This is a genomic window from Peptoniphilus sp. SGI.035 (assembly GCF_050315115.1).
Classification (GTDB): domain Bacteria; phylum Bacillota; class Clostridia; order Tissierellales; family Peptoniphilaceae; genus Peptoniphilus_A.
Window position 1 is genome coordinate 57,672 of the sequence record NZ_JBNPOJ010000006.1, and the last position, 53,721, is coordinate 111,392.

Annotated in this window: 50 protein-coding genes, 1 pseudogene and 1 other annotated feature; of the genes and pseudogenes, 13 read left to right on the forward strand and 38 right to left on the reverse strand. The window is 30.9% G+C overall.

The annotated features are described in order from the left end of the window. Positions 1-8: 8 nt before the first annotated feature. The 9 genes and pseudogenes from ACQRC6_RS04570 to ACQRC6_RS04610 all read right to left on the reverse strand — a co-directional run. Positions 9-152 (reverse strand): annotated as a pseudogene (locus ACQRC6_RS04570) (NAD(P)H-dependent oxidoreductase); the annotation flags it as partial. A gap of 229 nt (positions 153-381) precedes the next feature. Continuing rightward, complete coding sequence (locus ACQRC6_RS04575; protein ID WP_427847944.1) at positions 382-1,245, reverse strand: CPBP family intramembrane glutamic endopeptidase; 864 nt, start codon at positions 1,243-1,245, stop codon at positions 382-384. Positions 1,246-1,323: 78 nt separating this feature from the next. Further along, positions 1,324-1,983: a lantibiotic dehydratase gene (locus ACQRC6_RS04580; protein ID WP_427847945.1), complete on the reverse strand. Its 660-nt coding sequence runs from the start codon at positions 1,981-1,983 to the stop codon at positions 1,324-1,326. Positions 1,984-2,130: 147 nt separating this feature from the next. Then, on the reverse strand, positions 2,131-2,883 hold the full coding sequence (locus tag ACQRC6_RS04585) for an ABC transporter ATP-binding protein (RefSeq protein WP_427847946.1): 753 nt from the start codon (positions 2,881-2,883) through the stop codon (positions 2,131-2,133). Continuing rightward, positions 2,880-3,902 carry an ABC transporter substrate-binding protein gene (locus ACQRC6_RS04590; protein ID WP_427847947.1) on the reverse strand — a complete coding sequence of 341 codons (1,023 nt, stop codon included), beginning with the start codon at positions 3,900-3,902 and terminating at the stop codon, positions 2,880-2,882. Before ACQRC6_RS04590 ends, ACQRC6_RS04585 begins: the two co-directional genes overlap by 4 nt. Further along, entirely contained in the window at positions 3,899-4,660 is a 762-nt protein-coding gene (locus tag ACQRC6_RS04595; protein WP_427847948.1) for an ABC transporter permease, read from the reverse strand. Before ACQRC6_RS04595 ends, ACQRC6_RS04590 begins: the two co-directional genes overlap by 4 nt. Continuing rightward, positions 4,632-4,931: a thiamine-binding protein gene (locus ACQRC6_RS04600; RefSeq protein WP_427847949.1), complete on the reverse strand. Its 300-nt coding sequence runs from the start codon at positions 4,929-4,931 to the stop codon at positions 4,632-4,634. The genes ACQRC6_RS04595 and ACQRC6_RS04600 overlap by 29 nt, the downstream gene beginning before the upstream one ends. Before the next feature lie 209 nt (positions 4,932-5,140). Further along, positions 5,141-5,716, reverse strand: coding sequence for a nitroreductase family protein (locus ACQRC6_RS04605; protein ID WP_293558247.1), 576 nt, complete (start codon positions 5,714-5,716; stop codon positions 5,141-5,143). A 53-nt stretch (positions 5,717-5,769) separates the two neighbouring features. Further along, positions 5,770-7,515 carry an ABC transporter ATP-binding protein gene (locus ACQRC6_RS04610; protein WP_427847950.1) on the reverse strand — a complete coding sequence of 582 codons (1,746 nt, stop codon included), beginning with the start codon at positions 7,513-7,515 and terminating at the stop codon, positions 5,770-5,772. Between the two features lie 137 nt (positions 7,516-7,652). On the opposite strand from ACQRC6_RS04610, the gene murJ reads away from it, so the two are divergent. Beyond that, a complete protein-coding gene (gene murJ, locus ACQRC6_RS04615) occupies positions 7,653-9,245 on the forward strand; it encodes a murein biosynthesis integral membrane protein MurJ (RefSeq protein WP_427847951.1) in 1,593 nt (530 codons plus the stop codon). Positions 9,246-9,598: 353 nt separating this feature from the next. Then, the gene (locus ACQRC6_RS04620; protein WP_427847952.1) at positions 9,599-10,492 is read left to right on the forward strand and encodes a DMT family transporter; all 894 of its coding nucleotides are present in this window, start codon (positions 9,599-9,601) and stop codon (positions 10,490-10,492) included. Positions 10,493-10,842: 350 nt separating this feature from the next. Here ACQRC6_RS04620 and ACQRC6_RS04625 read toward each other — a convergent pair whose 3' ends face one another. From ACQRC6_RS04625 to ACQRC6_RS04650, 6 genes are all read right to left on the reverse strand, one after another. After that, entirely contained in the window at positions 10,843-13,443 is a 2,601-nt protein-coding gene (locus ACQRC6_RS04625; protein WP_427847953.1) for a DEAD/DEAH box helicase family protein, read from the reverse strand. Next, a complete protein-coding gene (locus tag ACQRC6_RS04630) occupies positions 13,436-15,463 on the reverse strand; it encodes a DNA methyltransferase (protein ID WP_427847954.1) in 2,028 nt (675 codons plus the stop codon). The genes ACQRC6_RS04625 and ACQRC6_RS04630 overlap by 8 nt, the downstream gene beginning before the upstream one ends. Positions 15,464-15,466: 3 nt before the next feature. Next, on the reverse strand, positions 15,467-15,682 hold the full coding sequence (locus tag ACQRC6_RS04635; protein ID WP_427847955.1) for a helix-turn-helix domain-containing protein: 216 nt from the start codon (positions 15,680-15,682) through the stop codon (positions 15,467-15,469). Positions 15,683-15,869: 187 nt separating this feature from the next. After that, a complete protein-coding gene (locus ACQRC6_RS04640; RefSeq protein ID WP_427847956.1) occupies positions 15,870-15,992 on the reverse strand; it encodes a hypothetical protein in 123 nt (40 codons plus the stop codon). 148 nt (positions 15,993-16,140) lie between these two features. Further along, a complete protein-coding gene (gene pepD, locus ACQRC6_RS04645) occupies positions 16,141-17,589 on the reverse strand; it encodes a beta-Ala-His dipeptidase (RefSeq protein WP_427847957.1) in 1,449 nt (482 codons plus the stop codon). A gap of 9 nt (positions 17,590-17,598) precedes the next feature. Continuing rightward, complete coding sequence (locus ACQRC6_RS04650; RefSeq protein WP_427847958.1) at positions 17,599-19,008, reverse strand: YfcC family protein; 1,410 nt, start codon at positions 19,006-19,008, stop codon at positions 17,599-17,601. Positions 19,009-19,414: 406 nt separating this feature from the next. On the opposite strand from ACQRC6_RS04650, the gene ACQRC6_RS04655 reads away from it, so the two are divergent. From ACQRC6_RS04655 to ACQRC6_RS04665, 3 genes are all read left to right on the forward strand, one after another. Then, positions 19,415-20,734 carry a hypothetical protein gene (locus ACQRC6_RS04655; RefSeq protein ID WP_427847959.1) on the forward strand — a complete coding sequence of 440 codons (1,320 nt, stop codon included), beginning with the start codon at positions 19,415-19,417 and terminating at the stop codon, positions 20,732-20,734. Positions 20,735-20,914: 180 nt separating this feature from the next. Further along, the gene (locus tag ACQRC6_RS04660; RefSeq protein ID WP_427847960.1) at positions 20,915-21,385 is read left to right on the forward strand and encodes an HD domain-containing protein; all 471 of its coding nucleotides are present in this window, start codon (positions 20,915-20,917) and stop codon (positions 21,383-21,385) included. Next, positions 21,382-22,110, forward strand: coding sequence for a putative ABC transporter permease (locus tag ACQRC6_RS04665; protein WP_427847961.1), 729 nt, complete (start codon positions 21,382-21,384; stop codon positions 22,108-22,110). Before ACQRC6_RS04660 ends, ACQRC6_RS04665 begins: the two co-directional genes overlap by 4 nt. 33 nt (positions 22,111-22,143) lie before the next feature. Here the strand turns inward: ACQRC6_RS04665 and pyk are convergent, their stop codons facing one another. The 3 genes from pyk to ACQRC6_RS04680 are packed head-to-tail and all read right to left on the reverse strand — an operon-like array spanning position 22,144 to position 28,270. Then, on the reverse strand, positions 22,144-23,877 hold the full coding sequence (gene pyk, locus ACQRC6_RS04670) for a pyruvate kinase (RefSeq protein ID WP_427847962.1): 1,734 nt from the start codon (positions 23,875-23,877) through the stop codon (positions 22,144-22,146). A gap of 7 nt (positions 23,878-23,884) precedes the next feature. After that, on the reverse strand, positions 23,885-24,838 hold the full coding sequence (locus ACQRC6_RS04675) for an ATP-dependent 6-phosphofructokinase (RefSeq protein ID WP_427847963.1): 954 nt from the start codon (positions 24,836-24,838) through the stop codon (positions 23,885-23,887). A 6-nt stretch (positions 24,839-24,844) separates the two neighbouring features. After that, positions 24,845-28,270, reverse strand: coding sequence for a DNA polymerase III subunit alpha (locus ACQRC6_RS04680; protein WP_427847964.1), 3,426 nt, complete (start codon positions 28,268-28,270; stop codon positions 24,845-24,847). 582 nt (positions 28,271-28,852) lie between these two features. On the opposite strand from ACQRC6_RS04680, the gene ACQRC6_RS04685 reads away from it, so the two are divergent. Continuing rightward, positions 28,853-29,110 (forward strand): AbrB/MazE/SpoVT family DNA-binding domain-containing protein, encoded by a 258-nt coding sequence (locus ACQRC6_RS04685; protein WP_320849735.1) that lies wholly within the window; start codon positions 28,853-28,855, stop codon positions 29,108-29,110. Then, on the forward strand, positions 29,110-29,376 hold the full coding sequence (locus tag ACQRC6_RS04690) for a type II toxin-antitoxin system YafQ family toxin (protein WP_427847965.1): 267 nt from the start codon (positions 29,110-29,112) through the stop codon (positions 29,374-29,376). Before ACQRC6_RS04685 ends, ACQRC6_RS04690 begins: the two co-directional genes overlap by 1 nt. 206 nt (positions 29,377-29,582) lie before the next feature. Here ACQRC6_RS04690 and ACQRC6_RS04695 read toward each other — a convergent pair whose 3' ends face one another. From ACQRC6_RS04695 to glmU, 7 genes are all read right to left on the reverse strand, one after another. Then, the gene (locus ACQRC6_RS04695) at positions 29,583-29,849 is read right to left on the reverse strand and encodes an HPr family phosphocarrier protein (protein ID WP_427847966.1); all 267 of its coding nucleotides are present in this window, start codon (positions 29,847-29,849) and stop codon (positions 29,583-29,585) included. Between the two features lies 1 nt (position 29,850). Beyond that, positions 29,851-30,786 carry a DNA-binding protein WhiA gene (whiA, locus tag ACQRC6_RS04700; protein WP_293557799.1) on the reverse strand — a complete coding sequence of 312 codons (936 nt, stop codon included), beginning with the start codon at positions 30,784-30,786 and terminating at the stop codon, positions 29,851-29,853. A 205-nt stretch (positions 30,787-30,991) separates the two neighbouring features. Then, positions 30,992-32,089, reverse strand: a complete 1,098-nt coding sequence (locus ACQRC6_RS04705; protein WP_427847967.1) for a peptidylprolyl isomerase — start codon at positions 32,087-32,089, stop codon at positions 30,992-30,994. Positions 32,090-32,134: 45 nt separating this feature from the next. Continuing rightward, complete coding sequence (gene mfd, locus ACQRC6_RS04710) at positions 32,135-35,614, reverse strand: transcription-repair coupling factor (RefSeq protein ID WP_427847968.1); 3,480 nt, start codon at positions 35,612-35,614, stop codon at positions 32,135-32,137. Positions 35,615-35,622: 8 nt separating this feature from the next. Then, positions 35,623-36,192: an aminoacyl-tRNA hydrolase gene (gene pth / locus ACQRC6_RS04715; RefSeq protein ID WP_293557793.1), complete on the reverse strand. Its 570-nt coding sequence runs from the start codon at positions 36,190-36,192 to the stop codon at positions 35,623-35,625. Between the two features lie 9 nt (positions 36,193-36,201). Then, positions 36,202-37,152 carry a ribose-phosphate diphosphokinase gene (locus ACQRC6_RS04720; RefSeq protein ID WP_293557791.1) on the reverse strand — a complete coding sequence of 317 codons (951 nt, stop codon included), beginning with the start codon at positions 37,150-37,152 and terminating at the stop codon, positions 36,202-36,204. Positions 37,153-37,164: 12 nt separating this feature from the next. Beyond that, on the reverse strand, positions 37,165-38,544 hold the full coding sequence (gene glmU, locus ACQRC6_RS04725) for a bifunctional UDP-N-acetylglucosamine diphosphorylase/glucosamine-1-phosphate N-acetyltransferase GlmU (protein ID WP_427847969.1): 1,380 nt from the start codon (positions 38,542-38,544) through the stop codon (positions 37,165-37,167). A gap of 394 nt (positions 38,545-38,938) precedes the next feature. Between glmU and cysK the strand changes: the two genes are divergently transcribed. From cysK to ACQRC6_RS04740, 3 genes are read left to right on the forward strand one after another with little or no spacing between them, the layout of a single operon-like run. Then, the gene (cysK, locus tag ACQRC6_RS04730) at positions 38,939-39,829 is read left to right on the forward strand and encodes a cysteine synthase A (RefSeq protein ID WP_427847970.1); all 891 of its coding nucleotides are present in this window, start codon (positions 38,939-38,941) and stop codon (positions 39,827-39,829) included. Beyond that, positions 39,822-40,373: a serine O-acetyltransferase EpsC gene (gene epsC, locus ACQRC6_RS04735; RefSeq protein WP_427847971.1), complete on the forward strand. Its 552-nt coding sequence runs from the start codon at positions 39,822-39,824 to the stop codon at positions 40,371-40,373. The genes cysK and epsC overlap by 8 nt, the downstream gene beginning before the upstream one ends. A 20-nt stretch (positions 40,374-40,393) precedes the next feature. Continuing rightward, on the forward strand, positions 40,394-41,224 hold the full coding sequence (locus ACQRC6_RS04740) for a deoxyribonuclease IV (RefSeq protein ID WP_427847972.1): 831 nt from the start codon (positions 40,394-40,396) through the stop codon (positions 41,222-41,224). A 157-nt stretch (positions 41,225-41,381) separates the two neighbouring features. On the opposite strand, the gene rplL is transcribed toward ACQRC6_RS04740, so the two are convergent. The 11 genes from rplL to ACQRC6_RS04795 form a co-directional block, all read right to left on the reverse strand. Further along, positions 41,382-41,765, reverse strand: a complete 384-nt coding sequence (rplL, locus tag ACQRC6_RS04745) for a 50S ribosomal protein L7/L12 (protein ID WP_293557782.1) — start codon at positions 41,763-41,765, stop codon at positions 41,382-41,384. 45 nt (positions 41,766-41,810) lie between these two features. Next, positions 41,811-42,347 (reverse strand): 50S ribosomal protein L10, encoded by a 537-nt coding sequence (gene rplJ / locus ACQRC6_RS04750; protein ID WP_427847973.1) that lies wholly within the window; start codon positions 42,345-42,347, stop codon positions 41,811-41,813. Positions 42,348-42,354: 7 nt separating this feature from the next. After that, positions 42,355-42,476: a sequence feature (ribosomal protein L10 leader region), on the reverse strand. A gap of 765 nt (positions 42,477-43,241) precedes the next feature. Continuing rightward, entirely contained in the window at positions 43,242-43,943 is a 702-nt protein-coding gene (gene rplA, locus ACQRC6_RS04755) for a 50S ribosomal protein L1 (RefSeq protein WP_293559817.1), read from the reverse strand. Between the two features lie 39 nt (positions 43,944-43,982). Beyond that, the gene (gene rplK / locus ACQRC6_RS04760; protein WP_019125658.1) at positions 43,983-44,408 is read right to left on the reverse strand and encodes a 50S ribosomal protein L11; all 426 of its coding nucleotides are present in this window, start codon (positions 44,406-44,408) and stop codon (positions 43,983-43,985) included. Between the two features lie 47 nt (positions 44,409-44,455). Continuing rightward, a complete protein-coding gene (gene nusG / locus ACQRC6_RS04765) occupies positions 44,456-44,998 on the reverse strand; it encodes a transcription termination/antitermination protein NusG (protein ID WP_427847974.1) in 543 nt (180 codons plus the stop codon). A 14-nt stretch (positions 44,999-45,012) separates the two neighbouring features. Further along, a complete protein-coding gene (gene secE, locus ACQRC6_RS04770) occupies positions 45,013-45,228 on the reverse strand; it encodes a preprotein translocase subunit SecE (RefSeq protein WP_075659350.1) in 216 nt (71 codons plus the stop codon). A 9-nt stretch (positions 45,229-45,237) separates the two neighbouring features. Beyond that, positions 45,238-45,387, reverse strand: a complete 150-nt coding sequence (rpmG, locus tag ACQRC6_RS04775) for a 50S ribosomal protein L33 (RefSeq protein ID WP_293559809.1) — start codon at positions 45,385-45,387, stop codon at positions 45,238-45,240. A 110-nt stretch (positions 45,388-45,497) separates the two neighbouring features. Continuing rightward, positions 45,498-47,807 (reverse strand): ATP-dependent DNA helicase, encoded by a 2,310-nt coding sequence (locus ACQRC6_RS04780; protein ID WP_427847975.1) that lies wholly within the window; start codon positions 47,805-47,807, stop codon positions 45,498-45,500. Positions 47,808-47,842: 35 nt separating this feature from the next. Further along, on the reverse strand, positions 47,843-48,307 hold the full coding sequence (locus ACQRC6_RS04785) for a tRNA (cytidine(34)-2'-O)-methyltransferase (RefSeq protein ID WP_427847976.1): 465 nt from the start codon (positions 48,305-48,307) through the stop codon (positions 47,843-47,845). Next, the gene (locus ACQRC6_RS04790; RefSeq protein ID WP_427847983.1) at positions 48,301-49,857 is read right to left on the reverse strand and encodes an NAD(P)/FAD-dependent oxidoreductase; all 1,557 of its coding nucleotides are present in this window, start codon (positions 49,855-49,857) and stop codon (positions 48,301-48,303) included. The genes ACQRC6_RS04785 and ACQRC6_RS04790 overlap by 7 nt, the downstream gene beginning before the upstream one ends. Beyond that, a complete protein-coding gene (locus ACQRC6_RS04795) occupies positions 49,854-50,330 on the reverse strand; it encodes a dihydrofolate reductase (protein WP_427847977.1) in 477 nt (158 codons plus the stop codon). Before ACQRC6_RS04795 ends, ACQRC6_RS04790 begins: the two co-directional genes overlap by 4 nt. Before the next feature lie 212 nt (positions 50,331-50,542). Between ACQRC6_RS04795 and ACQRC6_RS04800 the strand changes: the two genes are divergently transcribed. Both ACQRC6_RS04800 and trhA read left to right on the forward strand, forming a co-directional pair. Next, a complete protein-coding gene (locus ACQRC6_RS04800) occupies positions 50,543-51,097 on the forward strand; it encodes a DUF1836 domain-containing protein (RefSeq protein WP_427847978.1) in 555 nt (184 codons plus the stop codon). Further along, positions 51,084-51,719, forward strand: coding sequence for a PAQR family membrane homeostasis protein TrhA (trhA, locus tag ACQRC6_RS04805; RefSeq protein WP_427847979.1), 636 nt, complete (start codon positions 51,084-51,086; stop codon positions 51,717-51,719). Before ACQRC6_RS04800 ends, trhA begins: the two co-directional genes overlap by 14 nt. A 109-nt stretch (positions 51,720-51,828) precedes the next feature. On the opposite strand, the gene ACQRC6_RS04810 is transcribed toward trhA, so the two are convergent. Both ACQRC6_RS04810 and ACQRC6_RS04815 read right to left on the reverse strand, forming a co-directional pair. Beyond that, the gene (locus ACQRC6_RS04810; protein WP_427847980.1) at positions 51,829-51,984 is read right to left on the reverse strand and encodes a hypothetical protein; all 156 of its coding nucleotides are present in this window, start codon (positions 51,982-51,984) and stop codon (positions 51,829-51,831) included. After that, positions 51,981-52,223 carry a type II toxin-antitoxin system Phd/YefM family antitoxin gene (locus ACQRC6_RS04815; protein WP_427847981.1) on the reverse strand — a complete coding sequence of 81 codons (243 nt, stop codon included), beginning with the start codon at positions 52,221-52,223 and terminating at the stop codon, positions 51,981-51,983. Before ACQRC6_RS04815 ends, ACQRC6_RS04810 begins: the two co-directional genes overlap by 4 nt. Positions 52,224-52,960: 737 nt before the next feature. On the opposite strand from ACQRC6_RS04815, the gene ACQRC6_RS04820 reads away from it, so the two are divergent. Beyond that, positions 52,961-53,566 (forward strand): PBECR4 domain-containing protein, encoded by a 606-nt coding sequence (locus ACQRC6_RS04820; RefSeq protein ID WP_427847982.1) that lies wholly within the window; start codon positions 52,961-52,963, stop codon positions 53,564-53,566. Positions 53,567-53,721: the final 155 nt, after the last annotated feature.

Here is a 53,721-nt window from a genome sequence, read left to right on the forward strand (position 1 = left end):
CCACCTAATTATAACCTGTGGCAATATAATACACATCGATCTATTAAATTTTTCATTAAACCTGAAACAGACAAAACATAAACTGGTGAGTACAATATTATTATATCTGCTGATTTTAATGTATTTTTTATAAATGATAAATCATCTACTGAATCTAATGGGCATAATCCTGTGTTAAAACACGAACCACATCCAAGACAAAACCGTGTGTTTAAATTCTTTTAATCTAAAAATTCATATGTATAATTAAAGCCTAATATTTTTACTATGTTTGAAATTACTTGTGCTACAATTGATTGATCGTAATTACTTCCAATTACACAAGCTATATGCATAGTTACTCCTTTATATTAATAAACTAATTGTAAATACTTTTTGTATTTAAATAAAAAATCTAAAAAACAGTACCATATTAAGTGGAAAAGTTTTTATAAGTTCAGGTAAATATTTAATCTGTTGCAATATCTTTTTTAGAAGTTCTTTTTCTTTTTGTCTAAAAGAATAAATATAATTACCTTTTAGTAGCAATTGTACAAGCATTAAAACAACTCCTAATAATAAACTTATAAATCCAGTAGTGTTATTTAATCCGTCTAATTCTACATTGGTTGCCATAAAAATATTCTGTAAAAATACTACAATTCTTAATGATAATGTTGAGTTCAAAAAATAGTGAATTATGACTGTATATGTAATGTTTTCTGTCATTATGTAAACAATTCCTAATACTATTCCAAATAAAAAACCTGATTTATATTTTCCATAATGAAAGAATCCAAAAACTATTGCCATAAATAATATTCCATAGTCATCACAAACATCCATTAACTTACCTTGAATTATGTATCTAAAAATATATTCCTCAAATAAAACAGCTAATATCATTGTTATATTAATGTATAGATCAATAAATCTACTAACATTTAAATCCTTATAAGCATTTAAATTTGTTGTTAAAATAATAATCCCTTGATAAATAAAAACATATTTGAAAAATAATATTAATTCTTTAATTTTTATCTTTTTCATTCCTTTGATCAAATCTTTAAAAAAATCTGCAACATGAATGCCAAATAAACAACTAAATCCAATAAATATAGAAATAGGATTTAGAAGTGACCTAAGTACTAAAAAAGAATCAGAAACTTCTTTAAACTTAATTGATGCTAGAAAAATAAATATTATAAACGAAACTATCATTGCCATTCCAATTTTTTCTAAAATTTTCTTCTCTTCTGCTTTCATTGGACTCCTCAATTATTTAATAAATTTTTTTATTATTTAAATTAATATATTTTAACAGTATAAGACTTTGTTTTCTATTTAATTAGATTTTTTATTTTTACTAAATTCTTTTTCTCTATCACTTGGATTATAAGAATCATTTAAATAGATAAACCCATTAAATTTATTTTCATCAATTATCTCAATTAAATCAACTTCTATATTACTTCCATATTTTTCTATAAACTTATTTTTAAAGTTACTTAAAAATCCATAATTATTAATTTCAGGACTAATTTTAGAAAATTCATTAACAAAATTTTCTATCTTATTTTTTAATTCTTTATTAAGAGTTTTACTTGAATATTTACATCCAGTATTAAGTTCTATATAATTACTAGATTCATTTAAAGATTTCATAAGGTCATAAATCTTTTTTAAAATTCTTAATTTTTGATTTTTCTTATATTCATCAAATAAATATTTTAATTTATTTAAACTATTAGTGATGTCGCTCATCTCTGTGATGTTTTCTAAATTTTTTATTAACCCATTTGCACAATCTGTGTCTACTTTAATATCTATTATTTCATCTTCTTTTTCGATATTTGTATTTAGCCCAAATTCTCCAATAGATACGTTTGCAAAACATCCATAAGGAGTTGGTCTAGAGCTTATTCTTATGAAATATTTTAGTAAGACTTGACATAAATTTCTATATTCTAAATAATAAAATGGTAAAGCTGGAGTTCTAATCATAAAATAATCCCAGATATTATGGTCTATAACAACATCACTCCTTTATATGGCAACGATATCATCTCTACTTAATTTTGTCAAACTCATTTTGATTGTTAGTTTTTAAAATACGATATCGCTAATAAAAAAACGAGGAATTTACCTCGTTTAAATAATTTTATCAAGTTTTTCAATAATGTATTTTTTATACTCAATAAATTTTTTATCTTCAAAAAAATTTTCTTTAAAATCTTCTTTTATTTCTATTTCATCAATTATTGTTCCTGGATTTTTCCCCAAAATATAAATCCTATCTGAAATTTTTACTGCCTCTTCAATATCATGAGTGATAAAAATCGTAGAAATTTTCATCTCTCCAATAATTTTTTTATACCACTTGTGAATCGACGCCTTAGTTATTGCATCAAGAGCAGAAAAGGGTTCATCAAGTAGTGCTACTTCATTTGAGAATACATAAGTTCTAAGAAGTGCTGCACGCTGTGCCATTCCTCCAGAAAGCTGTGAAGGAAATTTTTCCTGAGTTCCTTCGAGACCAAAATCTTTAAATAGTCCGCTGACTTTTTCTCTTGCGACTTTTTTCTTGTTGCCACGCAAAATTAATGGTAGAGATACATTGTCGATAATGGTCATATAAGGAAGTAGCAAATCCTTTTGCAACATATAGGAAACTTTCCCTGGAATTCCAGTAATGTCCTCACCTTTTAAAAAAACTTTACCATTATCTGGCTTTAAAAGTCCAGCAATTATGTTAAATAAAGTAGTCTTTCCACTTCCAGAAACTCCAACTAATGAAACTAATTCTCCCTTATTCAATATGATGTTTATGTCCCTTAGGACCTGTTTGTCGCCAAAGGACTTATCAACATCACTTACTCTTAAAATCTCTGATTTTTCGCTCATTTTAATTTTTCAGGATTTACAAAATCATTATTGAAACCAAAGTCCTTAGGAATTTCTCTATCAATTAATTTATTTTTCCATAACCAAGCGTAGAAATTATTCCATCTATCTGCATTTATTTCACCAAAATATTCAGCGTCATCTTTGTATTTGTCGTGGATATAATCCATTGCTTTAATTGTGTATTCTTTATCAAGTTCTGGATTTAATTTCACTAAAATTTCTGCAGCTTCCTTTGGATTTTTTGCTGCGTATTCGTATCCCTTAGTGAAAGCACGCATAAATCTCTTTGCTACATCTTCTTTATTCTTCAAAAAATCGTTATTTGCAATTAATATTGGAGTGTAGTAGTCAAAAGTTTTGTTAATATCTTTAAAAGCAAAATAATTAATTGGCACATTTTCCATTTCAGCTCTAACTCCGTCTACTGGATAAAAAATCCATACTGTGTCAATGTCTTTACCTTGAATTGCTGCAAGTGTGTTTGTAACATCACCAGGAATTAATTTTACTTTAGAAAAATCTCCTCCATCGTCTTCAACAACTTGTTTTAAAATTGCTTGTTCAATTGGAAGTCCCCAAGTTGAGTGATTGTGATTTTCCATGTCCTTAGGTCTTGTAATGTTTTTGTCCTTAACTGATACAATACCAGAAGTATTGTGATTTATAATAGCAGCAACTGCCGTAACTGGAAGTGGTTTTTCACTTGCAAAGGCAGGTGCAATTGTATCTTGAAAAGATACGCCAAAATCAGCCTTGCCTGATGCAACAAGAGCTTCAGCTCCATTTGCTGGAGGTTGATTTACTTCAACTTCAATCCCTTCGTCTGCAAAAAATCCCTTGTCCATTGCTACATAAAGACCTGCGTGATTAACATTTGGATCCCAGTCAAGTAAAAAGCTAACTTTCTCCATTGGCTTATCCTTTTTTTCTTCAACTTTTTTATTTTCAGTTTTACCACAAGCTGTTAGCATAATTCCCGCTAAAATTAAAACTAATAATTTTTTTAAATTTTTCATTCTTCCTCCATCCACGGCATCATCTTTTTTTGAATAAAACTTACTAGTTTCATCAAAATAAGAGAAATTGCCGAAATTAAAAATATAACAGCAAACATTTTGTCAAAGGAGTAATTTTTTTGAACTCTAATCATATATACTCCAAGCCCCTTAAAACCTCCAAGCCACTCGGCAATTACTGCTCCTACAACAGAATATGAAACTGCAATTTTTAAAGCAGAAAAAAAATTTCCCATGCTCTCTGGTAATTTGATGTATTTATAAATTTCGAACTTATTTGCACCCATTGCCTTTAATAATTTTATTTTATCTTGATCCACTTGCTTAAATGCCTCGAGAAGAGAAATTGCAACTGGAAAAAATGTTACAATTACAATAAGGGCAATTTTGGGAGCAATTCCATATCCCATCCATAATACAAGTAATGGTGCAATTGCAACTGTTGGCACAGTTTGTGTCAAAACCAAAATCGGATATAGAGCAGAATAAACAAAATCTGACAAATCCATTAATAAAGCTGCAACAAAACCCAAGCTCACTCCTACAAATAAGCCTAAAAAAGCTTCTGTCAAAGTTGTTCCAAGATGAGATGCAATAGTTGAAAAATCTGTAACAAATGCCTTTATAACGTCAAAGGGTTTAGGAAGTAAATAAGGTCCCACGATTCCCCTTGTTGTTACAAAATGCCAAATGGCTAAAATAATTATTATCAAGGAAGCTGCTGAGATATTATCCTTGATACTTGCCGATTTTTTCATCGATAGTCAATATCCCCTTCTCAGAATAAAATGTCTTAGAATAACAAGCAACTTGTTCTGAAATTTCTCCAGCCATTTTCACACAATTTTTCAAAATTTCAAAAGCCTTGTCGAAGTCATCTAATTCTATAACTGTTTCAAAAGGAGTTACAACATAGTTTACTTTCTCACTCTTTATATATTCAATTACTTTGTCTACAACTTCTACAACAGATTCTGAAGTACCTTCTTTAGTTGTAGGAAGTATTTGTATTGCTACTGAAATCTTCATAAAACCTCCTCATTAAAAAATAAAATAAAAAAAACCTCTTCAAAGAGAGGCATTGTTCCCGAGACAGCATTACCTGTCCTGGTCCAAAGGGTTTAAGGATTGACCTAATCTCAGCAAAAGCTCCCCTGATACTCTTATTATAGTCATAAGAGATTTTTATTACAAGCATAAGTTAATAGAAAAAAGTAGACTCTCGCCTACTTCTTTATTTACTCAATAACTTTTAAAATTTCATCAATTGGTTTTTTGTCATTTTCCTCTGGTTCTTCTTCAATTTTCCCAAAGGGCATTTCTGCAATAAGCTCCCATGAATCTGGAATTTCGTATAAATCCTTAACCCATGAATCAATGTGTGGGTTGTAATGTTGGTTGCTTGCGCCGATTTCTTCATCGCGAAGTGCTTGCCAAATATTTAGCTGAACCATTGCTGCTGAATGTTGTCCCCAAGTTTCAAAATATTCCTTATATAATGACATATTTTTTTCTTGCTCTCTAATTTCATCTTTGTCGATAAAAATTAGAGCCGTGCCTTTTGCATGATAAAATCCGAGAAATTTTTCTTCATTTATCTTATTGTCATAAGTTTCATTTACCCTTTTCCAAAAATCCTTGGATTTTTCATCAAAAAGTAATACTACTCTCGTAGTTTGTGAATTCATATGAGATGGAGTTGTGTTTAAAACATCTTCTATCAAATATTTTATTTCTTCATTAGTAAGTGGAACGTCTTCAGATAAATCGTAATAAGATCTTCTTTTTTTTATAATTTCTATATAATTTTGCATAATACACCTCTCAAAGTTTCTTTCTCGTTAAGATATACCCTAAAATAAATTTATTATTCTAATCTGCCACCCTTTGTGTATAGGTTGTAATAATAACCCTTCTTTTCCATAAGTTCGCTATGCTTTCCTCTTTCCACGATACCGTCCTTTGTCATTACAATAATCAAATCTGCATTTTGTACAGTTGTAAGTCTGTGGGCAATGGTAATAGTTGTCCTTCCCTTTGAAAGTTTTTCAATAGAATCCTGCACGACAATTTCACTTTTGTTGTCAAGAGCTGAAGTTGCTTCATCTAAAATTAAAATTGGTGGGTTTTTTAAAAAAACTCTAGCAATGGAAATTCTCTGTTTTTGCCCTCCAGATAATTTTACTCCTCGTTCACCTACATAAGTGTCAAAACCATCTGGTAAATTTCTTATGAATTCATAAGCTCCAGCCAGCTTTGTAGCTTCAATAATTTCTTTATCACTTGCATCACTTTTTCCATAGCCAATATTGTCCTTTACTGTCCCAGAAAATAAATATACATCTTGTTGAACTATGCCAATATTTTCTCTTAGCGATTTAATCTTTATGTCTCGCACGTCAATTCCATCTACTGTAACAGAACCGCTGTCCACGTCGTAAAATCTTGGAATCAAATTGCAAATTGTAGTCTTGCCTGCTCCGCTTGGTCCTACTATTGCAAGCTTTTCGCCAGGAATAATATCCACGCTAAAATTATTTAGGACCTTTTCTTCGCTCTTTCCGTAACTAAAGTCCACATTATTAAAGGAAATTTCTCCCCTTACATTTTTTATTTCAATTGCATTCTCTTTGTCTTTTATATCTGATTCGACAGACATAATTTCTGCAAATCTCTCAATGCCAGTCATTCCCTTTTGAAACTGCTCTGTAAATTCAATAATTCTTCTGACAGTTGCAAGAAGTGACTGAATAAACATTACATAGACTATTAAATCTTCTGGACCAATTTCCCTTTTCATGAGGAAATATCCGCCACTTGCAATTAAAATGAGATACATTAAACCGTCAAAAATTCTATTGATTGTATTAAAACCAGCCATTGACTTGTAGTATCTCTTTTTTATCCCTAAAAACTTATTGTTCTCATGGGTAAATTTTTCGCTTTCCACATCTTCATTGGCAAAGGACTTTACAACTTTTATCCCTAGTAGAGAATCTTCGATTGCAGAATTTAGATTACCAATATGCACTCTTTGATCCTTTTGTGCCTCTCGCATTTTATTCCTAAAATGTCCAGAAAAATAAATCATTAGCGGAATCATAATATAAATTAAAAGTGTCATTTTTACATTAATATTAAGAAGTATTATTAATGAAATAATAATTTTTAACACGCCGATAAAATATTCTTCAGGACAGTGATGTGCAAACTCCGTTATGTCAAAGAGATCATTGGTAATACGCGACATAATTACACCTACTTTAGTCTCGTTGTAAAAAGTGTCGGAAAGACCTTGAAGATGATAATAAAGATCCCTTCTCATGTCTGTTTCTATGCGTGCACCCATTATGTGACCAATGCTCGTCATAAAATACTGTGCAATTACTTCAATAATCTTTATGACAAAATATATTAATGAAAGCTTTAGCACAAATTCAAAGGTAATTGATGACAAGTCTTTCATCCCAAGATTTGTTAGTTTGCGGAGAATTAGTGGCAAAATCATTTCACTTGCAGTGGTAAGTCCCGCACAAAATAAATCTAAGAAAAGTGTAAACCTGTATTTATAAAAATAGGGCAAAACTTTTTTTATTAAATTTCTATTTTTCATTTTTCCTCCTTATTTAATTATTATAAAACAATAATAACACATAATTAAATTTCTTTAAAATAACAGAAATCTACCTTACTTGACATAAATTTTTAAACAAATTATAATTTGATAAGACTTATAAAGGAGATAATAAATTGGAAAATAAAGATAACACAGGCTCACGAATTGCAAAGTCAACTCTCGCCATTACAATATTTTTGTTAATAGGAAAAGTTTTTGGATTTTTTAGAGAATCACTCACTGCCTATGTATTTGGTGCTGGAACAGAAATGGACGCCTTTTCCCTTGCACAAGCAGCAACAGCAATGATATCAAGTTTTGTTACTCAAGCGATAGCTACAACATATATACCTTCTGCACAAAAGGCTGAAATGGATCATGGTCCAAGTAGAAAAAATTATTTTACCAATAATTTATTAATGGTCGCATCCTTAGTTTCCTTTGTATTAATCATTCTTGGAATAGTTTTTCCAAATCAAATTGCGCTATTAACTGCATCACAAGCTGAACCTGAAACTTATGCAATTGTAGTTAAACTTATACAAGTAGGAATGCCTGTGGTATTATTTTCATCATGGGTTGGAGTAATGGAAGGGTATCTTCAACATGGTGACAAATTCGCAGCCACTGGTGCCATTGCCATTCCACTAAACTTAACATATATAATTTACTTAGCACTATTTTCTAAACATGTTGGAATAATGGGACTAACTATTGCATCAGTTCTTGGCGTACTTGCAGAATTCTTGTTTTTACTACCCAATGCAATAAAAATTGGATATAGACCAAAATTTATTGCTGACTTCAAAGATAAATATGTAAGAGAGGCAATCCTCCTAGCCCTACCAGTTTTTGTATCAGTTTCTGTAAATGACATAAACACAATAGTAAATAGAAACTTAGCATCAGGAATGGGTAAAGGTGCTGCGTCAATTTTATATTATTCAAACAAAATGAATACAATGATAATTGGAATTTTCATAACTGCAATAACTGCCATAGTCTTTCCAATACTTACAAAAACCTTAGGTTCAGGAGACATGAAACTAGGCAAAAAAGTTATGAATGCTTCAATTAAAACAGTTTTATTTATAACAGTACCAGCAACTGTTGGACTAATAATTTTAGCAAGACCAATTATAGAAATTGCCTTTGTCCGTGGATCCTTTACTGCAGCAGATGGTATTGCAGCTACATCTACACTTAGATGTTACTCCCTATCTTTAATTTCAATTTCTGTAATAAATGTATTAAATAGAATTTATTATTCTATTAAAGATACAAAGACGCCTTTCTACGTAGGCGTAACCAATGTAATAATAAATGTAGGACTTAACCTTTTAGTCGCAAGACATTATGGAACTAATGGGCTTGCTGCATCAGTTTCCATTGCGACTACAATTGCACTTTTCATTTCCTTCATACTTCTAAGAAGAAAAATTGGAAATCTTGGAACAAAATCTTACATTAAGGCACTAATAAAAACATTGATGGCTGCTCTTGTAATGGGACTCGTAACACTATCTTACTTCCCTTACGAAAAATTAATTATGTCCTTTGCACCTAGTTCCCTTCATACTATATTAAGACTAATCCTTTTAATGATAATAGTTTTAATTGCAGCTTGCATATACCTATTGTGCCTATATAAATTAGGAGTGCGTGAAGTGCGTGATGTTGTTGGCATAGTAAAAAATAAAATAGAATCAAGAAAAAAATTAGCATAAAAATAAAAAGACTTAATATAAAAGGATCTTCAATAGTCAGATATAAAAACTAACATATGGAGATCTTTTTTAATGAAAAAATATATTTTTCTATTAATCATTTTATATTAGTTGTTTATAAAGAATAATGAATACTTGGCACTAAAGGATAATTATTAATAATTGATTTTCAGAGATTTTTTAAGAAATAGTTTAATAACCTAAATTGATGAAAGCCTTTATTTTCTATAAAATAATATAAATTGAAATAATAGATTTTATTTGCTAAATTAGAATTAAATAATATTCCGAGAAAATTTTTTGGCAAAATATAAATTATTTTCTCAAAACCTACCATAAGAGAGGTTATTAATATGAACATCAATAAAGAACTCAAAGGTATATTTCAAGCAATATTTTCAGCTATATTGTTTGGATTAATGCCTCTTTTTACTAAAGTTATTTATGGCTTTGGCTCAAATTTTGCTTCGACAGCATTTTACAGAACTAGCCTTTCCTTAATTTTAGTTTTAATATTATGTATTTTAGAAGATAAAAGTATCAGAATTAATTTTAAAGAGTTTATTTATTTAATAATAGGGTCTATATTTTTTGTCGCCACATCCTTAACTTTATATAGTTCTTACAATTACATATCTTCAGGCGTTGCAACTACTATTCACTTTGCATATCCAATAATTATTTTCATCATTAATGCAATTATTTCCAAAAGTCGACCAAATAAAGTCGATATATTTTGCATTTTATCAGTGAGCATTGGATTAGTTTTAATAATAGATTTAAAAAGTGGACATATAGATTTAAGAGGAATAATTTTAGCTGCTATTTCATCCTTCACTTATTCTTTTTACTCAATATTATTGGAAAGAAGTATTTTAAGAAACCTAAATTCAATAAGAATTTTATTTTATATAAATTTAATCTCAAGCTTTTTGCTAATTTTCTTTGTTAATATAACAGAAAGGGAAATAATTTTATCTTACAACTTATTTCAATGGATGTTTATATTTCTTTATTCTGTTGTCGTTACAGTAGGGGCTACCCTTTTATATCAAAAATCACTTAGAAATATTGGAGCAACCTACACTTCCATTCTTTCTTGTCTGGAACCTGTAACTAGTGTAGTAGTTGGCATAGTATTATTATCGGAACTACTATTTTTTAAACAAGTCTTGGCGATTATACTAATACTCTCATCCACGATAATCATCGTTAGAAATCAAATTAAAAAATATAAAATAGATTAAAGTAAGGCTATTGCAAAATTAATAATTCTATTTTGCAACAGCCTCTTTTATACTTTAATAGATAAAATTGAATCTTTTAAAATCTCTTCAAAATCAAGTACATATCTTGGATAATTTATATAATTAGATTTTATACTATTATCCAATTAATTTTAGATACAAATCCAACCCCATGAGTAATACTTTTAACTATTTTTTAGTTAATTTATTTATCATTGCACATAGTCTATCGACAAAACTGTTAATGAATTAAAAAGTTCTTAAATCCCATGGAACTTATTTTTCCCCAAATTTTTCTATGGGATTTATTTCTGGAGTATAGGGTGGTATATGAATTATTTCTATATCTTCTAGAATTTTTTGTCCAAAGACTTTTTAAACTCTTCCATCCTATAATCTTTATTAAAAAATGGTAGCCCTATAATTTTATACTCATTATCGTCAACATATTTCTTAACAGGGATACCTAGTTCTTCAATTTTTAAAAGAAATTCTTCCTTCCACTTATCTTTTTCTAATAAGTGGCTTCCCTTAGGTTCAATATAAATTTGTTCTTGCAAATAACCATCTATTCCCTTCTTTTGCAAGAATAGTAAAAAGTCAGGTTCAAATCTTTCTCCTGTATCAAATTCATAAATAGCTAATGCTGGTATTCTTTCATTTCTTACTAGATATATTTCATCGTATTTTTGCCTTAAATCTTTTACTATTCCTTTAAAATATTTAACAAAAGCTTTTTCTTCAGTTGTGCCATAGTTGTCATTATATACATACCAAGGTTCAAAGGCTAAATCCATGCTATCTTCATTTGCAACCATAGCTTGTGATATTCCTAATCCATCTCCATGAGGATTGTCTATATATATTTTTTTATCTTTTAATACATCGCGAATGTTTTTAACATAGAATTCTCTTGTACCTTCATACTCAGTTTTTATTTTTTGAATATATGATGATATATCCTGCAAAATTTTCATAGAGCCATCATACAAATCTTTTGCCCTTATTTTTTCATAGTAACTTTCAATTTGAAGAGTAATATTTCCTAAATAATTATCACCTTGTAAAAATTCTTTTTTTGACTTGAGGTTTGGAAAATATGATTTTAGAGTTTTAAATTTTAATATTTCAAAATTTGCCATTGCCCCTTCTGTAATATTTAGAGGTATCTCTTTAAATTTATATTGAAAGATATTGGTCATTCCATTGGTAATAGCTCTTCCTTCATCAAATAAGCCATATAATACTGAAGTTCCACTTGCTACTTTGTGCTGATATAAGGAATTTTGGATTTTCTTATCTATTTGCGATACTGAATTTCTCGATTTTTCTCTTCTCTGGTTTGAAAATACATGGCCTTCCTTAAAAAAGTTACTTTCTTTAAATTCATCCTTTAATCTATACTCAATTTCCATAGGAGCATTTGCCAAAAGACCTGTTTGCTTTAATGCATACCTTAACTCGCTAATATATCTTGAGTCTTGCATTGAATGATATAAAAGAGTTTCTAATATTCTATTTTCATTTGTAATATCATAATCGTATTTTCTTTTATTTCTAGCTTGACCTTCTTCTATCTTAAATGGACAATATCTGGCACCACGTCCGATTAATTGAGCTTCACTTATAGTAGTCTTTCCAGGTTTACCCTTGTTTCCATCCCTAGTTTCATAAAGTCTTACAATGTCAAATAGGTTTAAAACATCCCATCCCTCATTAAGCATATCCACAGTAAATATTATTCTATATGGATTATCTTTTGCTTCAAGAGAGTTTACAGCAACTTGTTTTTCTTTTTCTTCAGATTCACTTTTTGAATTTAATACTATGGAGCTTTCACGAGAAAATCCTAATTTTAAATCTGAAACAAGAGAATTTAAACTTGAATCTTTTTTTAAGAAATACTCTATGGCATTTTGCAAATATTCATTATTAGAATCTTTAAATTTAATTATTTCATCTGACTTTAGTTTATTTAATTTCAGATAAAACTCATCATAAAATTCTTTAGATTCTTTAATAGTTTTAGATTTCAAAAGGACAACGGGCTTTATATTTTGACCAGCATCACCAAATAAATGTCTACGGTACTCGCTTAAAACTAAGGCAAGTAATGTCCTTGTCCATCTATCATAATCGCCTTGCATATTTTTAAAATCTTTAGTGTATCCACTCGCTCTAAATTTAGATAAAGTATAATCATATACTATTTTATCCAAATACTTTTTCTCTACATTAGGGTCTTTTAAATCAGCAGTGGCAGTAAATTCTAATAAAACATTATCTCTATTCGCTCTAAATAATCTATCAATAGTATATTCCCAAGATTTAACATTTTCTTCTATATTTGTTTTCTCTACCTTAGTTAATCCTTTTGTAATAGTATTAATATGATGAGATTCATCAGATATTAAAACTATTTTTTCATCTTCAAAATCTTCAATAGTAGGAGAGTTTTCTCTTGGAATATTCATATCCAAGTGAAGTTTTTGCGTTGATGTAAAACAGATATTAATAGCATTCTTGTCATAAAAAGCAAAATTATCGACTTCCTTTATTTCAACTTGTTCTCCCATTAATTCTATATTATTTGCAAATAAATATTTTATAGAGAATGGATTTAAGAAGTTTTCTTTTGTTTTTTCGATAATATTATTTTGATTTACAAAAAATAGAAATTTCCTATATCCTTTCATGTAAAAATAAAGGATTAATCCTGCCATTATAATAGTTTTACCAGAACCAGTTGCCATGTGAAATAGATTATGAATCTGTTTATTCTTAATCAAATCACTTTCAACATAAGTTATAAAATATCTAAAAGCCTCTTCTTGATAGTCACGGAGCACTATATTTTTGTTGAGGTTAGATTTAATGTATTCAGGAAGTTCTTTTAAAGCTCCTACTTTTTTTAGCACATCTAATTCTTGATATAAATATTGTTCACTCATTATAGTTCTCCTTATAATAAAAGCTTTTAGTGAATTTTTTATCTTCGTCGCAAATATTAAAACTTTCATCTTCTAAGTCAGATAGATTTACATAAAGTTTATTCTTGTCTAAAAACTCCATAACAAGATTTTTTTGCTTCTCTATTGACAGATTATCAAAATCTTTTTCTGTTCCCTTTAAATCATTAGGAAGGACTGAAGGTATTAGTTTGCCATTATCAATAGCCTTGTTAAAAACAACTCTTATTTCTTCAGAAGTCTTAGTTTTTTCTAATTCAGATACAAGACTTTCATTATCTTCTAAAAGTTCACAATAGACAAAAGAACCTCCACCTTGCCAATTTACTGATTTAGAAATGCCTCCTTGTTCTCCTTCAATAACTTTTTTAAGACGAGGTGTAGAAACGGTGTTTATATAATCCATTTGTTCAATCCCAATAAATCGGCGATTCATTTTCATGGCAACGGCTGCAGTTGTTCCTGACCCCAAATGATAATCCATAATCAAATCATTCTCTTCAGTTGTTAGACCTAAAACTCTTTGTATTATTTTTTCTGGCTTCTTACCATTAGAAAATTCAACATCTCCCTCTAAAGTTAAATTATTATATAGTATATCATTCCATAAAGTAGTAATCCCTTCTTGATAATATGGTTTATCATCAATGTATCTCACTACATCAGATAAAAACATCACCATATTTCTTTTTGCATCTTTATATAATATTTCAATTAATTCACCTTTATTTTTACCTTTTATGGGTCTGTACTCCAATCCTACGATTGTTTCAGGTAAATTCCTAGTTTTATCTTCAACATACTGTCTTACACTAGATTGAGCATTTGTCGTTCTAAATATCTTATCGCTATACCTTAAATAAACCTCATCTTCTGTTAGTCCTAATTCTTTAGCATATGCATTAACCGATTTGCTTTCAAATTCGCTATAACTATAAAAAATATATCCATTTTCTTCTTTAATTTTTTTCTTACCACCTAATTTTGTAATAATAGAAGTGTACTTCCAGCTTTTGCCACTATCTTTATAATTCTGAATATGTTGATTAAGTGGAATGTTCCTATAAACTTTATTAAGATTAATTAAATTCTTATCTTTTGCATAAAAGTTTATAAACTCAGTTACATCTTTTAAGCTTTTACCTTCTGCGCTTCCCGAAACCCCACCAATTTTAGTCTCTATGGTCACGATATTAATAAAATTCTCTCTTCCAAAAACTTCATCCATAAGTACTTTCAAATAAGCTTGTTCATTATCATCACATTGTACAAAAATAACCCCGTCATCTTTTAATAATTCTTTTGCTTTTTCCAATCTATTTTTCATAAAAGTAAGCCAAGTCGACCTATTAAATTTATCATTATATTTAAATGAGTCATTGCCTGTATTATAAGGTGGATCAATATAAATACACTTAACTTGTCCTTCATATTTTTCTAAAAGAGAAGATAAAGCAATCAAATTATTGCCTTTAATAATTAAATTATCGTCCTCATTAAATTCTATATTTTCTTCAACGCCATCAGCAGTATACCTTTTAGCATTTCCTAAAACTTTAGGGGCAAGGAGTCTATTTACTTGCTCTGGTGCTAGAGTTTCATTGTAAAATATTTCTTGTCTTTTCTGATCTTCTTTAGTCTGACCACCTTCTAAGATGCAGTCCTTATAGGGCCATACTAAAGATATATCTTGTTTTTGACTTATAAGATTATCGTTTGCATCGACAAGACCTATTTTGTTTTTATATAAGGTATAGGAGTCTGGAAGAAATTCTTTAGATTCTAAAACCCAAACAAATTTATTTTTATCAAATACATATATATCATCAACTTTAGTAAAAAAGCTATCTTTTAACATTTCATTATTAAGCAATGCTTTTAGTAAATTTTTATCATTGCTCCTAGCTGCATCAGATACTTTTGTTTTTATAATTTGCTTATCTTCTCCAATGAAGCGCTTATCAGAACTAAGCACTTTTTTCAATTCATCTAAAAACTTCATAACCTACCTCACATACTCCATAATGTCTTCAATCCTGCAATCAAGAACATAACATATCTTTGAAAGTGTTTCTAAGTCAATTCTTTTTACTTTATTATTGCAATAAGAATTAAGTTGTGTTCGTTGTAAATTAGCTTCTTTTTCTAATTTGTTTTTACTTATATTTTTTTCTTCTAAAACTTTGTCTATTTTAAAAATAATTTTTCCAAATTCGGACATTTCTTTGCTCCTTGTGCCATCTTAAAAATCCTATTAACTATCTTAAATTATATTATACAATAAATTCATAACTTCTTATAGGTATAGGATTTTTATTATATAGCTTTTAAATTAATATTTTCTCAATAAAAGCTAATGTATTCTACAAATCTTTTATAAATTTTCATTGCCCTCAAAACCTTAAAATTTAAGTCTTCTTTTCCATTTGTTTTTCTTCTATTCTCTTTAATTCGCCTTGTTTTAAAATTTTTTCATATGGATTATAAAATTCACTAAAAAATAAACATTGCATCAAAAAAAACGAGGACATTTAAGTTCCTCGTCTTTTTAATTATGGGGTTTTTATAGCTTCCTCTTTTATTGTAAAAATTATTAAGCAAATTATTTTATCAAAAAACTTAATAAAAATCAGTTTTTTTATATCCCAATGTCTCTCTGCGAATAATTTTTTAAAATATTTAATTTATCTCTCTAAGAAATACTTTAAAAGCTTCATAAAATTTAATTACAGAAGGTATATTTGCAGATTCTGATGGGCTGTGAAGTCCTGTGTGATTTGGACCAACACTAATTATATCTAAGTTAGGATTTTTTTCCAGTAAATACCCCGACTCTAATCCTGCTGCTGAAACCTTTACTTCTATTTTCTCATCAAGTTCCCTTTCAAAGATTTTTTTATAATCATTTCTTAATTTGCTTTCTGGGTCATATCTCCAACCTGGATATTTTGCATATCCTTCTACTTTGCCCTCAAATATATTGGCTATTGTGGAAATTTTATTAAGTGTATACTCAACTTGTGTTTTTTCCATAGCTCTTATTTCATTAACAAACTTAACAGTATTATTTTCGATTCTCAATTCTCCTAAATTATTTGATGAAATTACTACATTATTTATTGGATCAACTTCAAATATTCCATTGGGATATAATTTAATAATATTAATTATTTTATCTAGATCTTTTGGAGATATTGCCTCTTTATCTAATGTAAAGTCTTCGGAATTAACATAGATGATGTCTGAAAAAGCACTGTATTCGAAGTGAAGCTCTTCTTCAAACTCTTTAAGAATATTATCTAATTTATTTTTATCTAGGTTTGTACCTATTATTGCATAAGCCTCTCTAGGAATTGCAAGTCTAAATGTTCCACCAACAATATCTAAAAGTTCAATTTTATCTTCTAATTTTTCCAATAATCTAGATAAGAGTATAATGGCATTTCCTCTGCCCTTTTCTATATCTTCGCCAGAATGACCACCTAGTAATCCTCCAACTTTAATTTTAAAAGTATTAAAAAATTTTCTTTCTTGTCTATTTATATCTAGTGAAAAAGTAACTCCCATTCCACCATTACTTCCAGCAATAATCTCATCGTCTTGGCTATTGTCTATATTAATAGCTCTATCGCCTATTACCCAATCTTTCGAAAGATTGTTGACACCGCTAAAATCATCTTCTTCAACTGTGGTTAATATTGCTCTTATTGGCGGATGTGAAATTTCTTTATCCTCTAACACAGACATTATTATGGCTACGCCTAATCCATTATCTGCACCTAGTGTAGTTTTGCCACCTGTATTGAGTTCGTCTCCATCAATTTGTACAGGTATTGGGTCCCTGTCAAAATCGAAATCAAAACCATCTTTTTTCTGACATACCATATCTATATGAGCTTGTAAAATTAGTGTTTTCTTTTTTTCTCCACCCTTTTGACCATCTTTCATTATTACTAAATTATATTTATCATCTTGTTTAACTTCTAAATTGTTTTTTTCAGCCCAATTTTTTAAAAAATCCGAAACCTTTTTTTCTTTAAAAGATGGTCGTGGTATTTCCGTAAGCATTAAAAAATTTCTTAAAACTTGTACTTCCTTTAGATCATTAATTGAATTAAATTTATTCATCTCTTCCTCCTAGAATGGTCCAAGTCCAATGTTTACTGCTATGATACAAGCAATTATTCCTATTAAATACCATAGTAAAACTAATTTCCAAAACCATTTAATCCACTTGCCATAGGATATTTTCATTAGTCCTAAGGCTACCATTATTGTAGCTTCAGCTGGTGAAAGTAAATTAGTTATACCATCGCCCATGTGATATGCAAGAGCAACAGTTTGTCTAGTTATTCCCAAAACATCTGCCATAGGAACTAAGATAGGCATAACAATTACAGCCTTGCCTGATCCTGATGGAACAAATAGATTAATTATTGATATTACAATAAAGGAAAGTGGAGCAGATACTATTGATGGCAACTTTCCTAAAACTCCTGTCAAGGAATGAACTATAACATCAAGTATATGTCCTTCCATCATTATAATAGTTAAACCTCTTGCAAATCCTACACATAGACAAGGGTAAAGTAAGTCAGCTGCTCCATTTACAAAAGCATTAACTGTTTCATTAACAGGCTTTTCAGAAATACAAGCCATCACTATTGTTAATAAAATAAATACTGCTGCCATTTCTCCTAAATAAAATTGAAATACTATTACTCCATATACAATACCTATAACTGCAAGCACAAAAGATAATAGAACTAATTTATGTCTAATTGAAAATTCGACATTTGAAGAAATTTCTTCTCTATATTTACTTGTCTTATCAGCTTCATAGGATAAAGATAATTGAGGATTTTTATGAATTTTGTCAGCATATCTATATATGTAAGCAATGGTTACAATAAGAGTTACAAGCCATAAAACTAATCTAAATCCAATGCCTGAATATGGTGGTAGCTGTGCTATTTGTTGCGATATTCCTAAAGTAAAAGGATTCATAACTCCACCTACATAACCAACAGCGACACCACAAATTCCTATGACTACACCTGTTATTGAGTCAAAGCCCAAGGCAAGACATAGAGTTATTTGCATAGGTAAAAAGGCAAGACATTCTTCAAAGTTTCCTAAGAAAGCTCCTCCCAATGCCCACAATGTTACAAAAAATATAACTACTAATTTTTCTTTTCCCTTTAATTTAGTAGCTGTTCTCGAAATTAATGCCTCTAAAGCTCCAGTAGAGTTAAGCACTCCAAAAGCTCCTCCTATAATAAATAGGAATGAAGTAATTTCAGCTGATTCTACAAGTCCTTGATGAACTGAAGATAATACCTTCCAAGGTCCTACTGGAGTGTTTTTAATATAATGAAATGAATTTGGGTCAACCATTTCTTTTCCAGTTTCAGGGTCTAAAAGTCTAGTATATTCTCCCGCTGGAATCAAATAAGTAAGTATTGATACTACTACCATTAAAATACATATTAATAGCAAAGCATCAGGTGCCTTAAAATTTTTTAGTCTTTTTTTAGTTTTCTCCATAATAACCTCCCACAAAAAATATAACACTGTGTGAAAACATTGTCAATCAAGCTTCGTCTACTTAATATAAACTTAGAATTTTGTTAGTATTTTTTTATAGTCTAGTATAAATTATGCAAAGTATTAATTTAAAAAATTAAAATTCCTTTTTTAAGTAGCCTAGTTTAAATTATATTAAGTATAAATTAACAGATTCATGAGCAAAATTAATTTTTCTATATCGTTTTGTTAATATACTTTATTTCTTTATCTGGATAACAAATAAATAACATTATATAACGAGCCTAGTTTAATTTCAACTTTATTATGTAAACTATTAGGAAAATTTTATTTTTTAAAAATTAATGAATTAAAGTAGTCATTTTGTATTTAAGTGGTATAATATAAATAAATCGGAGGTGTTATTATGCGTGGCTTAATAATTATTGTTGCCATTATTGTAATCGTTTGCTATATCTTGTGGAGAAAAAATCAAAATACTCCAAACGCTAAAAAATCTATTGAGGCTAGAGAAAAACCTTCTGTTGAAAAAGTACATAAGACAGAAGAAATTAAAAATGATGATGCTATAAAAAAAGATGATTCTGTAAAGACTTTTGAAAGTAAGGACGAAAAAAAATACGATGCTTCCAGAAAAAAAGACCGTGCTAAAAAGAGAAGAGAAAAAAGAAGCTCAGAATCAAAGGAAATATTTGAAGTTCCTTCCGAAAAAACTGAAAATAATAAAGTTGAACCTAAACCTGAGGTAGCTAAGGATAAAGCTACTGAACCAGTTAAAAATGTTGAAACTAAAACTGATGTTGCTAAGGATAAAACTACTGAACCTGTTAAAAAAGTTGAATCTAAGGCTGACGTTGCTAAGGATAAAGCTACTGAGCCTGCTAAAAATGTCGAATCTAAAGCTGACGTAGCTAAGGACAAAACTACTGAACCTGTTAAAAAAGTTGAATCTAAGGCTGACGTTGCTAAGGATAAAGCTACTGAGCCTGCTAAAAATGTCGAATCTAAACCTGACGTTGCTAAAGACAAAACTACTGAACCAGTTAAAAATGTCGAACCTAAAGCTGACGTTGCTAAGGACAAAACTACTGAACCTGTTAAAAAAGTTGAACCTAAGGCTGACGTTGCTAAGGACAAAACTACTGAACCAATTAAAAAAGTTGAAACTAAGTCTGACGTTGCTAAGGACAAAACTACTAAACCAGTTAAAAAAGTCGAACCTAAAGCTGATGTTGCTAAAGATAAAACTACTGAACCAATTAAAAAAGTTGAATCTAAGCCTAAAAAAACAGTAGAAAAAACAATTTCCACAAATGAAAAGTATGCAAACATAATTAATTCACTTGGCGAAAATCCATGGGATATAGACAGAGATAAAATTGGCGTTAAAGTTGAAGACGTAAAAACTAAAAAATCTTTAGATGCCAATGAATTTGAAAACATAAATTTCAAAGAATCACTTACAGTAGAAAAACTAATTGAATTTTTAAATTGTGTAAGCACAAATCCAACTATTTTAAACAGAAAAGAAAATATTATTTACGATTTTACAACTAAAAAAGAAGATGAAATCAAAAAAATCGCAGAAAGATATTCTCTTGAAAATTCTAGTTTTGACAAGGCAACTTCTGTATTAACTGTTGATAGAGAAAGCGCAAAGATTTTAGAAATTAGAGATATTTTAACAGCAAAGGAAAAGAGAATTTACTTTGAAACAAAATTTTAGTAAAATATAAAAGTCATAGAAATATGGCTTTTATTTTTTTGCCATTTTTTATGGTAAAAAATAGAATTTTAAACTCTATTGCTTTACATTAGTAATAAAAATTTGAAATGTATTAAAAATTTAACACAAACTTTGAATTTTTTTTACTTTTATATAATAGAATAATACTGAGGAGATTATATGAATAACAAAAAAAGACTTGAAGAAATTATCGCCTTCTTAAATGAGAACACGAGATTTAAAGAAACAAAAAATTTCATACAACATGGAAACACCTCTGTCTATTCTCACGTTATTTCTGTCGCAAAAAAGGCAATTGAAATTGCTGAAAAATACAATTTAGATGTGGACATGGACTCACTTATAAGAGGAGCTCTACTTCACGATTACTTTTTATACGATTGGCACGACGGCAAAAGAGAGCGATTAATCCATGGATTCACTCATCCAATGAAAGCATACTTAAATGCAAAGAGTGAATTAAAGATAAATAGAATTGAAAGGGACATCATCCTTAAGCATATGTTCCCACTAACTATTCTTCCGCCAATGTATTTGGAATCTTGGATTGTAACTTATTCTGACAAATATGTTTCCCTTGTGGAAACTGTTAGAAGAAAATCTATGAAAGTGGGTTTGGAAAATTTATGAATATTAAGGAACTATATTTAATATTTTTTGTCTACTCCTTTATAGGTTGGTGCTGGGAAAGTTTCCCTTGCTCTACAATTGAGCTAGACAAAATTTATAACAGAGGATTTTTAATTGGACCTTTCTGCCCAATCTATGGCATTGGTGCAACAATATCCTATTTGATGTTAAAAAACTTTGAATCTAACTTTTACATTTTTATTTACTCTGCACTTATGTCCTGCACAATTGAGTACTTCATTGGTTACTTATTGGAAAGATTTTTTCACCAAAGATGGTGGGATTACGGCGCCTATCCATTTCAAATTAAAAGAAGAGTATGCCTTTACGGTTTAATAGTTTTTGGAATGGCAAATATAATTATTGTTAAATACTTAACACCAGTTATGTTATTGTTTTTCTCTGCAGCTGGAGATAAAATTATTAGCTCAGTCGCCATCTTATTGACTTTAATCTTTGTAATAGATCTTGTTTTAACTCTAAACAATTTACTTGGACTTTCAAAAAGTCTTGACAAGATTTATTACGCACTAGACGAGAGAAGCAAAAATTATTTTAATTATTTAAATGAATCTGACAGAATTGCAAATCTAAAATTAATGTCGGAGTCAAAAAAGTTTAAAGTAAAATTTGAAAACTTCAATTCAAATTTAAAGGAACACGAAGAAAATTTAAAGAGAATTGATTACACAAAAATAAAAGACCTTTTTAGTGATAATTTTTAATCACAAAGGTCTTTTTTTTTTTACAAATTTTATTTATCTTCTCACAGTTCCATCTATTGGATCTATTGTTATAATGTCTCCTGTTTTTATCTTTTCTGTGATGTTTTTCACGCCAACAATTGCAGTTTTACCAAGAGAAATTGCAGCCACAGCTCCATTTGATGTAAAACCTGCCTCCTCTGTAATAAATCCTGAAGATCTTTCCATATAAGGAATCATCCTGCCATCAGTTCCGTTGCATACTATTATGTCCTTAGTCTTAAAGTTTTTTTCTAAATCTTCAATTCTATTTGCTACAACTGCTCGTGCCTTCTTTTTCTTTTTTCCAATTGCAGTTCCTCGTCCCAAAATTTCTGAAACATTTTCGATTTTTAATAAATTTGTAGAACCAGCAATGCCTGCCGGCACTCCTGCTGTCAATACAACTAAATCGCCAGATTTTATAAATCCCTTTGTAACTGCGACATCAATTGAGGCATCGATTAAATTGTCAGTATCTTTGAAATTTAAGACTTTTACTGGCATAACGCCCCACACAATACTTAATTGATTTTTAATTTTTTCAAAGGGTGTTGATGCAATTATTGGCGTCTCCGGTCTAAATTTTGCAATAGCTCTCGAAGTATTGCCCGAAGTTGTAGCAGTGATAATTGCCTTTGCGTGAAGATCTCTTGCAATTACACAAGCACTTTTGCCAATGGAGTTGGTCATTGAATTTTCCACATCTCTCATTCTATTTTTCAAAATTTCTTCGTGATCAATTGTATTTTCCGTGTACTCCAAAATTTTTCTCATTGTAACAACTGCTTCAATAGGATATTTTCCACTTGCAGTTTCTCCAGAAAGCATAACTGCACTTGTTCCATCTAAGACGGCATTTGCAACATCATTTGTCTCTGCACGAGTTGGCCTTGGATTTCTAATCATGGAGTCAAGCATTTGGGTTGCAGTGATTACAGTTTTTCCAACTATATTACATTTTTTTATAATTTCTTTTTGCACAATTGGTACTGCTTCTGTTTCGATTTCTACGCCAAGATCTCCCCTTGCTACCATTATCCCGTCGGAAACTTCGATTATTTCGTCGATTAATTCTACTGCCTTTTGGGATTCAATCTTTGAAATAATTTTTGTAGTGTAATCTTTTTCTTCTTCTAAAACCTTCCTTATTGCAAGGACATCTTCTCTACTTCTAATAAAAGATGCTGCGATAAAGTCAACATCTTCCTTTATCCCAAATTTTATATCTTCAATGTCCCTTTCTGTTAGAGCAGGAAGATTTAAGTTTGAACCAGGCACATTTACACCCTTGTGAGATGAAATTGTTCCAGAATTTTTTACTTCTGTAATAATATCTTCGCCACGAATCTTTTTTACTTGTAGCTCCACAAGTCCGTCGTCAATTAATATTTTATCGCCTTCATTGACATCTTTATATAGCTCTTTATAGGAAATGCTTACAGTCTTTTTGTCGCCTAATAAATCCCTTGTAGTTAAAATAAATTCATCGCCTGAATCTAAAATAACTTCGCCATCTACATCGCCTAGCCTAATTTCCGGTCCCTTTGTGTCAAGCATTATGCCAATGGGAAGATCCATTTCTCGCCTTAATTTTTTTATTCTGTCAATTTTTATTTTATGTTCTTCGTGGCTTCCGTGAGAAAAATTTAATCTAGCGACATTTACACCTTCTGTGAATAATCTTTTTAAAATTTCTTCACTCTCACTTGAAGGTCCAATTGTAGCAACAATTTTTGTCTTTTTCATATTCACCTCATATTGAAACTATTTTTAGTATATCTAGTAAATCATGTCTAAAAACCTTTTTTACTTTGAAAATTTCGTCAAAACTCATTTTTATCGCATTGCCATCTTTAAAACCAAGGGCAAGAGAATTGCCAAGTTTTGCTTCTTTTACTGCCAAGTATCCAAGCTCCGATGCCAAAATTCTATCAAAAATGCTTGGTGCTCCTCCTCTTTGAATGTAACCAAGAACAGTTACCCTTGTATCTATGCCTGTAAGTTTTTCAAACTCTTTTGCAAAATCAAAAGCAGATCCACAGCCTTCAGCCATAATAATTATGTGATGCTTTTTGCCTCTGTTCTTTCCCATAATTGCCTTCTCTGCAATTTCATTTATATCTAAGGGAATTTCTGGCACAATAATTGATTCCGCACCGGAAGAAACTCCAGAATAAAGTGCAATATCGCCGCATTCTCTTCCCATTACTTCAACTACATTTGCACGACAATGTGACTCTGTGGTATCTCTAATATGGCTTACTGCTTCAGTTACAGTTTCTACTGCAGTCATAAATCCAATAGTAAAATCCGTGTATGCAAGGTCATTGTCAATAGAGCAAGGAATTCCAATTACATTTATTCCGCGATCTCTTAACATCTTTGCCCCTCTTAAACTCCCATCTCCACCAAGGACAATAAGTGCATCTATTTCAAAAATTTTTAGAGAATTTATCGCCTTCTCTAAGCCTTCTTCAGTCATAAATCTTTCAGACCTTGAAGTTGATAAAATTGTTCCTCCCCTTTGAATGATGTCGGCTACTGAAGACTGAACCAATTTTTCAAACTTTGCATCAATTAAACCTTCGTAACCTCCGCTTATGCCAAAAACTTCTATACCCTCGTAAATACAAGTCCTAGTAACCGCTCTTATTGTGGCATTCATGCCTGGAGCATCGCCGCCACTTGTTAAAATTGCAATTCTCATACACACCTACTTTAAAATAATTTTTTCTTTACTCTTAGTATACACTGCCAATTTGTTTTGAATCTCGTCAAAGAATGTAGAATCAATCCACATATTTGAATTAGTACCAAAGGCTCTTTTGCTTTCTTCTTCAAAAAATATTACTGGAGTATTGCCCTCATAATCCTTTAAAATTTTTTTCATTTCATTCACATTTTCATTTTTTATGGAATCAACGGAAATATATAATTTATTTTTTGTCGGCATCTTTATTTTTGCGATGCTGTCAACTAGAATTTTCGGCTCTTCAACCTCTGATTCTTGGAAATGACCTTCTACAAAAACTACATTTTCATCTTCGATTAAATCCCTGTATTTTGAAAAAACATTTGGGAAAATTACAAGTTCAATTGTGCCAAAAAGGTCTTCTAAAGCTGCAAAAGCCATCATCTTATTGTTTTTTGTAATCATTGTTTTTTTTGATTTTAAAATCCCGCCAACTTTTACTTTACTAGATTTCAAAAGATTTTCTCTATATTTCTCAAAAATTTGATTTGTATTAATATTTGTGTTCTTCTCAATTAATTCTCTATAAGGATCAAGGGGATGACCAGATATATACATCCCAATAACTTCCTTTTCCATATCAAGTTTGTCCTTTTGTCTAAAATCTTTTAATTTAGGAAGATCCTCACTCACATTTGTATTTTCAAAAATAGAAAATTGTCCATGTACATTATTTTTTGCCGTACTTGATGAAGCCGAAAGTACAGATTCATAAATAGCTAGGTACTGTGCTCTATTGCCTTCAAAATCATCCATGGCACCACATCTTATTAAAGACTCCACAGCTCTTTTATTTAGCACTGATTTATCAATTGCATTTATCCTATCAACAAAGTCTTTAAGTGATTTATATGCACCTGCTTCACGTCCTTTGACTATTACTTTTATTAAACTGTCGCCAACATTTTTTACTGCCTTTAGTCCAAACCTAATTTTATTATTTTCAACAGTAAAATTTTTGAAGGAATAGTTTATATTTGGTGGCAAAATTTCTATTCCCAGTCTTTTTATTTCTTCAATGTAAAGGCTAACTTGTTTTATATCATTAGTGTAAGTTGAAATTTGCGCCGCCATAAATTCCCTTGGATAATAATATTTTAGCCAAGCAGTTCTATAAGCAACCACTGAATAAGCAACGGAGTGAGATTTATTAAAGGCATAATCTGCAAAATCTATTATTAAATCATAAATTTCATTTGCAGATTTTTCGTCAACACCATTTGCAATTGCACCACAAACTCCTTCCTTCTCGTTGCCATAAATAAAGTTTTGTCTTTCCTCCTCCATTACCTTCATTTTTTTCTTGGAGATTGCACGCCTTACAATATCGGCTCTACCTAGTGAGTATCCTCCAATTTGTTGCACAATTTGCATTACCTGTTCTTGATAAACTATACAGCCATAAGTAGATTTTAGTATTGGTTCAAGCTTTGGGTGAATGTAAGAAATTTTACTCTTGTCGTGCTTTGACGCCACAAATTTTGGAATTTGTTTCATCGGTCCCGGTCTAAAAAGCGCATTTGCCGCAACTAAATCAGAAAATTCGTCAGGTTTTAATTCCTTTAAAAAGGCTCTCATGCCACTTGATTCAAATTGAAAAACGCCAAGAGTTTCTGACCTCGCAAACATCTTTAACACATTTGGGTCTTTGTAATCTAGTTTTTCAAAGGAAATAGTCCTTCCCTCATTTTCTTTTATTAAATTTATTGCATCTCTTATTACAGTCAAAGTTCTTAATCCTAAAAAGTCCATCTTTAATAGTCCAAGTTCTTCAAGTTCAATCATATTAAATTGAGTTGCAATTATTTTGTCGTTTCGAGTTAAAGGCACATATTCTGTGAGTTCGTCCTTTGAAATTACAACTCCAGCTGCATGAGTGGAAGTATGCCTTGGTAGACCTTCTAGCTTTAATGCCATGTCGATTAAAACTCTTGAATCCTCATCACTTTCGTAAATTTCCTTAAAAGTTTCAGAAATTTCAAGTGCCTTCTCTATTGTCATATTTAAAGCTTGTGGAACTTGTTTTGCAATGTAGTCCACCTTTGCATAGCTCATGTCAAGAGCACGACCAACATCTCTTATAGCATTTCTTGCCGCCATAGTTCCAAAGGTTACAATTTGCGCAACATGGGATTCTCCATACTTTCTATTTACATACTCAATAACTTCTTCACGTCTTTCGTAACAAAAGTCAATATCAATATCTGGCATGGAAACTCTCTCTGGATTTAAAAATCTTTCAAATAGAAGATCAAACTCTAGCGGATCCACATCTGTTATTCCAAGACAATAAGAAATCATACTACCTGCGGCTGAACCTCTTCCTGGTCCAACTTGAATTTCATGTTTTCGTGCGTATCTAATAAAATCCCAGACTATTAAAAAATAATCCACATAACCCATGTTTTTTATTGTATTAAATTCAAATTCAAACCTTTCTTTTATTTCCTCTGTTATATTTTTGTATCGAGAATACATCCCTTCGACTGCAAGTTTTTTTAAATACTCCTCGTGAGTGTATTCGCTAGGTACAGTAAATTCAGGAAGGTGAAGGTCGTGAAATTTTATTTCAACATTGCATCTATTGGCAATTTTTACCGTGTTCTCAAGTGCATCTTTATTTTCAGGAAAAAGTGCAGCCATTTCGTCAGGTGATTTTAAATAAAATTCATCTGATGGAAATTTCATTCGTCCTTCTTCATTAATTGTCTTCCCAGTTTGAATACATAATAGCACATCGTGACTCTTTGCATCTTCTTTGTCTAAATAGTGAACATCATTTGAAGCAATAAGAGGAATGCCTAGCTCCTCTGATATTTTAACAAGTTCGCGATTTACTCTAGCTTGCTCAGGCATTCCATGGTATTGGAGTTCCAAGAAAAAATTATTTTCGCCAAAAATTTCTCTGTACTCCTTTGCAGCAGATTTTGCCGCTTCCAAATCTCTATCCAAAATAAATCTTTGAACTTCACCTCCAAGACAAGCTGAGGTTGCAATCACACCCCTTGAATATTTCTTTAAAACACTCTTGTCAACTCTTGGCTTGTAATAATATCCATCAACAAAGCCAATGGATACAATTTTCATAATATTTTTAAACCCTTCATTATTTTCTGCCAAAAGTATCAAGTGATATCTCTTGTTGGACTTGTCCTTAATAGTCAAGTCCTTTTCTGAGATGTAGACCTCGCAACCTAAAATAGGTTTTATGCCCACATCTTTACACGCTTTATAAAAGGCAATGGCACCATACATATTGCCATGATCAGTTAAAGCGACGGCATCCATTCCCAAATCCTTTACCCTCTTTGGCAAAAGACTTATTCTCGTAGAACCGTCAAGTAGAGAATACTCACTGTGCAAATGCAAATGCACAAATTTATTCATAAAATCATCCTTTAATCTTTATACAAACATCAAATTACTTTAAGAATTTAAAATAATTTTTTCAACTTATTTTAAAAAATTATCTAGCTATATTTTATCAAAGCCTTAGTTCAATTAAAAGGACATGAAAAAGGTTATATAATAAATAATGCCAATAATTTATCAACAGCACTATTTTACAAATTAAAATATTTTCTTGTTTTTTGCTTTTAAACAAAAAGTGAGACTCCTCTCATAATTGAGATTTGCCTCACTTTGCTTACTTTCTTCATCAACACTGTTTAACAATTGCCATTCTTAGTCAAATAAATTCTAATACACATCTGCTCTCTTAATCCTTACACTTTGTTGGCAGTATGAAGCTGTATCTTACCTACCTACAACTCACTATTCTTAGCCCTTTAGAACATAAAAATCCTAAAGATATTATCTTCAAGGCTTATTATCATAATTATTTTTCTATTATAACTATACTACAATTGCTTACTCCAATTCTTTAAACTTTACTCTCCCTTGACTTTTTTCTTAGAAATAGTACAATTTAGTTAGAAAGTATGAATTTCTAACTAAGGAGGTTTTGTCATGTTAGTTGAACTAAAAGCCAAGTCCCAAGTAACTATCCCAAAAGACATAGTAAATTCTATGAACTTAAATCAAGGCGACCAATTTGAGGTAACTGAAGATAATGGAAAGATCGTTCTTGTTCCAGTTGCCATTTATCCTGAACACATTATAAAAAATTTAAAAGCTGAAGTTAAAGAAATTAAAGAATCTATTAAAAATGGAAATCAGCCTGTCTTTGATTCTATCGATTCTCTCTTTGAGGAATTAGACAAGTAATGCCTTATAAAATCACTTATTCGAAAGCCTTTAAAAAACATTACAAGAAACTATCTTATACTGAAAAAGAGCAAACTAAAAAGAAACTTAAATTTTTTATAGAAAATCCTACTCACCCATCACTACGTACTAAGAAGATTCAAGGTACTGATGATATATGGGAATCTTCTATTAATATGGATATTCGAATTATTTGGTTCTACGAAAATAATGAATTGATATTTCTTTTAGACATTGGGCATCATGATATATTAGATAAATTTTAAAAATAAAGATTCCATAATAAATAGTGTTGGCGATAAATCATCAGCACTATTTTTATTTGAAATATTTAATTAAAATAAATAATTGTCCCATAAAAATATATGGTCTAGGCAATAAACCCTATATAATTGCTTTTATCCACTAACACTATTTGACATAGAGCCGAAAAAAAGAGTTTCGCCAAAGCAAAACTCTAAAAAGCATATTATTAAAGATTTATAAATTCTTTTTCAACTAAGTGAGATAATCTCTCAACGGCTTCTTCTTCGTCAGCACCATTAGCTTCAATGATAATCTCTTCACCTTTAAAAGCTCCAAGGGACATAATGCCAATTATACTCTTGCCATTTACCTTGTCTCCATGTGCCTCTAAATTTATGTCAGAAGCGAACTTATTTGCTTCTCTCACAAAAAGCGCAGCCGCTCTTGCGTGAAGCCCTTCATTATTATTAAGTACAACTTTTTTATTTGTCATTTCATACACCCCTCAAATTGTTAGCAATTTTTCTTAGCTTTTTAAATCTATAATTAACGGTGGACTTTGAGACTTTAGGGTCTATTGAATTAGCAATGTCATTTAAACTCATAGACCTATTATTAAGTCTTAAAATTGCAACCTTCTTAAGATCCTCATCTATGTTTTCCAACCCAATTTCTCTATCAATTAATTTAATGTCCTCCACTTGATCATAGGATGATTTAACAGTTTTGTTTAAATTTGCAGTTTCACAATTTACTATTCTGTTGACATTATTTCTCATTTCTTTTATAACTCTGATATTTTCGTACTTCAATACAGAATTATAAGCACCAATTAAAGAAAGAAAATCTGAAATTTGTTCAGAGTCCTTAATGTAGACTATGTATTTTTCCTTTCTCATAATAATCTTTGAAGTGAATCCAAATTCATTAATTACATCCATCAAAAAATATGCGTTGGATTCGTTTTCAGAAACAAATTCCAAATGATAGCCCTTGTTTGGATTTGTAATAGAACCTGAACCCAAAAAAGCACCACGTATATATGCCTTCTTCTCATTTACAGTTTTTATGAGATCAGTAGGTTCGTAGTTAATCATAAATACGCTTGCACCTTTTATATATTTTAACTCATCAAGTAATAACCTGCAAGACTCATCTTGTGATATATATATGATAAATACATTTTTTTTAAGCTGAGTTGATTTTGCATTCTTTACTTCCACATCAAATCCAAAAGATCTTCTGAGAAAAGTAAAAACTCTTCTCGCTACTGACGCATTTTCTGTGATATATTCCATGGAAATCTTGTTGTTTTTAAAATTTAAAACTGCACACATTGGCGTTATGCCTGCAAGTTCAGAAAGAATGATTTCATAATTGTCAACTTTTATCTTTGCAACTTCATTCTTAACTTCAGATGAAAAGCTCATGACTTCACCTCACTACTGAAATACCTTTACTTTATTATAACAGATTTATAAAATTATATTTAATTATAGAGAATTAATTCTATATTTTTTTATAATTTACAAAAACTTAATAAAAGAAAAACCTGAATGAGACTTGCTAAACTTTATTAGAATTTCTCAATACAGGTTTTTTAATTATAAATTAAAATTTATAAAATTTCAATAATTATTTAGTTTTATTTTCTTTTTCTGCAGTTTTGTTATCTGCCTTTGCATTTGCTTTTTCTGCAGTTTTATTGCCTGCCTTTGCGTTTGCTTTTTCTGCATTATTAGCTTTTGAATTTTCTTCTTTTTCTATTTTTCCAAAGTTTTTAAATTCATCTGGAAGTTCAACTTCTTTTTTAGTGTCAACATAAATTTTGATTTTTGCATCTTTTTTAACTTTATCTACATATTCTTTAAATTTTTCTTGTTGAAGTGTAGCCTTAACTTGATCTTTCACCGCGTCAAATTCAAGAGGAGTTTTTTCGTCAAGTTTAATGATATGATAACCAAATTGAGTTTTAATTGGTTCAGAAATATCTCCAGCATCCATCTTTGCAATTTGTTCGTCAAATTCTTTTACCATTTGACCACTTGTAAATTCGCCAAGTGATCCTCCGTTTTTAGCGCTGCCAGTATCCTTGGAATTTTCTTTTGCGACTTTAGCAAAATCCTCGCCCTTTAGGATTTGTTTTCTAAGAACATTAGCTTCTTTTAAATCATTAACTAAAATATGAGATGCCTTAGCTTTAAAGTATTTATCTTTGTTGTCTTCATAATACTTTTTAACTTCATCATCAGTTGGAGTTAATTCTTTAGTTTTTTCTTGAGTCCATTTTCCAACTAACATTTGATTTTTCATATTTTCAACAACATAATCTCTTGGAAGTCCATTTTGTTTTAAAAATGTATCAAAAGCTTCTTTTCCACCAAGTTGTGTTTCAATTTCGCTAATATTTTTATTAACTTCATCATCACTTACTGTTATTTTTGATTTTTCAGCATCTTGTTTCAATGCTTCAGTAGTAGTTAAATCAGTGATAGCTTGTTCTCTTAAAAGTTCATCAGTAGATTTTTTACCATCTTCTTTATTTTTTAGAACATCTTCGCCATACATTGAAGTAAGTTGATTTACTCTTGCTGCATAAGATTTATAATATGCTTCCATTGGAATATCAACTCCGCCAACATTTGCTGCTACTCCCTTTTTTGCACCACAAGCTACTAGTGAACTTGCAAGTGTAATAGCTACTGCTATTTTACCTAATTTTTTAAAATTCATATTTTTCTCCTTGTTTATATTTTAAATTAATAACTTTATTATACACTACTTTTTAGATGATTTTGTGTCATTTTTGTGTAAATGCAAAATAGTAACAAGTTTCTTTAAATCATCAAGAGGATATTTTAACTTAGTTAAAATAATCTCATTTTCATCTCCCATGGAATAGGAGATATTTTCAAATTCATTGTTAAGTTCCATAATTGCTTCAAGGGAAACTTCGCCTTCAACTTTTATTCTGTACTCGCCATTTTTTTCTATAATAGACTTTATATTTGTCTTTTGTGCCTTGTTCTTTAAAAGTGCTATATCCATTAAATTTGAAACTTCATCTGGAAAATCAGAAAATCTGTCGATTAATTCTTCAACTAAATCAGAGTAAGCATCTTCAGTGTCAATTACGGAAATCTTCTTATAAATTTCAAGTCTTGTCCTGTCGTCTTCGATGTATTCTTTAGGGATGAAGGAATCTAATTTTAAATCAATTGTAGTGTCGATTTTTTCCTCAACTTCAATTCCCTTTAACTTCATAATGGCTTCCCTTAAATACTTCATGTAAAGGTCGTAACCAATTTGTTCTATATGACCTGATTGTCTTGAGCCCAATATTGAACCTGAACCTCTTATTTCTAAATCCCTTTCTGCAATTTTGTGCCCAGACCCAAATTCCGTAAATTCCTTAATAGCTTGAAGCCTCTTTTGTGCAACTTCAGAAATTGATGAAGATCTATCATAAGTAAAATAAGCATAGGCAATTCTAGAAGACCTTCCAATTCTTCCTCTAAGTTGATAAAGTTGTGAAAGTCCAAGACGATTTGAGTCCGTAATTATCATCGTATTTGCATTTGGAACATCCATGCCCGTTTCTATAATAGTCGAGCACACTAAAACATCAACATTACCCTCTATAAAATCAATCATCGTATCTTCTAAGGCTTTTTCACTCATCTGCCCATTTGCCATGGCAAAAGTTGCTTCTGGCACAAGTTTTCTAAGTTCCAATAATTTATTTTCCATATTTGAAACCTTGTTGTACAAAAAGTAAACTTGTCCCCCTCTTTCAATTTCCTTTAAAATTGCCTCCCTAACCATTAAATTGTTGTATTCCAAGACATAAGTTTCAACGGGAAATCTCTCTTCAGGTGGCTCGTCGATTACAGACATATCTCTTATTCCAATCATGGACATTTGTAGCGTTCTTGGGATTGGGGTTGCAGTAAGGGTAAGTGTATCTACATTTTCTTTTAACATTCTTAGCTTTTCTTTGTGGCGAACTCCAAATCTTTGCTCTTCATCTATTATCAGAAGTCCCAAGTCCTTAAAATGCACATCCTTTGACAAAAGTCTGTGAGTGCCAACTATAATGTCAATATTTCCATTTTTTAAACCTTCAAGATCCATTTTTTGGTCTTTTTTACTTCTAAATCGCGACAAAAGTCCAACACCCACTGGGAAATTTTTAAATCTCTCTTTAATTGTATTGTAATGTTGTTGCGCTAAAATCGTAGTAGGAACAAGTAAGGCAACTTGTTTTCCATCTAGTATTGCCTTAAAGGCAGCTCGAAGTGCTACCTCAGTCTTACCATAACCAACATCTGCACAAAGAAGTCTATCCATTGGAATTGGCTTTTCCATGTCTTCTTTTATCTCTTCAGAAGAAGTTAACTGACCACTTGTTTCTTCGTAAATAAAGGCATCTTCAAATTCTCTTTGATATTGACTGTCTTTGCTAAAGGCATAGCCCTTCATATTTTCACGAGTTGCATAAAGTTTTATTAATTCCTCAGCCATGTCGTCAATAGATTTTTTCGCGTGAGCTTTTTTCTTTTTCCAATCAAGAGAATTTAATTTATTTATTTTTGGCGCCCTTTTGCCCTCTTGCACATATTTATAAATTGAGTCAAGAGATTCAATTGGTAAAAATAATTTGTCTTCACCACCGTATTCAATGACGATGTAATCCTTTTGTATTCCCGATACTGAAAGTCTTGTAGTTCCAATATATTTGCCAACGCCATGAGCCTCGTGAACTACAAAATCGCCAATTTTTAAATCATCAAAGTTAAGGGACTTTTCCTTAGAAACCTTATTTTTTTTCTTTTTAGAAAATGTTCCATAAATTTCAGAATAATTTATAAAAACTGTTTTTGAATCAGAAAATTCAATTCCATCATTTAATGCTCCAGTTGTAACAACTAAATCGGCATATTTTCTAAAATCTCCATGTTCTTTTGCAAGTTCTGGCGAGTATCCAAGTTCTACTAAATGGTCAAAAAGTCTTTTTGCTCTTTTTTCAGTAGCTCCAAGTAAAATTACCTTAAATCTATTTTTTGAATAATAGTCTAAGTCATCTTTAAATAACTTTATCTTCGACATATAATTAGTAACGCTCTTCACCTTGATATTCACTATATCCTTTTGAGTAAACATCTTTGGAGGTTTTAAAAGTGCGTTAAAGGTTATAACTTCATTTTCATTTAGCTTATACACAATATCTTTGTAATCGTAAAAAGCTTTTTCGTGGGTCTTTGTAACTTCGCCATTTTCTATTAAAATCGCAAATTTTTCTCCATTCGCCACCAAAAGCTCGTCTTCTCTCTCGACGATTCTAGTTGGCTCGTCAATTAAGAAAATAAAATTATCTAAGTAATCTAAAAAAGAAGAAAGTTCATCTCCATTTACATAGGGCAAGATTAGATCCTTATTTAATATAGTTTCATCGTTCTCAAGTCTGTCCACATACCTCAAAAACTTTTCTGTTAGTCTATCCTTTTCTTTTCCTGTGAGTTTTGTCTTTGCAATATCTTTTTTGATTTTATCGGCAATTTCTTTCTTCTCATCCCTTTTTAAAATCAAATCTTCTATGGGAAAGATGTCTATCTCTTCACACTTTTCAATGGACCTTTGGCTATCAATTTCAAAACTTCTTATGGAATCAACTTCGTCATCAAAAAGTTCAATTCTATAATTTGCATCAGAAGTAGCAATGTCAATTATAGAACCTCTTACAGAAAATTGTCCCACACCTTCAACGCTTGGAAATCTTTCGTATCCCATTTCTATAAGTTTATTCTTCAATTCATCCACGGAAATTTGTGATTGCATCTTTATATTTATTTTGTAACTTGAAAAAATTTCCTTTTTCGTAATCTTTGCAGTAAGTGCATTTAGCGTAGTTACTACAATATTTGCGCTGCCCTTTGAAACTTCCGCCATTGCCTCAAGCCTTTTCTTTGTGTTTTCCTTAGACTTTGAGTCCTTATCATAAAAAAACACGTCCTTTTCTGGATAGAGAACGCAATTTCCACTAGAAATACTTAAAATATCTTCGTAAGTTTTTCTAGCAGTTACCCTATTTTGTGAAATTACACATACTTTTTTGCCAATATCACTAAAGGCAGGCGCAAAAAGAGAGAGCACTGCTTCTTCTGAACCAAAAACAGCAGTGTTCTTTGAGTTTTTTATTGAATCACTTAGTTCCCTAAAGGATTTTAAATTCTTAACACTATCTATTAAAAAATTCAACTTCCACCTCAATAAATATTGTTATTATAAGAATTCATAGAAGCATCAATACCTCTATCCACGGCTTCAATAATTGCATCGGCACAGGCATCTATTGCATCTTCAATGTGTTTTTTATCCTTTGCAGGAAAAGTGGATAGCACAAAACTTGCCAAATCTTCGTTGGGATGCTTTTTGCCAACACCAACTTTAAACCTAGCAAAATTTTTACTTCCTGTTAAATTTACAATTGACTTGAGTCCATTGTGTGTGCCGGCAGAGCCATTCTTTTTTATCTTTAACTGTGCAAACTCAATGTCTATGTCGTCTACTACTACTATTAAATCCTCTGGTTTTAATTTATAAAAATTCAAAATTTCAACTATTGACTCGCCAGAATTGTTCATAAAAGTATGGGGCTTTAGGAGAATAACCCTCTCTCCTGCTATTCTCCCTTCACCTACAAGCCCCTTAAATTTAATCTTATTAACTTTTATATTCAATTTATCGGCAAGTGCATCAATAGTGTTAAATCCAATGTTGTGTCTCGTGTCCTCGTACTTTTTTCCGGGATTTCCAAGACCTGCTATTATATACACTAAATCACCTTATTCAAACATTTCACTAACTGATGTTGAAGTGTTAATTCTCCTAATTGCTGATGCAAAAATTGGAGCAACAGACACAACATCAATTTTGTCAATTTTCTTTTCATCTGGAATTTCAATTGTATCAGTGATTACAAATTTTTCAAGAGATGAATTTTTAATTCTTTCAATTGCAGGACCTGATAATACTCCGTGAGTTGCAGCTCCGTAAACATATTTTGCTCCTCTTGATTTTAATGCATCAGCTGCCTTAGTAATAGTTCCCGCAGTATCTGCTATATCGTCAACTAAAATAACAGATTTTCCGTCAACATCTCCAATGATATTCATAACTTCAGATACATTTGCCTTTGGTCTTCTTTTTTCTATAATTGCAATTGGAAGATTTAATTCATTGGCAAATTTTCTAGTTCTAGTAACTCCACCTAAATCTGGAGAAACAACTACAAAGTCATCTTCTCTTACAATATCTTTAAAATATCTTGCAAGATAAGGAATTGCTGTCAAGTGGTCAACAGGAATATCAAAATAACCTTGGATTTGTCCTGCGTGAAGGTCCATTGCAACAACTCTATCCGCTCCAGCTTTAGTCAATAGGTCGGCAACAAGTTTTGATGTAATAGGTTCTCTTGCCCTAGTCTTTCTATCTTGTCTTGCATATCCATAATAAGGAATAACTGCATTAATCCTTCCAGCAGATGCCCTCTTTAGTGCATCAATTAAAATTAAAAGTTCCATTAAATTAGTATTAACTGGTGAAGAAGTAGATTGTATAACAAAAACATCCTTGCCTCTTACAGAAATACCAATATCAATAGAAATTTCTCCGTCAGAAAAAGTTGAAACAGTGCAAGCGCCCTTTTCAATTCCCAAGTTTTCACAAATTCTATCTACAAGACTTATATTAGAATTCCCTGTAAATACTACAATATCTCCGTTAACTGTGTTCATAATTATGTCCTCCTATTTGACAAATCCTTTTCTTTTAACCCATCCATCTATATTTTTTTGAGTAGCTCTCTCTACTGAAAGCTGACCCTCTAAAACATCTTTAGTTATTGTCGAACCTGCTGCAATATAAGCGTTGTCTTCCACAATTATTGGCGCCACTAAATTAGAATTAGAACCTATGAAGGCATTGTCGCCAACCTTTGTCCTGAACTTTTCTCTGCCATTGTAATTTACAAAAACAACCCCACAACCAATGTTTACGCCACTTCCAACATCGGCATCACCTATATAAGCAAGATGACTCATCTTAGAACCATTTCCAATATTTGAATTTTTAACTTCGACAAAATTTCCAATTTTACAATTTTCTCCAACCCTAGAATTTGGTCTAAGATGAGCGTAAGGACCCACAGTAGTTCCTCTTCCAATAGTTGAATCCTCTATTTCAGAAGATCTAATAATTACATCTTCTCCAATTTCAGAATTTTTTATTGTAGAAGAATAAATTTCTACGCCTTCTTTTATTACAGAATATCTATCAATGCGAGTGCCTGGATAAATCATTACATCACTTTCAATTTCTGCACCCCATTCAATATATGTAGACTTTGGATCAACTATTCCAACGCCCCTTAGCATATACTCTTTATTTATCTTTTCTTGTAAAATTTCTGTTGCAACAGAAAGTTCATATCTCGAATTTACTCCAAGAATTTCTCTAGTATCTCTTAGCTTAAAGGAATCAACCTTTTTGCCATCTTCAACTAAAATTTCAAGGGCATCTGTAATATACATTTCATTTGCCGCATTATCTGTGTCGATTTTTGAAAGGGCAAATTTAAGAGAAGCACCTTTAAAGGCAAAAACCCCCGAATTAATTTCACGAATTAACTTTTGTTTTTCATTTGCATCTTTTTCTTCAACTATCGCAACAACATTTGCATTTTCATCTCTTACGATTCTGCCATAATTTGTAGGATCCTTCATATCAGCCGACAAAACTGTAACATCGTTATTTCTCTCTTCATGGAATTTCAAAAAGCAGGAAATAGTTGAATTTGAAATTATGGGAGTATCACCATTTAAAATAATAACTGTATCTTCATCTTCTATTTTATCAAGAGCATTTAAAACAGCAAAACCTGTTCCATAGGGCACATCGTCGCCAATGGGCTGCTCAATAAATTCTACATCTTCGTCTTCTTTAAAAGCGTCACATACTTTTTCCTTATTGTGTCCAACAACTATAATATTCTTTTCTATTTGCGAATGCTTGCAAGAATTTAGGACATAAAAAAGCATGGGTCTTCCAAGAATTTCATGAAGTACCTTTGGCTTTTTGGACTTCATTCTCGTTCCCTCTCCTGCTGCCAGGATTACTGAAACTTTCATAAAACACCTCTTTTTATTTACTTATTACATTATAACTAAGTTGTCCTATTATATTCAAGAAAATTCGAGAATTTATTTAATTTTAAAAATTTTTAGCATAAAAATAATTTTTAAACCAGATTTTTATGTAAATAACTTAAAGGTAAACAAATTTTATCATAGCTTGACAAAATGTTTTTTTGATAGTATAGTTAACACATATTGATGAGGCGATAAAAATGAAAAACTTTAAAAACTTTAAAAATTTCACAAGCCAAGCATTCTGTTGTTGTCCTATAAAAAATTTTATAGGACTTATTTGAATGTGAATCAATATATTAAAATTTTTTAAGAAGATTTTGAGAGTATATGAATTCATATGCTCTCTTTTTTTATTTATTTTTATGAGGAAGAAATGACAAAATTATTAGAAACAATTGGTAAATCAAAATTAGTTCAATTAGAAAAAATTGGCAATGGCAAAATTTTTGTCAAAGTGGAAAAATCTAACCCCGCAGGTTCAATCAAAGATAGAGCTGCTCTTTATATGATAAAAGGAGCAATAAAAGATGGTTCGCTAAAAGAAGGAATGGAAATAGTTGAGCCAACTAGCGGCAATACTGGAATTGCCATTGCAATGATAGGTCGAGCCCTTGGCTACAAAGTAAATATTGTAATGCCTTCTTCCATGTCCATAGAAAGAAGAAATTTAATTGAAGCCTTTGGTGCAAACTTAATTTTAACTGGCGAAGGAGCAATGCAAGCCGCAGTTGATAAAGCAAAGGAACTAGTTGCAACAGGAAATTATTTTATGCCAAACCAATTTGAAAACAAATACAATGCACTTGCTCACGAGGAAACTACTGGTCCAGAAATTTATAGTGAATTAAAAGAAATTAATGGTTTTGTAGCAGGGATTGGAACTGGCGGAACTGTAACTGGCGTTGGAAGATTTTTAAAATCAAAGGATGCATCTATTAAAGTTTGGGGACTTGAACCAGAAGAATCTCCAATGATCACAAGGGGAGAATCTGGCGGACACAAAATTCAAGGCATTGGTGCAAACTTTATTCCAAAAGTTTTAGACCAAAAAATTCTCGACAAGACTATTACAGTAAAATCAGAAGAAGCAATTGAAATGGCGAAAAGACTTTCTAGTGAAGAAGGGCTTTTAGTGGGTATATCCGCTGGGGCAAATGTGGTTGGTGCATTAAAGATGCAAAAAGAAATTGGCGGCAACATTGTAACAGTTGCCCCTGACTCTGCAGAAAGGTATATGTCTACAGACTTGTTTAAAAATGAATAATTTTTTTAAAGAATTAAAATCTTATGGAAAATTTATTTTAAAGGAAGACCCCGCTTGTAAAAGTTTATTTGAGGCAATATTTATGTATCCAATTGTCCATGCAATGATTAACCACAGAATTGCACATTACTTTTACAAAAAAAATCACACCACTCTCGCCCGATGGTTTTCTCAAAAAGCAAGAAAGAAAACGGGAATTGAAATTCATCCTGGTGCAAAAATTGGCAAAAATCTCTTCATTGACCATGGCATGGCTGTGGTCATTGGAGAAACTGCAGAAATTGGCGACAACTGTCATATGTATCACAATATCACTCTTGGCGGAACGGGAAATGAAAAAGAAAAAAAGAGACATCCCACAGTTGGCAACAATGTTATAATAGGAACAGGCGCAACTGTCCTTGGACCAGTTGTCATTGGTGACGGTGCGAAAATCGGAGCAGGTGCTCTCGTCTTAGATGACATTCCACCAAACTCAACTGCAGTTGGCGTGCCAGCCAAAGTTGTAAAATTCCACGATCCCAGTGAAAATATATTTCACTAATTCTATTTAATGGAGGTAATATGTTTAAAATAGGTCCCCATCTTTCCTCATCAAAGGTTTATGCAAATATGGGTGAAGTTGCACTTTCAATTTCTGCCAACACTTTTCAATTTTTTTCACGAAACCCCAGAGGTTCCAAGATGAAAAAATTAGACGAAAAGGACATAAATAAATTGATGACTATTGCAAAAGAAAATAATTTTGGTTCCTTGCTTGCCCATGCCCCTTACACAGTAAATCCGTGTTCATCTAAGGAATCTGTAAGAGAATTTGCAAACTTAGTTTTAGCAGAAGATTTAGAAAGACTAAAATATTTTAAAAACACTTATTACAATTTTCATCCTGGATCACACACTGGAATGGGAATTGAAAAAGCAATAGAAATAATTTCTGCACAGCTTAACTCTGTACTGAGAGAAGACCAAGAAACCATAGTTTTACTAGAAACCATGGCTGGAAAGGGCACAGAAGTTGGCTCGAAATTTGAAGAAATTGCAAAAATAATCGAAGGAGTGCATCTAAAAGAAAAAGTTGGAGTTTGTATGGACACTTGTCACATTCACGAAGCAGGTTACGACATAGTAAATAATTTAGATGATGTCCTTGATGAATTTGATAAAATAATTGGACTAGACAAGCTCTATGCAATACATCTAAACGACAGCAAAAACGAAAGATTTGCTCACAAAGATAGACACGAAAAAATTGGCGAAGGAAAAATTGGACTTGAAGCAATAAAAAGAATAATAAATCACGAAAAATTAAGAGATCTTCCCTTCTATCTCGAAACTCCAACAGATGTAGAAGGTCATAAAAGAGAAATAGCCCTTTTAAAATCCCTAAGAGAATAATTTCATAAAATAAAATACAAATATTATTATACTCAAATTGAGCACATAACTTTTAATACCTCATTAAATATTAGGGAAACGACTTGACGATAAAAATTTAATTAATTTTTGCATTAAAAAAACTGCCACTAGGGCAGTTTTTATGTTTAAAATTAAATTACTTAACTTCTACAGTTGCTCCAACTTCTTCAAGTTTAGCTTTGATTTCTTCAGCTTCGTCTTTTGAAACGCCTTCTTTAACAGCTTTAGGAGCTCCGTCAACTACAGCTTTTGCTTCTTTAAGTCCAAGTCCAGTAACGTCTTTAACAACTTTGATTACTTTAACTTTTTCTTGTCCTGCTTCAGTAATTACTACATCAAATTCTGTTTTTTCTTCTTCTGCTGCTGGTGCTGCTCCGCCTGCTACTGGTGCTGCTACAACTGCTGCTGGTGCTGCTGCTGAAACTCCGAATTCTTCTTCAAGAGCTTTAACTACTTCTGATAATTCTAATACTGTAAGTTCTTTAACTTCTTCAATTAATTTTTCTACTTTTTCTGACATTTTATTCCTCCGTAATTTTTATTATTTTAATTTTCTTCGCATATATTATGCTGCTTCATTTTCTTTCTTATCAGCGATTTGAGCAATAACTCTTGCAAATCCTGATAATGTTCCATTCAATACATTAGCAAATCCTTGGATTGGAGCATTCAAGCCGCCAAGCACTTGTGCAACAAGAACTTCCTTAGATGGTAATTTAGCAAGGGCATCAATTTCAGGTAATGATAATACCTTTCCATCAACATAACCTGCTTTAATTTCTAATGCATCATGACTTTCTGCAAAATCTGATGAAATTTTTGCTGCAGATGCTGGATCTTCCATTCCGAAAGCTACAGCGCTTGGTCCCTTTAAATACTCTTCAAGACCTTCTACACCTAATTCTTCAAAAGCACGTCTCATCATTGTGTTTTTGTAAACTTTATAATCAACATTTGCTTCTCTGAATTTACTTCTAAGTTCAGTTGCTTCTTCAACTGTTAATCCTCTATAATTTACAAGTACAATTGATTGTGCTCCTTGAATTTTTTCTTTAATTTCATCAACAAGGGCTTGTTTTGATTGTAATTTTTCTTCTTTCAATTTGTCACCCCCAAATAAAAAAATCTCACGCCGCCGTGAGATGTGAAAATCAAATAAATCCGAATTTCAAACCTCGGTAGGACTTATGGCAATGCCACCTACTGTCTGCGGCTTAATAACATTAATATTATATATAGTCTTATATGCTTTGTCAAGGCTTTTTTTGATTTAATTAAAAAACCACAGATTTCATGTAGAAGTCTGTGGTCTTAGGTGTTTTTATTTTTCCATTAATTTTTGTCAGTAAATTTTAATTCAAAAAATTTTTACCATAATTTACTGCATTAAATAATTTTTACTTATTAATATCTCTTAATTAGTATATTCAAGAAAATATCAATTATAAATAATACAATAACTAGTTTCTTTCCTTTGTAAACAAATTTATCTTTGTTTGATAAATGTGCAGCAAATGTAAATACAATAAATACTAAAACTATATCAATCAGTACTAAAACATCCCGCTCTGGAAAAATATAGGTTAAAAATCTGTTAGCAAAAAATAAAAATATAAAGATATTGTACAATCTATTTACAAAAATATCATTTTTTAATTTATTCTTAATCTTATCTAACAATTTCTGCACCATCATATACATATTGATATAGATATAACAAGTGTAAATATAAATATAGCCTTCTTCAATGTTTACCTTCTATCAATTTTAGTAATTTTTTATAAATATCATCACCGCAATAAAAAATACATCTATTATCATGATAGTAACATTAAATATTTATTTTGTAAATGTAAAAATATCTTAAATCCAACTATTTACACTTATTTATAAATTTATAATTTTGAACTTTAATTTATAATTAAATATTAGCAGAAATTAATCTTATATTTAACCAAAAAAATGACAGGATTAATTAATCCTGTCAAAGGTGTTTTTATTTTTCCATTAATTTTGATCCGTTGATTTTAATTCCAGGACCCATTGTTGATGCAACTGTTACTGATTTTAAATAACGACCTTTTGCAGCTGCTGGTTTTGCTTTTATAATAGCATCTGAAATTGTCCTAAAGTTTTCAGCAAGTTTTTCAACTCCAAAAGAAACTTTTCCAATTGGAACATTAATAATTGCAGCTTTGTCTACTCTATATTCAACTTTACCTGCTTTAGTTTCTTTTACGGCTTGTCCTACATCAAATGTAACTGTACCTGATTTTGGGTTTGGCATAAGTCCCTTAGGTCCAAGAACTCTACCGATTTTACCAACTACGCCCATCATGTCTGGAGTTGCAATAATTACGTCAAATTCAAACCAGTTTTCGTTTTGAATTTTTTCTACTAATTCTTCTCCACCTGCGTAGTCAGCTCCAGCTGCTTCAGCTTCTTTAATTTTTTCTCCCTTTGCAAGAACAAGTACTCTAATTTCTTTACCAGTTCCATTAGGAAGTACAACAGTACCTCTAACTTGTTGGTCAGCATGTCTTGGATCAACACCAAGTCTTACTGCAAGTTCAACTGTTTCGTCAAAGTTTGCCTTAGCAGTTTTTATAACTAAGTCAAGAGCTTCATTTACATCATATAAATTTGATCTATCTACTAGCTTTGCGCTATCTTGATATTTTTTACCTCTTTTTGGCATATTTACCTCCTTCGTGGTACTTGCGGCTTAGCCTCCCACTTATCTTTCTACTTCTATACCCATACTTCTAGCTGTACCTGCGATCATTTCCATAGCAGCTTCTACGCTTGCTGCGTTAAGATCAGGCATCTTTGTTTTTGCTATTTCTTCTACTTGAGCTTTTGTCAATTTTCCAACTTTTTTCTTGTTTGGTTCACCACTTGCTTTAGCCATATTAAGAGCTTTCTTAATAAGAACTGCAGCTGGTGGAGTCTTTGTGATAAAAGTGAAAGAACGATCTTGATAAACTGTTAGAACAACAGGAATAATCATACCTGCTTGATCTTGAGTCTTTGCGTTAAATTCCTTTGTGAACTGCATGATGTTTACACCATGTGGTCCTAGTGCAGTACCAACTGGTGGAGCTGGTGTAGCTTTTCCTGCAGGAATTTGTAATTTTACTAATGCTATGACTTTTTTTGCCATTTTATTTCCTCCTTGTGGTAATGCGGGTTTACCCTCCCACACATTTCTTACTCTTTAATAATTTGATTGAAATCCAATTCAACGATTGTATCTCTTCCAAACATTGAGATACATACCTTAACTTTAGCTTTGTCGTAATTAAAGTCGTCAATTTTTCCTACCAAATCTTTGAAAGGTCCATTAATAACTTTTACAACTTCTCCAACTTCGTAGTTGTCGAATAACTCTTTGCTATCTGTAACTCCAAGTAGTAACACTTCTTCATCAGAAAGTGGCACAGGTTTTGAAGCTGGTCCAACGAAACCAGTAACTCCCCTTGTATTTCTAACAAGATACCATGTTTCGTCATTCATAATCATGTTGACAAGGACATAGGACGGAAACATCTTTCTTTCCTTTGCCTTTGAAACGCCATCTTTATTTTCAACATAGTCTTCCATAGGAATTTTAATGTCGAATATGACATCTTCCATGCCTCGATTGTGAACCATTGCTTCCATGTTTGCCTTTACTTTTTTTTCATAACCTGAATAAGTGTGAATTACATACCACTTTGAAGTTTCATTACTATTAAGTTCTTGTGTATCCAACTATAACACTCCAATCAATAAATAAAACCAAATAAAAACATTATGATTTTATCATATGCTAATAATAGTAATGAAGACAATATAACGGCTATAATTACTATTATAGAATATTTGATTACAGTATCCTTAGTAGGCCATACAACTTTTTTGAATTCAGATTTCACACCTCTAAAGTATCTACCTAGACCGCCTTTTTTTTCTTCAGTCTTAGGTGTAGTTTTAGTAGCCATAAATCCTCCTTACTTAGTTTCTTTGTGTGCTGTATGTTCTCTACAGAATTTACAATACTTCTTTAGTTCCAATCTTTCAGTAGTATTCTTCTTATTCTTATATGTCACATAATTTCTGTTTTTACATTGTGTGCATTCAAGTACTACTCTATCTGCCATAAAAACACCTCCAGTGCTAAAAAAAAGAGCCGCCCTTGGCTCCTTCTAATTTACTAAGTAATACTACCACATAAGAGCCTTTTTGTAAAGCTATTTGTGATAAATTTTCTCTATTTTTTGTACTTTTCTTCTCCTTTAAAAATTTTTAAAATGTCATTTATTTCCCTTGGGTCATTAAAATCATAAATTTTCCATTGACTTGGCAAAAGTAAACTATAAGGCTCAATTGAAAATCTCTTGTCAATTAAAAGAACTTCACCCTTATCATCTTCAGTCCTTATTACTCTTCCAGCCGATTGCACAACTTTTATCATGCCTGGATAAATATAGGCATACTCGTAACCTTTATTGTACTTTTTTTGAAAGTGACTTTTTAAAATATTTCTTTCGTAGGATAGTCCAGGTAAACCTACGGTTATTATGGCAACACCTCGAAGTCTATCGCCAATTAGATCTATTCCCTCAGAAAAAACTCCTCCCATTACTGCAAAAGCTATTGTGCTAGAAGAAAATGTAAAATTATTTAAAAATTCTTCACGTTCAAATTCTGTCATTTCTCTATCTTGTTTTACAATATTATCATTATCGACTCCTTCAATATAACTTTCATAGACTCTCTCCATATAGGAATAAGATGGAAAAAAGAAAATATAGTTTCCCTTGTACTCAGAAAAATTTTTAAGATTTTCAATTATTTCCTCAATAGAATTTTCTCTATCTCTATAAACCGTGGAAATTTTATTGTTCCTAAGCACCACTAAATTATTTGGATCAAAGGGTGATTTTATTTTGTAGTAATTTGTTTCTTCATCTGCACCAAGGAGCTTGCCATAGTATTTTATTGGATTTAAAGTTGCAGAGAAAAATACAGATGACCTTGGCGCTTTCAAAATATTTTTGAAAATCGGTGCAATATCAAGAGATTTTATCTTTACAGAGTCCTCACTTTTTATTGAAACAAAGTCCTTATTGTAGTATTCCAAAATTTTGATGTACTTAAAAAGTGAAAAGTAAATGTCTAGCGCCTTTTCATAGTCCTTTGCTTCCTTGTCTTTAGTCAAAAAATCGTTCATTGAAAAAACCGTTTTTTCCACTTCTACATTAAAAGAAATAAAGGAATCGTAACTGTAAAAATTTCGATTATCTAATTTTTTAAACTCATCAATAGCATTTCTAAGATGTTTTCTCGCAGCTTTTCTCTTCTTTGGCAAAATTTCAAATAATTTCTCCAAGTCCTCAATAAAAACTTCTGCCGAATACATTTCCCTTCCTCTATCGAGAAGATTGTGGCTCTCGTCAATGAGAAGTGTGAATCTTAGCATTGAATTTTCAAAAAATCTTTTGAGGTAAACTGTTGGGTCGAATATGTAATTGTAATCGCAAACTATAAAATCAGAAAAATCCAAAAGGTCAAGTTGATACTCAAAGGGGCAGACAATGTGAAGTTTTGCAAATTTTTCAATATTTTCTCTAGTGAAATTGTCGCAGGAGTCAAAAATATCAATTATTGCATCATTGACTCTGTCGAAATGTCCTCTTGCATATATGCAGTCCTTTGGATTGCAGGAAACTTTATCATTTAAGCAAATTTTATCCTTTGCAGTTACCATGGTGATTTTTAATTTTAATTTTCTATTTAAAAGTCTTTCCAGTGCATCCTTTGCGGCTTGTTTTCCCGTAGACCTAGCCACAAGATAAAATGCCTTGTCGATTTTATCTTCTCCCATTGCCTTAATAGTTGGGAAAATTGTAGAAATTGACTTTCCAATACCCGTTGGTGCCTCTACAAATAATTTATTTTCACTGTCAATTGTGTTGTAAACTGCAACAGAAAGTTCTCTCTGTCCCTTTCTAAATTTTTTAAAAGGAAATTTTAATTTTTTTATGGATTTATTGCGAATATCCTTCCATTCTACAATTCTTCTTGAAAACTCAAGATATTCCATTAGAGTTCCTATAAAAAAGTCGCGAAGTTCATAAAAGGTAAAGGTCTTTTTTATATTTAAAATTTCTTCTGTCTCAAGTTGATAATAGGTTAGCATTACATTTATGTCGTCAAGGTCATTATCCTTGGCATAAATGTAAGCGTAACACTTTGCCTGTGCCCAGTGCATTAAATTTTCTTCTTTTTCCAGTTCTTCCAAATCTCTAGTTGTAGATTTTATTTCATCCACTGTAACTTCATTTGCTACTTCAATGCCATCGGCACGACCTTCAACTGTAAAAATTATGTCTTCAATTTCTTCTTGAGTTCGCAAAAAAACTTCCGTCAAAAAATTCTTGGAGTATTCCCTTTGCACCTTTTGATGTGCCCTTATGCCCTCGACAGCTCTTTTATTGGAAAAAAATCTCCTGTCAATGTCGCCACTTCTCTTGACAAACTCTATTAAATTTCTTACGGAGATTTTTACTTCTTTCAAAACAAATCCCTTCTATCACAAAATACATTAAAAAATTATTCCAAATCTAAAAAGTCAAGTTGTCTTAAAGCTTCAAATAAAATTATATTTGCAGAATTTGAAAGATTTAAACTTCTGCCATAATCCTTTAACATTGGAATTCTAATTGCCATGTCGTAATTAGAAAAAATTAAATCTTCAGGAAGTCCACGAGTTTCAGGTCCAAAGACAATGAAATCTCCATCTTTAAACTTCACATCAGTATATCTTTTCTTTGCCTTAGTGCTTGCGAGATAAAAATTTCTCTCTGGATATTTTGCCACAAGCTCGTCGTAGGAATCGTAATAATTTATGTCGACTAAATGCCAATAATCAAGTCCCGCCCTCTTTAAATGTTTGTCGTCAACGGAAAACCCAAGAGGCTTAATGAGATGAAGCCTTGTTTTAGTAAGTCCACAAGTCCTGGCAATAGCACCTGTGTTAAAGGGAATTTCCGGTTCATAAAAAACTATATTTAACATTTTTTCTCTCCTTCCAAAATTTCTATGGCGCATTTAAGTCCATCCAATGCCGAAGAAATTATTCCACCAGAATAACCTGCACCTTCTCCAATTGGAAATAAATTTTCCAACTTTTCTGACCTATAATTTTCTCTAACAATTCTAATTGGCGACGACGTCCTTGTTTCCACTCCCGTAAGAATTGCATCATCGCTGCAAAAACCACGAACTCGTCTATCCATTAATTTTAGCGAATTTTTTATGGCGTGATTAATACTTTCTGGATAAATTTCATTTAAGTCGGCAAAAACATAGCCTGGTTTAAAAGTTGGCAACACTTCGCCAAGTTTTTCTGTTACTCTATTCTCCATAAAGTCCTTTACTCTTTGAACTGGTGCCAAGCCATCGCCCATTTTATAAGCCTTTTTTTCTATTTCATTTTGAAAATTCATGCCAGCTAAATTTCCTTTGCCATATATTTTCTCGTCAATAGTAGCAACTACAGCTGAATTTGAATTCTCGCCCGCCCTGTCGTGATAGCTCATGCCATTAACACATAATTGCGACTTTATTGAAGAGGAATTTACAACATAACCACCAGGACACATACAAAAAGTGTAAACTGAATGTGCCTCTCCCTTGTCTGTAATATTTAACTGATAAGTCGCAGCAGGAAGCTTTTCTGAAATCATGCCATACTGTGCCTTCTCAATGTTTTTTCTCAAATGCTCAATTCTAAACCCAACTGCAAAGGGCTTTTGTTCAATTAAATTGTATTTATCAAGCATAATGAAAGTGTCGCGAGCAGAATTTCCAATCGCCAAAATGTAACAATCGGCACTGTATTCTCCTTTGTCAGTTATTATTTTATTGATCTTTCCATTGCAAATATCAAAATCAATTAGTTTTTCACTAAATTTATAAATTGCACCTTCCCCTTCAATGTCCCTTCGCATATTTTTTATTACATTGCGTAAAATGTCCGTGCCAATATGTGCCTTTTGCTCGTAAAGAATATCTTCCGGTGCGCCATTTTTTACAAAAATTCCAAAAATATGAGAAACTCTCTTGTCCTTGGAACGTGAAGTTAATTTTCCATCAGAAAAAGTCCCTGCACCGCCTTCTCCAAATTGCACATTTGAATTTTCGTCTAACTTTCCAGTTTCGTGAAGAGTGTCGATGTCCTTTACCCTTTCATCAACTTCCTTGCCCCTCTCGATTAGAGTTACCTTTACGCCCTTTTTGGCAAGCAAATAGGCAGCAAAAAGTCCCGCAGGACCTGTACCAACAATCACTGCAGATTTAATTTTATTAATATTCTCGACTTCAAGCTTGTCCTCGTGAAACTCTTCAATATTATTTTTTAACCTTTTTACAATCTTTTTGTCAATATCCGCTAAATCTAATTCCACGACCACTTGATACACAAAATTTATTTCACGCCTTGCATCCAAAGATTTTTTATAAATTTTGTAGTTAAAATCCCTCTTATTTAATTCACTTTCAATTTTCCCTCTCAAAAATTTTTCATCTTTGTCATAGGGAACTTTTATATTTCTTAAAATTATCATTTTTCTCTTTTCCATATCTCGTGATAAACTTTATAATTTGGATCTTCTATTTCACTTTTACCAACTAATTTAAACCCGTCAAAATCAGGGATAAATTTGTCCGCCCCTTCAACAACAGTATCAACTCTTGTAACAATTAGCTCATCAATTCTATCCCATAAAAGTTTAATGATTGCAGCACCGCCAATTACAAAAACTTCTTTATCACTATATTTTTTAATTATATCATCAAGTTTTTTAATTGAGTCAACATAAAATAAATCTTCTTTATCTTCCACCTTTAAATGCGTAAAAACTACAGAAATTCTATTTGGAAGCTGCCTTCCAATAGCATAAAAAGTTTTACTTCCCATTACTATAATATTATTTGTAGTATATTTTTTAAACATTTGCAAATCATTGTCCACGAATAAAATTTGTTCGCCATTCTTTGCAATAGCATTTTTATTATCAACAAGTATAAGTAATTTCACACTATCCCCCATTAAAAATAATCTTACATTAATCATAGCATTATTCAAAGACTTTTTTAACACTCAATAAAGCTTTAGATATATTTCTTATAAAATTTTTCAAATGAATAACTATCTTTTCAACTAAAATTAAAAAACCTTAAAGTTCTTTTTTCTTGCAATAAAATCAAAAATGGTATATACTAGTTTTATAAACTAGATGTGGTGGTAATATGAATGATAAAATAAATGACTTTTTTTTGGAAGATAATAAAAATAATTTAAAACTCGTTGAAAATCCCGACAAAGAAATTATTGAAAAAGTGAAAAACTGGAGACTTCTGAGATGGGATGAACTTCCCAATTTTGAAATTTATAACGATCAATTGCTAAGCATTGTGCTTTCTCAGGTATCTCCCTTTTTATCTGAAAAGGATATTTCTCCTTCAATGATAAATAATTATGTTAAACAAAACCTTTTGCCCAAGCCAGTTAAAAAAAGGTATTCAAGGGAGCATATCGCTCTATTGACTGCTATTAGTTTTGTAAAGCAGGTTTTCACTATGGAGGAAGTTGGAAAGGGAATTAAGCTCTATTTAGATGGGAAGGAATTTAAAGAGGCCTATGATTCCTTTTGTAATATTATGGAAAATCAAATAAGGCGAGTGTTTTTGGGCGAAGAAATTTCCTACAAAGAAGAATCTGTCTATTTAACAGAGGCCATTCGCTCAATTTCAGGAAGTCTTTATGTAAAGGGTTATTTAAGGAGAATGTATGAAGAAGAATAAGGAATCTTTTGTAGAATTTTTAAACAGTATGAGCCATTTTATTGGAGTTGGAATAGGAATAGTATTTTTAGTGATGATGATTAAAGCCTGCATTAAAAGCGGAAATTTATACACTCCCGGCTTTATAATCTATGGCGCATTTTTTATATTTCTATTTTTGACAAGTACACTATACCATGGAGTTTGGAATAAAAAGGCAAAATGTATTCTTAGAATTTTTGACCACTCCGCTATATTTTTATTTATTGCGGCATCCTTTACTCCCGTTATTTTAACAGTGCTATCTGGTAAAAAAATGGTGTTTTTTCTTGTATTTATTTGGGTCATTGCCCTTGCGGGTACAATTTACAAAATTTTAAGTTATGGAAAATATGATAAACAAAAAACAATCTCTGTTATTTTATATATTGCCATGGGTTGGACTTCCATATTTTTATTAAAACCTATAATTTTAAACTTGCCCAAGGGATTTATAATCTTCTTAATTGCTGGAGGAGTTCTTTACACAGTGGGAACAATTTTTTACAAGAGAAAAAAACAATATAGCCATGTTATTTGGCACTTATTCGTGTTAGGAGCAGCAATAACTCATTTTATAGGATATTACGAATATCTGATTTAAGTAATAATATCTACAAAAAAATTTACTCAATTATTATAATCTTTATATTTAAAAATTGTGTTTTTGTAATAATTTAAAATAAGACATATGTGATAGACTTGCATATGTCTTATAAAATATCTTCCATTAACATTTTATTTAATTTATCTTTTGAGATTACAGAAACATCAACAAGTTTTGCATCTCTTATCCCCAACTTTCCCCCGAAGTGTTCCATCAAAGACTGATGAAGTGAAAGAATTTGGTCTTTGCTTAATCGGATCATTTTGCAAGTTCCTCATAAGCTTTTTTGTTTTTCTCTATAAGTCTTTTAGAAATTATAGAAATATCTTCATCATCAGCAAGTTTCAAAGAATCAAACTGATTATAATCAAGAATAATATATTTAGGATTATTATTTTTTAAAATAATAGCAGAGCCTTTTTCATCAACTAAACGAGCAACTTTAGAAAAATTTTGATTTGCTTCAGTTATAGAAACAAGAGAATTAGTATTAATCTTCATATTATTACCTCCTATCAAAATTATACCATGAAATAGGAGAAATTAAACCTATTTAAGAAATAAGGCGCTATTATCGCAAAATACTTTTCAAATCTTTGTAGTCGAAGAGTAAAAGCGAAGGAAACACAGCCTGCTATTGAGAAAATACAAAAGAAAAAAATAGAAGTCATAGAGAAGATGAAAAAATAATTTATGAAAGGGCAGTATTTTCCAACGAAAATAGTTAAAATAATTAAAAAATGAAACACAATATAATAGCACAGCAAATATGTATTAAAACTTAAGAGCCAAATGAAATAATAGGAGAATATAATCTTAAAAAAATTCTGTAATCTCAGAAAGCTTTTGAAGAAATTGTATCAAAGTACAAAAGTGTAACATATGTCTTGACAGTTAAGAAATAAAAGGCATAGTTGTATTAAGTAACTCTTGACATTATAAAAAATATTAAGTATACTTTATGTATAAAGAAGTTGACTTTGTAACCTGAAATTAATGTAAGAGAAAGCGATATGCTGAAGGACTTACGGTTGGCAGGCAACGGAAAAACCTGAAATTAATGTAAGAGAAAGCGATATGCTGAAGGACTTACGGTTGGCAGGCAACGGAAAAATCAACAATAAAGGGAAACTTAGGCTGAAAAGTTTAAAGTTTCCCTTTATTATTAATGTAAACAAAAGTACTTTATTTGTGGTTTTTGTCACAAGTGGAACGGTTCGTTACAAAGGGAATATTAAATGCAGAAAAAAGAAAAAGATTTAAAAACAATTATTAATTCAGGAAATATGTTTAGAAAAAATCTTTCAAATAAAAGTTTGTTAATAATTAGTGGTTCTATTAATGCACCTAATGTTAATGAAATTGAATTTCAAAATTCAAATTTTTTACATTTAACGGGAGTAGTAACTAAAGTAAATGCTAATAACTTTATGCGTATGTTAGAAAAATCAAGGATAAAAATTAGTGATTGGGATTATAGAAAAGATGGAACCACACAATTAAAATTAAGAATATTGCCAGATATTGTAAACATTCATAATCGCGCTAAAATGATAGGAGTTTATGATAAAAGAAGGGTTTTTATGTCTACAGATTTATGTATAGGAAATACTTTTTGTTATTTGGGTTTAATTAAGACGAATAGGATAACTAATAGAAATAATAACGTATATGTTCCTAATACATCAATTGCATCTAATATAATATCTGATACAAATAGCAGGGAAAGAATTTTAGCAATTTATAGAAAAGATAAAAACAAAATTAAATATGATGATTTAACTTATTTAGCAAAAGGTATAGACAAGCAATATATCGAAGAAGTATTTAAAAATTATTTTTAAATTAATGAAACTTGTTAGAAAAAAGCAGGTTTCATTTTTTTATTTAATTAAAAAATGAAATGAAATTTTTAATATTATACTGCCCAAGAAGCAGAAAGTGCTAGATACAGACAAGCTCAAAATTAATTATGTAAAAATTTTAATAAAATTGAGAA

Excerpts from the sequence above, each read along its gene's own strand:
- ACQRC6_RS04575 (WP_427847944.1), bottom strand. The coding sequence starts at position 1,245 with ATGAAAGCAGAAGAGAAGAAAATTTTAGAAAAAATTGGAATGGCAATG.
- ACQRC6_RS04580 (WP_427847945.1), bottom strand. The coding sequence starts at position 1,983 with ATGATTAGAACTCCAGCTTTACCATTTTATTATTTAGAATATAGAAAT.
- ACQRC6_RS04585 (WP_427847946.1), bottom strand. The coding sequence starts at position 2,883 with ATGAGCGAAAAATCAGAGATTTTAAGAGTAAGTGATGTTGATAAGTCC.
- ACQRC6_RS04590 (WP_427847947.1), bottom strand. The coding sequence starts at position 3,902 with ATGAAAAATTTAAAAAAATTATTAGTTTTAATTTTAGCGGGAATTATG.
- ACQRC6_RS04595 (WP_427847948.1), bottom strand. The coding sequence starts at position 4,660 with ATGAAAAAATCGGCAAGTATCAAGGATAATATCTCAGCAGCTTCCTTG.
- ACQRC6_RS04600 (WP_427847949.1), bottom strand. The coding sequence starts at position 4,931 with ATGAAGATTTCAGTAGCAATACAAATACTTCCTACAACTAAAGAAGGT.
- ACQRC6_RS04605 (WP_293558247.1), bottom strand. The coding sequence starts at position 5,716 with ATGCAAAATTATATAGAAATTATAAAAAAAAGAAGATCTTATTACGAT.
- ACQRC6_RS04610 (WP_427847950.1), bottom strand. The coding sequence starts at position 7,515 with ATGAAAAATAGAAATTTAATAAAAAAAGTTTTGCCCTATTTTTATAAA.
- ACQRC6_RS04620 (WP_427847952.1), top strand. The coding sequence starts at position 9,599 with ATGAACATCAATAAAGAACTCAAAGGTATATTTCAAGCAATATTTTCA.
- ACQRC6_RS04625 (WP_427847953.1), bottom strand. The coding sequence starts at position 13,443 with ATGAGTGAACAATATTTATATCAAGAATTAGATGTGCTAAAAAAAGTA.
- ACQRC6_RS04630 (WP_427847954.1), bottom strand. The coding sequence starts at position 15,463 with ATGAAGTTTTTAGATGAATTGAAAAAAGTGCTTAGTTCTGATAAGCGC.
- ACQRC6_RS04635 (WP_427847955.1), bottom strand. The coding sequence starts at position 15,682 with ATGTCCGAATTTGGAAAAATTATTTTTAAAATAGACAAAGTTTTAGAA.
- ACQRC6_RS04640 (WP_427847956.1), bottom strand. The coding sequence starts at position 15,992 with ATGTCCTCGTTTTTTTTGATGCAATGTTTATTTTTTAGTGAATTTTAT.
- pepD (WP_427847957.1), bottom strand. The coding sequence starts at position 17,589 with ATGAATAAATTTAATTCAATTAATGATCTAAAGGAAGTACAAGTTTTA.
- ACQRC6_RS04650 (WP_427847958.1), bottom strand. The coding sequence starts at position 19,008 with ATGGAGAAAACTAAAAAAAGACTAAAAAATTTTAAGGCACCTGATGCT.
- ACQRC6_RS04655 (WP_427847959.1), top strand. The coding sequence starts at position 19,415 with ATGCGTGGCTTAATAATTATTGTTGCCATTATTGTAATCGTTTGCTAT.
- ACQRC6_RS04660 (WP_427847960.1), top strand. The coding sequence starts at position 20,915 with ATGAATAACAAAAAAAGACTTGAAGAAATTATCGCCTTCTTAAATGAG.
- ACQRC6_RS04665 (WP_427847961.1), top strand. The coding sequence starts at position 21,382 with ATGAATATTAAGGAACTATATTTAATATTTTTTGTCTACTCCTTTATA.
- pyk (WP_427847962.1), bottom strand. The coding sequence starts at position 23,877 with ATGAAAAAGACAAAAATTGTTGCTACAATTGGACCTTCAAGTGAGAGT.
- ACQRC6_RS04675 (WP_427847963.1), bottom strand. The coding sequence starts at position 24,838 with ATGAGAATTGCAATTTTAACAAGTGGCGGCGATGCTCCAGGCATGAAT.
- ACQRC6_RS04680 (WP_427847964.1), bottom strand. The coding sequence starts at position 28,270 with ATGAATAAATTTGTGCATTTGCATTTGCACAGTGAGTATTCTCTACTT.
- ACQRC6_RS04685 (WP_320849735.1), top strand. The coding sequence starts at position 28,853 with ATGTTAGTTGAACTAAAAGCCAAGTCCCAAGTAACTATCCCAAAAGAC.
- ACQRC6_RS04690 (WP_427847965.1), top strand. The coding sequence starts at position 29,110 with ATGCCTTATAAAATCACTTATTCGAAAGCCTTTAAAAAACATTACAAG.
- ACQRC6_RS04695 (WP_427847966.1), bottom strand. The coding sequence starts at position 29,849 with ATGACAAATAAAAAAGTTGTACTTAATAATAATGAAGGGCTTCACGCA.
- whiA (WP_293557799.1), bottom strand. The coding sequence starts at position 30,786 with ATGAGCTTTTCATCTGAAGTTAAGAATGAAGTTGCAAAGATAAAAGTT.
- ACQRC6_RS04705 (WP_427847967.1), bottom strand. The coding sequence starts at position 32,089 with ATGAATTTTAAAAAATTAGGTAAAATAGCAGTAGCTATTACACTTGCA.
- ACQRC6_RS04720 (WP_293557791.1), bottom strand. The coding sequence starts at position 37,152 with ATGAACACAGTTAACGGAGATATTGTAGTATTTACAGGGAATTCTAAT.
- glmU (WP_427847969.1), bottom strand. The coding sequence starts at position 38,544 with ATGAAAGTTTCAGTAATCCTGGCAGCAGGAGAGGGAACGAGAATGAAG.
- cysK (WP_427847970.1), top strand. The coding sequence starts at position 38,939 with ATGACAAAATTATTAGAAACAATTGGTAAATCAAAATTAGTTCAATTA.
- epsC (WP_427847971.1), top strand. The coding sequence starts at position 39,822 with ATGAATAATTTTTTTAAAGAATTAAAATCTTATGGAAAATTTATTTTA.
- ACQRC6_RS04740 (WP_427847972.1), top strand. The coding sequence starts at position 40,394 with ATGTTTAAAATAGGTCCCCATCTTTCCTCATCAAAGGTTTATGCAAAT.
- rplL (WP_293557782.1), bottom strand. The coding sequence starts at position 41,765 with ATGTCAGAAAAAGTAGAAAAATTAATTGAAGAAGTTAAAGAACTTACA.
- rplA (WP_293559817.1), bottom strand. The coding sequence starts at position 43,943 with ATGCCAAAAAGAGGTAAAAAATATCAAGATAGCGCAAAGCTAGTAGAT.
- rplK (WP_019125658.1), bottom strand. The coding sequence starts at position 44,408 with ATGGCAAAAAAAGTCATAGCATTAGTAAAATTACAAATTCCTGCAGGA.
- secE (WP_075659350.1), bottom strand. The coding sequence starts at position 45,228 with ATGGCTACTAAAACTACACCTAAGACTGAAGAAAAAAAAGGCGGTCTA.
- rpmG (WP_293559809.1), bottom strand. The coding sequence starts at position 45,387 with ATGGCAGATAGAGTAGTACTTGAATGCACACAATGTAAAAACAGAAAT.
- ACQRC6_RS04785 (WP_427847976.1), bottom strand. The coding sequence starts at position 48,307 with ATGTTAAATATAGTTTTTTATGAACCGGAAATTCCCTTTAACACAGGT.
- ACQRC6_RS04790 (WP_427847983.1), bottom strand. The coding sequence starts at position 49,857 with ATGATAATTTTAAGAAATATAAAAGTTCCCTATGACAAAGATGAAAAA.
- ACQRC6_RS04800 (WP_427847978.1), top strand. The coding sequence starts at position 50,543 with ATGAATGATAAAATAAATGACTTTTTTTTGGAAGATAATAAAAATAAT.
- trhA (WP_427847979.1), top strand. The coding sequence starts at position 51,084 with ATGAAGAAGAATAAGGAATCTTTTGTAGAATTTTTAAACAGTATGAGC.
- ACQRC6_RS04810 (WP_427847980.1), bottom strand. The coding sequence starts at position 51,984 with ATGATCCGATTAAGCAAAGACCAAATTCTTTCACTTCATCAGTCTTTG.
- ACQRC6_RS04815 (WP_427847981.1), bottom strand. The coding sequence starts at position 52,223 with ATGAAGATTAATACTAATTCTCTTGTTTCTATAACTGAAGCAAATCAA.
- ACQRC6_RS04820 (WP_427847982.1), top strand. The coding sequence starts at position 52,961 with ATGCAGAAAAAAGAAAAAGATTTAAAAACAATTATTAATTCAGGAAAT.